Here is a 55,556-nt window from a genome sequence, read left to right on the forward strand (position 1 = left end):
CGACCAACATCCCGCGCAAGCCTCCCGTTCGAGCCGGAAGGCAGTGTGGATGACTTGTCCTGGGGTCCCGTTTGGACGCCGATTACCCCAAAAACGGGGTCCTTATTCCACGCCTAATCACACTCGACGGCTCGGGGTTGGAGCGGGTCGTGGCGCAGTCGACCTACGGCGGCCGCCCCGGCGAGGGCATCGGTGATCTCTCCGTCCTCTACGGCCTGGAGACCGGCCTACGCGCGCAGGCCATCCCGGCGGCGGTCATCCGCTGCGCCTACCTCATGAGCAACTGGGACGCCGCGCTCGGACCGGCGCGCGAGCGCGGCGAGTTGCCGACGATGTATCCGGCGGAGCTCCGGATCCCGATGGTCGCCCCCGCCGACATCGGGCGCCTCGCGGCCGACCTGCTCGTGGGCGAAGGCGGGACCGACCGGCCGACCTACGCCGAGGGGCCCGAGCGTTACTCCAGCGTCGAGGCCGCCGTCGCGTTCGGCCAGGCGCTCGGACACGACGTGGCGCCGGTCGTCACGCCGCGGGACGGCCTTGAGCCGGCCTTCCGCGGCCTCGGCTTCTCCGAGGCCGCGGCTAGGTCCTACGCGCGGATGACGGCGGCCGGCATCGACGAGGGCTTCGAGCAGCCGCTTCGCCCATGGCGGGGCGCCGTCACCATCGACGCCTATGTTCGCGACCTGGTCGAGCGGACGTCGAGCATGCCCTGAAACGCCCGGTTCTGCTTCGAACCGCCGACCTCTGCCGGCGCGACCCGATAATCAGGGCTCGTCCCAACGGCCGCCATCGACGTCTCGCATGCTCGCTCAAGATGAGAGGCCGGCTGCGGCAAGCACGCCATCGATCCGTAGGTCGACCTCCTTCTTGGTGTCGGCCCAAGCCGGGACCGTCTCCAATAGACGTCGCTGCCAGGCGACCAGGTTCGGGAACTCCCCGAACGGCACCCCGGTGCGCTCCGACTGGGAGAACGGCGCCGCGATGTCGAGATCGGCCAGGGTCAGGCGGTCGCCGACGATGAACGGGCGATCGGCCAGACGGGCGTCGAGCACGGCCGCGGCCTCCCGGATCTTCCGCGCCGCGAGGGCGACAACGCCGGCGTCCTCGGGCTTGCCGAGCAGGCGGTTCACGATCCTCTCGTCGAACGTCAGGGTCGAGAAGACCCGCCACTGCTCGCCCGACCAGAACATCCACTGCAGCACCTCGTACCGCTCGCGCGGGGTCCGCCCGGGAAGGTCGGAACCGGCCTTCTCGGCGAGGTAGAGGTTGATCGCCGAGGCCTCGTAGAGGACCACGTCGCCGTCCACCATGACCGGGGTCAGGCCGTGCGGGTTCAGCCGTAGGAACTCCGGCGTGTGGCTCTCGCCCTTGAACAGGTCGACGTTCACCCGCTCGATCCCGACGCCCATCAGGCGCGCCGCCGTCGTCACGCGTCGAAGGCTGCCCGAACCCGGATCGCCGTAAATTTTGATCGTCATAAGCCGTCTCACTCGTACCGATGCGACATGGCAGGGGCGCCAAACCGCTTCCGAGCGGACAGGTAGCCGGGAGTCGCCGGTCGGATGAGAGGCGGTCGTGGAATTCCATCAATTCCGCGAGGGAATGGACGGCCCGATCTCACTCGATCCTGAGTTCGGGCTCGGCGGCGAAGATGCGGGCGAGGAAGTCGACGTAGAGCCGGACCCTCGACGGCACGCGCCGGCCCTGCGCCGTGACGGCGTGGATCGGGAACGGCTCGGGGACGTAATCGCGCAGCAGCGGCACGACCTCGCCCGAGGCGAGCAGGTCCGAGAACAGCCAGCTCGCCGTGTGGGCGACGCCCAGTCCCGCCAGCACGGCGGCGCGCATGTGCTCCGCGTCATTCGAACGGAAGAAGCCGGCAGGATGTACTGTGAGCGGACCCTCGGGCGCCGCGAAGCCCCAACCCATGGTCTCCCCATGGAAGACGTAGGCGATGCCGTCGTGCCCGGCGAGTTCGGCGGGCGTCTTAGGACGGCCGCGGCGGCGTACGTAATCCGCGGATGCCACCGTCATCATCCGCATCGTGCCGATGCGCCTCGCCGTAAGGGCGGATCCGGGTAGCCGCCCGATGCGGATCGCGACGTCGACGCCCGCCTCGATCAAGTCGACGCGGCCGCCGGAGACCTCCATCTCGATCGAGACCTCCGGATGCGCCGCCCTGAACTCAGGCAGCCTCGGGATGACGAACAGCCGGTCCAGGGCCGGGGATGATGTGACACGGACGGTGCCCAAGGCGGCGGCCCGGCCAACGGCAACCTGCTCCTCGGCCGCGGCGAACCCGTCGAGGAGCTGCCGGGTAGCATCGTAATAGTCCTGTCCGGCCGGGGTGACGCTCAGCCTCCGCGAGGTGCGGGTGAGCAACTGCACGCCAAGCCGCGCTTCCAGGGCCGCCACGGCCTTGCTCACGGCTGGCTGTCCGATGCCGGCCTCGCGCGCGGCCCGGGAGAAGCTGCCGCCCTCGACGACGCGGACGAAGATATTGAGCGCGTCGATCCGATCCATCCATGCATTCCGCATCGGAATGGGTGGGATGTCGAGAGCCTTCGTATCGGACCTCGTCGCCGAAGATGTTCACGAGGAGGCCGAGGGAGCGACGTCGCGACGCTTCCTCGTTCCCGCCGGAATCGATAGGCATGGACAGGACATCACCCACCGCAAGCGCGCGCGTCTCTCGCTGGCGTCCCGGCATGGTGCAGCCTGGCCCGGACCCCATGACCCAGTACCTCGTCAAGCGCGCCAACCTGCTCGTCTTCGGCGTTCTCCTCGGCATCCTCACCCTCGTCGGGGCGGCGACCTGGGAGAGGCTGAACGCGTCCCGCCAGGCGCGCGAGGCCTCGCAGCACAGCTACGACGTCCTCCTCGCGTCGAAGGATCTCGCGATCGCCCTGCGAGACGCCGAGCGCGGCCAGCGCGGCTACGTCCTGACCGGCAAGCAGGAGTACCTCGCCCCGTACGACGCCGCGCGCGACCGCCTGGGCGTGCTCCAGGGCGAGTTGCAGAAGCTCACCGCCGACAATCCGGCCCAGCAAAGCCGCCTGCGCGAGCTCGCGCCGGTCATCCAGCACAAGCTGGAGGAGCTCGCCCAGACCGTGCAGGCGCGCCGCGACGGCGGATTCGACGCGGCCAAGCGCATCGTCGACACCGACGCCGGCCGCGACTTCATGGTGGATGCCGAGCGGACGCTGTCGGCGCTGCAGGCCGACGAGCAGGCGCTCCTGGCGGAAAGGCTCGTCCAGAACGACGCGCGGGCCGGCTGGGTCCGCTGGATGGTCGTCGGCGGCTCGCTCCTCGCCATCCTGACCCTGCTGTGGGCGGCGAGGCTCCTGAACCAGGCTTGGTCGAGGTCCTACCGCGTCGAGGCCGAGCAGCGCGCGCTCGCCCTGCGGCTGCGCACCTCCCTCGACAGCCTCAGCCAGGGCGTCGCCGTCTTCGGCCCGGACCGCAGGCTCACGAACTGGAACGAGTGCTTCCAGGTGCTGCTCGACCTGCCCAAGGCCATGGTTCGCCCCGGCACGGCCTATTCCGCCTTCGTCGAGCACACCGCCGAGGCGGGTCGCCCGGCGCTGGAGCGCGAGGACCAGATCCGTGCCGCCGGCGGCGACCCGCGCGGCATCGTCGTCTACGAGCGGGTGCGCGGCGACGAGCATCATCTCGAACTGCGCCGCACGCCGATGCCGGACGGCGGGTTCGTCCTGACCGTGTCGGATATGACGAAGCGGGCACAAGCCGAGGGCGTGCTGCGCGAGGCGCAGAAGATGCAGGCCATCGGGCAGCTGACCGGCGGCATCGCCCACGACTTCAACAACCTCCTGCAGGTCATCCTCGGGAACCTGGAATTCGTGCGAGCCAAGCTCGCCGGCGACGACAGGATGCAGCAGCGCATCGAGCGCGCCGCATGGGCGGCCCAGCGCGGCGCGACCCTGACCGGGCAGCTCCTCGCCTTCGCGCGCAAGCAGCCCCTGGCGCCGGCCGCCATCGACCTCGCCGCGACCATGCCGGATCTCGTGCCGCTGCTGCGGCGGACCCTCGGCGAGCACATCGAGGTGCGCTACGTCGAAAGCGCCGGTCTGTGGCCCGCGATGGCCGATCCGGCCCAGCTGGAGAGCGCCGTACTCAACCTCGCGCTGAACGCGAGGGACGCGATGCCCGGCGGGGGGCGCCTCACCATCGAGCTCGGCAACAAGGTGCTCGACCACGAATACGCCCGGCACCACGCCGAGGTGACGCCCGGCGACTACACGATGGTCGCGGTCTCCGACACCGGCCACGGCATGACCCGCGAGGTCATGGCCCGCGTCTTCGAGCCGTTCTTCACGACCAAGCCCGACGGCAAGGGCACCGGCCTCGGGCTGGCGATGGTGTTCGGGTTCGTGAAGCAGTCCGGCGGGCACGTGAAGATCTACTCGGAGCCCGGCGAGGGCACGACCGTGAAGCTCTACCTGCCGCGTGCGATCGGGGCCGCCGCCGCGCCAGTCCGCACAGGTACGCCGGCCGAGCTGCCGCGCGGATCGGCCACGATCCTCGTCGTCGAGGACGAGGCCGCGGTGCGCGAGATCGCCTGCGCGATCCTGTCCGACCTCGGTTACCGGGTGCTGGAGGCAGCGGACGGCGAGGAGGGCCTGCGCGTCTTCGGGGCCAACGCCGGCGTCATCGACCTCCTGCTGACCGACGTGATCCTGCCCGGGAAGGTCCGAGGCCGGGAGCTCTCGGAGCGGATCTTGGCGCTGCGCCCAGAGGTGAAGGTCGTCTACATGTCGGGCTACACCGAGAACTCCATCGTCCACCACGGGAGGCTCGACGACGGCGTGCGGCTCATCTCCAAGCCGTTCAGGCGCGACCAGCTCGCCGTCCAGGTGGCGGCGGCGCTCGGTGTCTCGGCGCAGGCCGCCCCGGCCACCGCGGAGAACGTGATCGAGCTCGTGCCCCGGCGCGGCGCGTAGGGCCTCAGGCCGGCATCACGAAGGCGAAGGTCGTCGCCTCTGGCCCGGAGGTGGCCGTCAGCGTGCCGCCATGCGCCCGGGCGATCTCGGAGGCGATGTAGAGCCCGAGGCCCAGGCCCTGCTGGCTCGGCCGGCTCGACGCGCGCACGAAGGGCTGGAACAGGTTCGCCATCGCCTCCGGCGGGATCGCCTTGCCCGCGTTGGTGACGGACAGTTCGAGGACGCCGTCGATCATCTCGCCCCGGACGCTGACCGGCGCATCCTGTGCCCCATGGGTCAGGGCGTTGGCGACGAGGTTGGACAGGAGCTGCCCGATCCGGGCCGGGTCGCAGCGACAGTCGCCGATCCCGTCGAGCTCGACCTCGATGCGGCGGTCGGGATGGCCGGCCGCGAGCTCGGCGACGACCTGCCGGAGCATCGGGGCGAGCGGGACCCTGTCGGTTCTGTCGATGGCGATCCCGCCGCCGAGCCGGCCGCGGGCGAAGTCGAGCACGTCGTCGATCAGGCCGGCCATGCGGCCGACGCTCTTGCCGACGAGGTCCAGGATGCCGCGCCCGCGCTCCGACAGGTTCTCCTTGGCGAGGAGCTTCGCGCCGGCGTCGATCGAGGCGAGCGGATTCCTCAGGTCGTGCCCGAGGACGGCGATGAACTGCTCGCGAAGATCGGCGCTCTCACGTTCGTCCGCGAGCGAGGTCGCGCTGGTCCGCAGATCCGTGCGGGCCGTGGCCAGGTCGGCCTGGCTCGTGGCGAAGTCCGCGCGGCTCGTCGCGAGGTCGGCCTGGCTCGACGCGTGGCTCGCCCGGCTCGTCGCGAGATCCCGCCGGCTCTCCGCCAGGTCGACGGCGCCCGCGGCGAGCCGGCGGTGGGCGTCGATCTGGAAGGCGATCAGGTCGGCATGCAGCCGGAACATGCGCAGCAGCCACGACGCCGAGAGGTCGCGCGGCTCGGGATCGAGCGCGCACAGCACGCCGAAGAACGAGCCGTCCGGCAGGACCACCGGGGTCGAGACGTAGCTGCGGAAGCCGTACATCGAAGGCGTCGGGTGGCTGCGGTAGACGGGGTCGGCCTGCGCGTCCGAGATCACGACCGGCCCCACCGCCTGCCTGACCTCGCGGCAGATCGTGGTGTCGACGGGGAGCTCGCCGCCCGCCTCGATGCCTAGGCCGATGCCATCCTGGACGGCACAGGCCATCCAGCGGTCCGCCGTGACGCGCGCGACCGCGGCGAAGCGCATGCCGGTCGCAGCCCGAACGACCTCCAGGACGCCCGGCACCGCCTCCAGGCCGGCGACCAGCGCCGCGTCGTCCGCCAAGCCTTCCTTCACCGCGCTCTTCCGCACCTCCGGGCCGTCCGGCCACGTTTGTACTTCGGCTTAGGCGTCTCCGCCAGGACGCATGCCCTTGGATCGACGGATCATTCGGCCGCGGCCGGGGTTGAGCTGGTCCGACACGGAGAGGAAGCGCGGTGGCGATCCCGGTGATCCTGGTGGTGGACGACGAGGCGCTGCTGCGCATGCTGGCCGCCGACCATTTCGCCGATGCCGGCTTCGAGGTGCTTGAGGCCGCGAACGGCGCCAAGGCCCTGGCGCTCCTGGCCGAGCGGCCCGACATCGGCGCCGTGATGACGGACGTGCAGATGCCGGGGGATCCGGACGGGTTCGCGCTGGCGCGCCGCGTGCGGGAGCTATGCCCCGACTGCGCCATCGTGGTCGTGTCCGGTCGCGCCTCCCCGGGCCCGGGCGACATGGCGCGCGATGCCCGCTACCTGTCGAAGCCCTATCGCGGCGAGGAGGTCGTGCGGATCGTCGAGGATCTCCTGGCCGCCTGAACGGAATCGTGGAGCATCCGATGCTCAAGCCCCGTCTCGTCGGCCTGAACCACATCGCCCTGGAGGTCGGCGACATCGAGGACGCCCTGCGCTTCTACCGCGCCGTCTTCTCCTTCGAGCTCCGGGGCACCCACGAGGACGATGCGGGCCGAACGGTCATGGCCTTCCTCGACATGGGAGACCAGTTCATCGCCCTGATCGCCGGGCGCGAGCAGCCGCGCGACGACGACCGGCACTTCGGGCTCGTCGTCGACGACCGCGCGAACGTCATGGCGCTCGCCGAGGCGGCCGGTGCCACGATCCTGGACCGCCCCTTCAACTTTCGCGACCCCTGGGGCAACCACCTGGAAATCGTCGCCTACCGCGACGTCCAGTTCACCAAGACCGAGGACGTGCTTCGCGGCATGGGACTGAACCTCGACAAGAGCGACGAGGCCCGCGAGGAGCTTCGGCGAAAGCTGTCCGATGCCGTGGGGCGGCTTGGATGAGCGGCCCCACGGATCCGCCGTCTGCCGCAGGGACGGAGCAATTCAGCGCGACGCAGCGGGAAGTCGGCGACGGCGCGCCCGGAGCGACGGCGGCCTTCCCGTACGATCGGATGACCGTGGAACGGTTCCGCGCCGCGTTTCCCCGCGCCCGTTGGCGCGACGACCTGGGAGCCTGGTTCGTGCCGGGCAGCAGGGCGGAGCGACGGCTCAAGGCGTGGTCCGGGCGCGAGTGGTCGGGCGTCCTGGCCCATGCCGACGAGCGGGGCCGCGACGCCTTCGCCTTCGAGCCGATCGAAAGCCCCTACCTGGAGGCCGCAGACGACATCGCGGTGCGGACGCCGTATTCCCGCGCAGTCGTCGCCGAGCTGAGGATGGTGCCCTGGGCAAGGTGGGATCCCGTCTCGAAGGCGTGGCGGGTGCCGTTTCGGTCGTTGGAGGACCTGCGGCGGCACTGGCCGGCCATCGAGGATGCGGCGCGCCGGGCCGAGCCGGAGGAGCGGCGCAAGCGCGAGGCGAGCCGCAGGGCCTCTGCCGACCACGCCGATAGGCTGGCGGAGGCCGCCGAGGGCCGCCGCAACCGTTACCCTGTGCCTGAGGATGCGCTGCCGCCGCTCGGGCGGGTGCTGCAGACCCATGCGGGATGCGTGGTGTTCGAGGCCGTCAGCGGCGAGGTCGTGGATGCAGCGGTCGCCACCCGCTTTTACCCGGGCGTTGCCACCGGCACGCTGGTCTGGGCGACCCGCCGTAGGGCCACGCACGCGGAACTGGTCAGGGCATGGCCGGCGCGGGCTGCGCCGGATCCCGACGAGCGGGCCCGCGGCTGGTGGCAGCCGACCATCGAGATCCTGCGCGAGGAGCGGCGCAGGGCGGCCTCCATTGAGCGTGCGCAGGCTACGCGTCGATCCCGCAATCACGTTACCGAAGCGGGCGTCATCTCTGACGCCTGAGGGTCCGTATCCGCCGGGCATGAGCGCGGTGTTAGGCCCGTCGCCCTGCGGTGGTGACGACCTTGGCCTGACCGACGAAGGATCGTCCGTCCCGAAGCGCGGCCAAGGCCTCGTCGGCGGCCCGTTGCCCGCTGTCGTACGCCCCGTGGGCGGTCGTGAAGTCGAAGGGATGCGTCGCCTCGCCCGCAAAGAACAGCCGATCCTCGAAAGGCCGGGCCAAACGTGCCCGCGCCTGCGACTGTCCCGGCAGGGCGCAGCTGTAGGCACCGCCGATGGACGCCATCCGGCTCCATGACGTAGCCGCGAGCGGGCGGATGGCCGAGGCCACGTCGCTCCCGAATAGGGCGGCCAGCTCGGCCGACACGTAGGCGAAGCCCGCGGCCGGGCCTTCCTCCTCCAGGATGCGAGCCCCTTCGCCGCCGAGGAACGCCTCGATGACCGGCCAGCCGTTGGGCCGGATCGAGTAGGCGGCGGATCGCGCGTCGCGCAGGTTGCCATAGGCATGCGAGTTCGGCTCGAACGCGGCATCGCGCCCGATCTCCAGGAAGACCTTCTCGTTGCGACCGAGCGGCAGGGCCGCGGCCGCCTCGCGCCACGGGTCGATTCCTGAAGGAAGACGGATGGCATCGCCGGCCAGGACCGCGGTCGAGACCGTGAGGATCGCGGCCTTGGCGTTGACCGTGCCGGCGCGCGTCGAGACGGCGACGCCATTCGACGTCACCTCGATCCGCTCGGCCGAGGTCGAAAGCCGTAAGTTGACCGTTGACGGTAGGCTGGCGGTGACGAGCGTCCCGTAGCCGAGCGGCAGGCTCCAGTTCCGACCCGTGGAGGCCGCATCGTATGCCGTGTAGTCGGTGGCGGAGATGTTTTCCGGCGCGACCCCGCTCATGAAGCCCGCGATGGCTCGCACATAGGCGTTCCACCCGCCCCCGGGATCGAGCGCGTCGCTTGCCCGGTCGCTGCCCTCGGCCACCTGCCCAAGCCGTTCCTCCCAATCGCTGAACGCTTTCCGCGCCGCCGCCTCGTCGTCGTCGCACCGGGCGATGCCGGGGTGCGCCTTGGTCCAAGGCGGGTCGCTCCGGTCGACCGGGAAACCTGATTTCTCCGCGATGCCAACCCAGGCGTTGCGGTCGCCCGAGTGCAACCACTCGCAGCCTAGGTCGAGCGGGTACCCGCCGAGCTCTTGCGTCCAAGCCCGGCCACCGAGGCGCGACGCGGCCTCAAGCAGCAGCGCCGCGCTGCCGTGCGTTGCGAGCCGCCGCGCCGCGCCGATCCCGGCAGCGCCTCCCCCCACGATGATGACGTCGAACTCATTGCGCATGGGTCGAAGGTGAGGACCGTCGACCGGCAGGACAACCACGGGGACGTCGACCTCGCGCCCGCCGCCTCACGCGTGGTGCATGCCGGATCGTGCAGGTGGATTAGCCGCCGGGAGATCATCCTCGTCCGTACGCCGCCTATAGAGACCCTTTCCGGAGCGGGCGAAGAGGCGTTTGTGGAAGATGCGTGTCTCCATCTTCTTTCGAAGGGTCTTGATCGACCATTCCTCCATGTGGGAACGCGCCTCCTCGGCGAGGTCGGCGCCCAGCCGATCCGCGATCTCCACGACGCGCATGGAGCCCTTGTCCGGCAGGAGCGCGTGGATGTCATGCACGACGCGGTCCCAGAAGTGGTCGGCGCGTACCGCTTGCAGATGCCGCCGCGTCTCGGTCAGCTCAACTTCCAGGCCTGCGACCCTGGCCCGCAGGTCCGCCTCGATCGTCCGCAGGGTCTCTAATTGTGCCTGCAGCCCGTCGGCCATCGCGAGCGTCTCCGCGCGCAGGTCCCTCTCGTCCCGAAGTATCGTCTCGTGGCGCTCGCGATCCGCCCCATGGATCAGGTGGGCTTCCTTCTGCGCCGCCGACCATAAGGCGGCGGTCGCTTTTTCCAGGGCCGCCTTGACGGGCGGAGGTACGCCGCCGCGCTCAAGCGCGGGTGCGTAGTTCTTCTCCGCCTTCCACTCCAAGAGGAGCGGACCTATGTCCCGAGGCGAGAATCTCAGTCCGGTACTTTTCAGAAGAACTGCCACGATGGAAGATTGCGCAACGAGAGCGCCCGTGGACCTGATTTCGTCGGCCGCGTCGTAGACTTGGGTTTTCGTGACCACAGCCACCAGCTCCATTGCTGGGTGCAGGTTACGCCGCCGGCGTTAACAGCGACCTTCGCGAACAGCCTTCGTGGTAGTGGTAGTGAACGCCATATCGCTACCACTACCATCTGTTCGGTCGCCAGCGCGCTCGTGGTCAGTCCGGGATCCAGATTTTTCGGTCGGGATCCCACCGCCGAGGCGGTCGCTTGGCCTCCGCCTCGGCGAGCCATTTGGCGCGCCGCCGGAGCTCGGCCTTGGTGGCCTGGTAACCCATCCCGAACATGGACCCGGCCCAGGGGATCCACCCCCGGGCCTCCTCGTTCCACCAATACCCGTCGCGGAACCTGTGCGTGCCGCCATCGACCGTCAGGATGTCGATGTGGCCGTCGTCGTGGCAGTACATGGACGTCACGGTGTTTCGGATGACCTGCCGGACCCGGGTCCGGATGGCATGCGTCTCCTCGTCGGCGGCGTTGCGTTCCTCGTCGTCCTTCGCCTCGGCCCGTTTCCGGGCGAGCCGGATCGTCTCCCCCACCGCCATCACGCGCTCGTCCCGTGCGCCCCGCGCCCTCAAGGTCGTGAGCTTGGCGGAGATGTCGGCGATCTCGCGCTTGAGGCGCGCCCGAGCCGCATCGATCTCGCGCAGCGGGGCCTCGGCGTATTCGTTCAGCGCCCCGAACCGCCGGACGATCCCCTCGCCCTGGGTCTTGAGCTCGGCGGACTTGGCCACCTTCGCCTGGAGCTCCTCGTCGAGCTTCGCGATCTCGCCGCGCGCACCGCCCGAGAGATCGAGGGTCACGAGCCACGACAGCACCGCGTTCTCGGTGTCCTGGTACGGAATGCGGTAAGTGTTCCAGCAGGTGCCGGCTCGCTCGCCCGTGCAGCGGAGCACCGGGGTCGAGCGGGGGCCACGGTCGCGGTAGGTCATCGGCTTCCCGCAGACGGCGCAGGTCGCGACCATCCCGAACAGGTTCGAGATGACCGTGCCCTGGCGGCCGCCCGCGTTCGGGGCGCGACCCATGCGCCTCTTGTTGGCGACGGCCCGGGCCTTGTCCCAGAGCTTCTCGTCGATGACCCGGGGGAAGTAGTCCGGGATGGGATCACCGACCGGGATCCGCGTCGACACCCGGACTCCGTTCACCCGCTCGAAGACCAGCTTGTGCGGTTGGAACTCGCCGATCAGGGCCCTGTTGTCGGTGATCTTCTGGACCGTGCCGCCGTGCCACTGGGTCCCGTGGCCCCAGGGCCGCTTCTCCGGGTCGGGATCGGCGTTCAGGACCCGGGCGATGAAATCTCGGCCGAAGCCATCGGCGAGCAGCTGCATGATGCGGCGAACCACCTCCACGCGCTTCTTGACCTCGACGAAGCCGTCCCCGTCCTTTCGCAGCCAACCGGGAACGCGGGCGGTCAGCTTGCGGGTCGCAATCTTTGCGCGCTTCTGCGTCCATGTGGCCTGGAGGCGCTCCGACTTGATGCGGGATTCCTCGTGAGCCCGCATCAGCGTCATCACGCTGAAGATGAATGAGGCCTGCTGCTCGGCGCCCGATAGGCCCGAGCGGTAGATCCGCTTGTCCGTCAGCGAGACGATGATGATGCCGGCCCTCATGAGGCCGAGCAGCATGTGCTGGGCGATGTCGACCTCGTCGCGGCTGAAGCGGTCGAGGCTCTCGACGAGGAGGTAGGATCCCTTCGGCACCCGACCGTCCGCCACCGCCTTCTGGAAGATGTCGAGCCGGCTGTCCGTCGCGGCGTTCGCTCCTGTGAAGCCCGAGACGCCGATGTCGTTGAGGTCGAGGCTCGTGTTCAGGGTGAGGTGCGGGTTCCTGGCGAGGTAGTCCTCGCGCAGCTGGACCTGCCGCCGGTAGCCGTCGCGCTCGGGTTTGCGGCTGGGATCGGACGCGTTGCGGTCCTCGACGTTCGCCTGCCGTTTCGAGCTGAGGCGGATGTAGCTGTAGGCCCATGCCGGCTCCGGCGGAGGCCCTATGGGGTGCTCGTCTGGCATGTCGCGTCCAGGCTTTCGAGGCTGCGATCTAGGACGATTGCCGGCCAACCCGCAACTGTGTGACGACGTGATAGATGCCCGCCGCGCGCAGCACCTCGTTGGTCTGCGGGGCGATCAGGCCGCGCTTGCCCGTGACCAGCGCGGCGGCGACGGCGCCGGCCTGCCCGCCATTGGCATCGGTGATGCGGCGGGTCAGGGCGTTGCGGGCCTCGTCCACCGCAGCCGCGATCCGCAAGGGAAGCGGCACGGGGACCGGCGGCGGCTTCACCTCGATGCGGCCGGTGAGCGATCCCACCGCGCCGATGCCCCGAAAATAGGCGTCGCGGGCGAAGTCGTAGCCGCCGGGCCGCGCCGGCTCGGGCGGCGGTAGCAGACGGGCGCTCGCGGTGACGAAGTCGCCCGGCCGCAGCGTTTGGGCCTTCTTGTAGGAGACCCGCACCCGCGTCGGCGCGGCATCCGGGGCGAGCCCGGCGAACGCCGTCACCCGCACGATCAGGCGCGCGCCCTGCTCCCGCTCGTCGAGGGCCTCGATGAAGCCGGAGAGCGGTCCGATGGTGGTGCGGGCGAGGATCGGGCTCGCGACCTGCGCGACGCGCCAGGCGCCCGCGAGGAAGCCGAGAAAGGCCGCGGCGAAGGCCAGCGCCACCGCCGCCGCTACGGGCCGCGCGCCGAGGAACGGCACGGCGGCCGCGCATCCGGCCGCCGCCAGGAGCGGCGCCCACAGCGCCGGCTCGCCGTCGGTGGCGGAGAAATAGGCCAGGATGCCCGCCCCGAAGGCGACGGCGAGCCAGGGAAACAGCCGCCGCTGCTCGGCCTCCCGCGCGAGGCCGCCGACGAACCATCGCCGGGCGACGGGCAGGATAGCAGCGGGAGAGCGCAGACCGAGAGCGGCGGGCCGGCGGATCGCGACGCTTCGACCGCTGCCGCCCTCCCCCATGCCGAATGCCTCCGTCGCGGCGGCGCCGGGCCGCACGAGGACTTGTTAACGCGTCATCGCGCGCATGCTACACGCCCGGCGGGCCGGGTCGAAGCATGGGGGGTCCCATGGGTCGGTCCCGGCACAGCCCTTCCACGAAATATTGCCCGGTTCGATGTCGTCAGCGGTCGTCACGCGCTTTGCCCCCTCGCCCACCGGCTACCTCCATATCGGCGGCGCCCGGACGGCCCTGTTCAACTGGCTCTACGCCCGCCGCTACGGCGGCCGGATGATGCTGCGCATCGAGGACACCGACCGCGAGCGCTCCACGCAGGGCGCCATCGACGCGATCCTCGACGGGATGTCCTGGCTCGGGCTCGATTGGGACGGGGACGTGGTCTACCAGTTCGCCCGCGCCGAGCGGCACCGCGAGGTGGCGCAGGCGCTGCTCGATTCGGGCAATGCCTATCGCTGCTACGCGACGCCGGACGAGCTCGCGCAGATGCGCGAGACGGCGCGGGCCGAAGGCAGGCCGCTGCGCTACGACGGTCGCTGGCGCGACCGCGACCCCTCCGACGCACCGGCCGGCGTCGCGCCGGCGATCCGCCTGCGGGCGCCCAGCGAGGGCGAGACCGTGGTGGAGGACGCGGTGCAGGGCCGCGTCGTCTGGCAGAACCGCGACCTCGACGACCTCGTTCTGCTGCGCTCGGACGGCAACCCGACCTACATGCTCGCCGTGGTGGTGGACGACCACGACATGGGCGTCACCCAGGTGATCCGCGGCGACGACCACCTCACCAACGCCGCCCGGCAGAGCCAGATCTTTTCAGCCCTCGGCTGGGAGGTGCCCAGGATGGCGCATATCCCGCTGATCCACGGGGCGGACGGGGCCAAGCTGTCGAAGCGCCACGGCGCGCTCGGCGTCGATGCCTATCGCGACCTCGGCTACCTGCCGGCGGCGCTGCGCAATTATCTGGTGCGGCTGGGCTGGAGCCACGGCGACCAGGAGGTCTTCTCCACCGAGGAGATGGTCGCGGCCTTCGATCTCAAGGCCATCGGCCGCTCGCCGGCGCGCTTCGATTTCGCCAAGCTCGAGAACCTCAACGGGCTCTATATCCGTGGCGCCAGCGATGCCGCGCTGGTCTCGGCGATCGAGCAGGTCGTCCCCTCCATCGGGGCCGAGCGCGGCCTCTCGGCGCCGCTGCCCCCGGCGCTGCGTGAGAAGCTGACGGCGGCGATGCCCGGCCTGAAGGAGCGGGCCAAGACCCTCGTCGAGCTCATCGACAGCGCCTACTACCTCTACGCGGCCCGCCCGCTGGCCCTCGACGCCAAGGCGGCCGCGCTGCTGACCGACGAGACGAAGGCCCGGCTCGGCGCCGTCATCGCCGAATTGGAGGCGCTGGAGACCTGGGACGCCGCCTCCACCGAGGGCGCCGTCCGCGCCTTCGCTGAGGCGAACGGGCTCAAGCTCGGGCTCGTCGCGCAGCCGTTGCGCGCCGCGCTCACCGGCCGTACGACCTCGCCGCCGGTCTTCGACGTGCTCGCCGTGCTCGGCCGGGAGGAGAGCCTGTCGCGGCTGCGCGATCAGGTCGGACAGGGCTGAGCCGCCGCCTCATCCCGAGCGGCCCGGATTCTGCTTGGCGTTCCTCGGCGGATGTCACCAGCCCCGTTGCTGGCGGTGCGCCGATCCGCTAACCCGATGCTCCTGTGAGCAACCGCAGCATTGCGCCGCCGTTCCGCTCCGAGCTTCGGGTCAGCGCCTCAAGGGGCCGCCCGGAGCGGGCGCCGTCCCGTTGCCAGAAAAGGGTCCACGACTCCATGAGCGCAGCCAGCACCATCACCGTGGACGGCAAGCAGGTCGAGCTTCCCGTCAAGGAAGGGACGATCGGCCCGAACGTCGTCGACATCGGCAAGCTCTACGCTCAGACCGGCGCCTTCACCTTCGATCCGGGCTTCACCTCCACCGCCTCCTGCGAATCGAAGATCACCTATATCGACGGCGACAAGGGCGTGCTGCTCTATCGCGGCTACCCGATCGAGCAGCTCGCCGAGAACGGCGACTTCCTCGAGACCTGCTACCTGATGCTGTTCGGCGAGCTGCCGACGCCCTCGCAGAAAGCGGATTTCGACTACCGGGTCACGCGCCACACCATGGTGCACGACCAGATGAACCGCTTCTTCCAGGGCTTCCGCCGCGACGCGCACCCGATGGCGGTGATGGTCGCCTGCGTCGGCGCGCTTTCGGCCTTCTATCACGACTCGACCGACATCTCGGACGAGAAGCAGCGCATGATCGCGTCCTTGCGCATGATCGCCAAGATGCCGACGCTGGCGGCGATGGCCTACAAGTACTCCATCGGCCAGCCCTTCGTGTATCCGAAGAACGACCTCGACTACACGTCGAACTTCCTGCGGATGTGCTACGCGGTTCCGTGCGAGGATTATCAGGTCAATCCGATCTTTGCGCGTGCGCTGGACAAGATCTTCATCCTACACGCCGACCACGAGCAGAACGCCTCGACCTCGACGGTGCGGCTGGCCGGCTCCTCGGGCGCCAACCCCTTCGCCTGCATCGCGGCCGGCATCGCCTGCCTCTGGGGCCCCGCCCATGGCGGCGCCAACGAGGCGGCGCTCAAGATGCTGATGGAGATCGGCAAGCCGGAGAACGTGAAGAAATACGTCGACAAGGCGAAGGACAAGAACGACCCCTTCCGCCTGATGGGCTTCGGCCACCGGGTCTACAAGAACTACGACCCGCGCGCGCGGATCATGCAGAAGACCACCCACGAGGTGCTCGGAGAGCTCGGCATCAAGGACGATCCGCTGCTCGAGGTCGCCATGCAGCTCGAGCAGATCGCCCTCAAGGACGACTACTTCGTCGAGAAGAAGCTCTACCCGAACATCGATTTCTATTCGGGCATCACCCTCAAGGCAATGGGCTTCCCGACCGATATGTTCACGGTGCTGTTCGCGGTGGCGCGCACCGTCGGCTGGATCGCGCAGTGGGCCGAGATGATCGAGGACCCGTCGCAGAAGATCGGCCGTCCTCGCCAGCTCTATATCGGCGCGGCCGAGCGCCAGTACGTCCCGATCGGCCAGCGCGGCTGATCTGAATGATCCGCGTCGGAGGTCGTCCGTCCGGCGCGGATTTCATGACAGGCATGGCGCTCGCGTTCGGCCGCCATGCCGAATGGGCAGCCCTTCGACGAAGCGCGCGCTAGAAGTAGCCGCCCGTCTGCCGGCAAGCGTCGTCGATCAGCGTCTGCTTGGCGTGGATGGCCGCCACGGTCACGACCGACAAGGTGGCGGCCGTCGCGAGAAGGACCGGCAACATGGCGCGCCTCCCGATGTTTCCGGGAGAACGCGGCTTCGGCCCGGCAGGTTCCTTTTGGAAGGTTCCTCCCGGCCGGGAACGGGCTCAGGCGTCGACGTGCTTGAGCACCAGGGTCGCGTTGGTGCCGCCGAAGCCGAACGAGTTCGAGAGCACATGCCCGAGCTGCGCGTCGTCGCGGCGCTCGCGCAGGATCGGCATGTCGGCGAAGGCCGGGTCGATCTCGTCGATATGGGCGCTCTCGCAGATGAAGCCGTTGTTCATCATCAGCAGCGAGTAGATCGCCTCCTGCACGCCGGTGGCGCCGAGCGAGTGGCCGGTCAGCGACTTCGTCGCCGAGATCGGCGGACAGGCATCGCCCCGGCCGAAGACCTCGCGGATCGCCTCGATCTCCTTGTCGTCGCCCACCGGCGTCGAGGTGGCGTGCGGGTTGATGTAGTCGATCCGCGCGCCCTTCAGGCCGGAGATCGCCTGCTTCATGCAGCGGATGGCGCCCTCGCCGGAGGGGGCGACCATATCGTAGCCGTCCGAGGTGGCGCCGTAGCCTGCGACCTCGCCATAGATGCGGGCGCCGCGCGCACGCGCGTGCTCCAGCTCCTCCAGCACCACCACGCCGGCGCCCCCCGCGATGACGAAACCGTCGCGGGCGGCATCGTAGGCGCGGGACGCCCGCGCGGGCGTTTCGTTGTACTTCGAGGACATGGCGCCCATCGCGTCGAACAGGACCGAGAGCGTCCAGTCGAGATCCTCGCAGCCGCCGGCGAAGATGATGTCCTGCCGGCCGCCCTGGATGATCTCGGCGGCGTTGCCGATGCAGTGGTTCGAGGTCGCGCAGGCCGACGAGATCGAATAGTTCACGCCCTTGATCTTGAACCAGGTCGCGAGCGTCGCCGAGGCGGTCGAGGACATCGCCTTCGGCACGGCGAAGGGGCCGACGCGCTTCGGGCCCTTCTCGACGGCGATGGCGGCCGAGTCCACGATGGTGCGGGTGGAGGGACCGCCCGAGCCCATGATGATGCCGGTGCGATCGTTGGAGACATCCCCGGCCTCGAGCCCCGCGTCCTGGATCGCCTGATCCATGGCGACGTGGTTCCAGGCGGTGCCACCGCCGTGGAAGCGCATGGCGCGGCGGTCCACGACGCCCTCGGGGTCGAGGCTCGGCCGGCCTTCCACCTGGCTGCGGAAGCCGTGCTCGGCGTAGGACGGCGAGCGCGCGATGCCCGACTTCGCCTCGCGCAGGGAGGCCAGGACCTCCTGGGTGTTGTTGCCGATGGATGAGACGATGCCCATCCCGGTGATGACGACACGGCGCATGAAAAAGATTTCTCCGCCCGGCCCGTGACGGCCGCGGCCGCAGCCGCGGGCGGCACCGGCCTCACGCAGGTTCACCTAAGCCCGACGCCGCCCAATCTCAACAGGCAGCTTTTCAGGAAGGACCGCCGCCTACGACTGGAACAGCGCCACGCGCAGGTCGTGCGCCTCGTAGATGCGCTTGCCGTCCGCCTCCACGGCGCCGTCCGCGATGCCGAGGACGAGCTTGCCCTGGCGCACCCGCTTGAGGTCGACGTGATAGGTCACGAGCTTGATGCTCGGCAGCACCTGATCGGTGAACTTCACCTCGCCGACGCCGAGCGCGCGGCCCTTGCCCGGCGAGCCGAGCCAGCCGAGATGGAAGCCGACGAGCTGCCAGAGCGCGTCGAGGCCGAGGCAGCCGGGCATCACCGGATCGCCCTTGAAGTGGCAGCCGAAGAACCAGAGGTCCGGCCGGATGTCGAACTCGGCCCGCACATGCCCCTTGCCGTGGGCGCCGCCCTCGCGGCCGATGGAGGTGATGCGGTCGAACATCAGCATCGGCGGCAGCGGGAGCTGCGCGTTGCCCGCGCCGAACAGATCTCCCCGGCCGCAGGCGAGGAGATCCTCGTAGGAGTAGCTCGACGCGCGCGGGGCGGCCTGTTCGGCGGTCTGGTCTTGATCTGGCGACATGAACGCGGATCGGTCCTCGAGGCTCGGGTTCCGGCGCGGGGCGCCCGGACGGATGCAGGCGCTTCGTTACCACAGGGCCGGAAGCCCTTCCAAGCGCCGCTCCGGCGCTCCCTTCGACCGCCGCCGCTTGCGGGCCAGAGCGGATATGCTAGCAGCCCGGCACACACGGCTTCCGGGATACGCGCGCCGACATGACTGCATCGCCCGCCCCTCGGTCGAGCAAGGCGGATCTCCGCGTGAGCACCGGGCTGAGCTTCGCCGCCGGATTCGTGGACACCGCCACCTTCATCGCCCTGTTCGGCCTGTTCACGGCGCATGTCACCGGCAACTTCGTGCTGATCGGCGCGGAGCTGGTGGCGTCCTCGACGGAAGGCGTGCTCGCCAAGCTGCTCGCCCTGCCGGCCTTCATCGCCGCGGTGGCGGCGGCCCGGCTGATCGCGCTGGCCCTCGAACGGCGGGGAATCGCCCCCTTGCGCTGGCTGCTTACGCTGGAGGCCGTGATGCTCGCGGCGTTCTGCGCCGCCGGCGTGGCGGGATCGCCCTTCGCGTCCGCCGACGGGCTTGCCGCGATCCTGACGGGGATGCTCGGCGTCCTCGCCATGGGGGTCCAGAACGCGGTGGCGCGGCTGTCCCTCTCGCATCTCGCCCAGACGACGGTGATGACCGGCAACGTTACCCAGGCCGTCATCGATACCGTCGATCTCCTGCGCGGCGCCCTGCCCGAGGGCTCCCCGGCCCGCGGCCGGCTCGGGCGGATGATGCCGGCGATCGCGGCCTTCGCGGCCGGGGCCGTGGCCGGCGCCTTCGGGGTGGCGGTGCTGTCGTTCTGGTGCCTGCTGCTCCCTGTCGCGCTGCTGGCCGCGCTGGCGGCATCGGAGGGCGCCTGAGCGCGCATACCGCTTCGGTTGCGGGACGCCGCACCCTTCCTTATAGTGTCCGGTGATCAAGTTGTTTGCGCGAGCGTAATCTCACCGATGTCCGATCTGGTGCCCCTGAAGGCCCTGCTGAACGCGCGGGCCCCCTCGATTGCCGGCGACGCCCTGTCGGCCGCCAACCGTCGCGGCTGCCCGCTGTCCGATCTGCGGGACCGGCTGCGCCGCTCGGGCCTGCGCCCCACGCGCCAGCGCCTCTCGCTCGGCTGGCTGCTGTTCGGCCGGGGGGACCGTCACCTGACGGCGGAAATGCTCTACGACGAAGCCGTGCGCGCCAAGGTGCCGGTGTCGCTCGCCACCGTCTACAACACCCTCCACCAGTTCACGGAAGCGGGGCTGCTGCGCCAGCTCGCCCTCGACGGGTCGAAGGCGTATTTCGACACCAACCCGAGCGAGCATCACCACTTCTTCCTCGAGGACGAGGGACAGGTGATGGACATGCCCGATTGTGGAATTACCGTCGACTCGCTGCCCGACGCGCCCGAGGGCATGGAGATCGCCGGCGTCGAGGTGATCGTGCGGCTGCGCCGCCGTCCGGGCTCCGTCCGCCAGAGCTGAACGCCGGAGCCGGACCTCGGCCCATGGAAGAGAATCACGAAAAAGGCCCGGTTCGCCGGGCCTTTTTCGTGTCAGTCGACTTTCTCGTTCGGGTAGACGCCCCACAGGCGATCCTGGCGGATATAGCCGTCGACGTCGCCGCGCTTGCCCGGCAGCGCCACGATCAGGCGGCACCAGCTTCCCGTACAGCTCTTGACGCTGCCGATGACGCCGGCCTGGAGGCGCGCCTCGTCGGCGGCGCTCTCGTCGGCCTTGGCGCGCAGCGGAATGTCCGCCGGGGCGTTGGCGCCCTTCACGGCAGTAACGACGGCGGTGCGGCGTCCCGACAGCAGCGAATGCAGGACCCAGCCTTCCGTGCCCTCGGAATCGCGGATGCGCCGCCAGGTCTCGAACTCGGCGACGATCTCGACGGGCAGCCCGGCCCGCTGAAAAACCCAGAGCGTGCGGTGGTCCTTCGAGGGCCCCTCGCGCAGGTTCACGCGGTCGGTCTTGAGGCTGGCATAGCGCGGCAGCGGCAGCTTCGTCGCCGGCCCGACCGCCGTCTCGGGAGGGCCGGCCGCCAGCGTGCCGGAGGAGAGGGCCGCGAGCATCGCGGCGGAAGCAAGGGTGAGAGCGCGCATCGTCCGCCTCCTGTCTCATCGCGCCGCGCCGATGCGGCGAGGCCGGCCGCGCGGGTGGCGATCCGGGCGGCCGGGTTTCGACCCGCGCCGCGTCCGCATTGTGTTCCACCCTCGCTCTGCTAGAGAGGCCGGGCGGTGCTTAGTCGGACCCGCGACGGCGCCGTTCCGGTCCTGTCTGGCCGAGAGTGGTTAACGGAGCCTGAAAGCCCGGTCGCCGCGCGGATACCGTGCGCGGGCTGTGGGAGAGAATGACATGTCGTTGAAGCGCAAGCCCCTCGTGGTTGTCACGCGGCGCCTGCCGGAGGCCGTCGAGGCGCGCATGCGCGAGCTGTTCGACACCCGTCTCAACCCGGACGACAAGCCCCTGTCGCAGGAGGCGCTCGCCGCCGCCATGCGGGAGGCGGACGTGCTCGTGCCGACGGTGACGGACAAGATCGATTCCGGGCTGCTCGCCCAAGCCGGCCCGAATCTGCGCCTGATCGCCAATTTCGGCAACGGCGTCGACCATATCGACGTCGGTGTCGCGCTGGAGCGCGGCATCACGGTCACGAACACGCCAGGCGTCCTCACCGAGGACACCGCCGACATGACCATGGCGCTGATCCTCGCCGTCGCCCGGCGCGTCGCCGAGGGCGCCCGCATCATCCCCGAGGACACCTGGGAGACCGGCTGGTCGCCGACCTGGATGCTGGGCCGCCGAATCACCGGCAAGCGCCTCGGCATCGTCGGCATGGGCCGCATCGGCCAGGCGCTGGCCCGCCGCGCCAAGGCGTTCGGCCTCCAGATCCACTACCACAACCGGCGCCGGGTTCCGGTGCCCATCGAGACGGGGCTCGACGCGACCTACTGGGAGAGCCTCGACCAGATGCTGGCGCGCGTCGACATCGTGTCGGTGAACTGCCCGCACACCCCCGCCACCTACCACCTGCTCTCGGCCCGCCGCCTCAAGCTCCTGAAGCCCGAGGCCATCGTCGTGAACACCGCGCGCGGCGAGGTCATCGACGAGAACGCGCTGGCCCGCCTGATCGAGTCGGGCGAGATCTCGGCCGCCGGGCTCGACGTGTTCGAGCAGGAGCCGGCGGTGAGCCCGCGCCTCGTCAAGCTCGCCCGCTCGGGCAAGATCGTGCTGCTGCCGCATATGGGCTCGGCTACGCACGAGAGCCGCGGCGACATGGGCGAGAAGGTCATCATCAACATCAAGACCTTCATGGATGGGCACCGTCCGCCGGATCGCATCCTGCCGAGCATGCTCTGAGGCACGCGATGAGCGCGAAACCCGAGACCGTCGCGCACGCCGTCTTCGACGTCGCCGAGGCGGTGGCCCGGCTGCCGGAAACGGCGGCGACCATGGTGGCGGATCACCGCTTCACCGAGGACGCGGCGGCGAGCGCGCGGGTGTTCCGGGTCTATGCCCCGACGCCCCCGCACACGCATTCCTCCTGCGACGAGTATCTCTACGTGCTCTCCGGCCGCTGCCGGATGAAGTTCGCCGACGAGCCCGCCGTCGAGGTCGGGCCGGGCAAGCTCGTCGTGTTCAAGCGCGACGTGGTCCACTCCGTGCCGGAGATCCTGGAGGAGCCGCTGGTCTTCCTCTCCATCGACACGCCGCGCCGCGAGCCGCGCGACATCCGCTTCGTCACGGACGGCACCGGCACGCCCGACAGCTTCATGCGGCAGGCGGATTGAGGCTCAGATCGCGTCCGGCTGCGCCTGGAGCCCGCCCTGCGGCTTCGGCGCGTGGCCGGCGCTCTGGAACAGCCGCTCGCTGGTGAGCTTGAGGAAATAGAAGCCGAATTCCGGGTTCTGGTAGTAGAGCTGCTTCACGTCCGAATATGGGATGCGCAGCGCCGTTCCCGGCTCGACGCAGACCAGCGAGCCGGTGCGCACGTTGCCCGGAGAGAGCAGCCCCAGCTCCCCGACGATGGCGCCGGCGCCGATCTCGATACCCGGCTCCAGGATGCGGAAACGCCCGCTCTGGACGTAGTACATGTCCGACGCCGGCTCGCCCTTGATGAAGATGGTCTGGCCCGACACGAATCGCGTCATCGTGCCGAAGGGCTTGAGCCAGTCGAGGGAGAGGTCGCCGCTCGCCGCCTTCTCCGTCTCGCGCACGAGCCGCAGCATCTGCCAGAGCCGCACCGCGTTGAACGGGATCTGGATCGCCTCGGTGAGCATCACCGGGATGCTGCCGATGCAGGCGCCGTAGGTGATGACCACCACGCTCGAAACCAGGGCCACGATGCGCAGCGGGATCATCGTGCTCATGGCCGACGAGGTGATGGTCAGCGCCGTCCCGAGATAGCCGATCGCCTCGACCCAGTTGATGCCTTCGAGCCAGCTCATGAGACCCCCTGCGGAGGCCACCCGGTTGCGCGATCGAAGCGGCGCAGGCAAGGCGTCCGGACGGCGCGCGCGGCCGGATTCCGCTAGGGTGTGCGGTTAAGGACGCGATCGGCCGCCGCGTCGGCGGCGCGGGCGCCCTCCTCGTAGGCGCCGCCGACCGTTCCCCACTGACGGTGCGAGAGCGCCTCGCCGGCAAACCAGATGCGTTCCCCGACGGGCTCCCTCAGCGCCGCCCGCGCCGGGGCATGGCCGGGCGGCACCACGGCCCAGGATCCCAACGACCAGGGATCGCGCCGCCACTGGCTGACGAGCGGAATCGAGAGGTCGCGCAAGCCCCGGCTTCCGACATGCTCCGCCAGAACGCGGCGCACCAACCGGCGCACCGCGTCTTCGTCGCCCCCGGTCGCGGCGATGGAGGGAGCGTCCAACTCGACATAGTGGAACGGCGTCCCGTCGATCCGCGTCAGCAGCCCCGGCGGCGCATGGCGCCCTCCGACGAGGCTCGCCAGCCTGTCCGCGCCGCGAAAGGGGCTCGACGGCCAATGCAGGACGGCATGCTCGTAGATGCCGTTCGAAAACCCGTCGATGGCCGCGCGGATTGAGGCCGGGAGCGGAGGATCGAAGCGGATGGCCTCCCGCAGGACCATCACCGGAGCGGTGACGATGACGGCGCGGGCGCTCACCGCCGCGCCGGCCGCCGTCTCCACGCGCACGCCCTCCCCCGTTCGGGCGACCCCGGCGACGGGGGTCGAGAGCGCCACCGGCAGGCCATGCGCGAGCCGGGCGAGATAGGCGCCGTAGCCGCCCGCGATGAAGAGGTTGTCGCCGTATTCCAGGCTCGGGAAATCGTGCAGCGACACCTCGCCGAGCGGCCGCCCCGAGACGAGGCCGTGCACCAGCGCCACCCGCGCCCGCCACGGGCCAAGGCCCGGCGGCAGCGCGTCGGCGGCGGGTCGATCCGGGCCGCCATCGCGGGCGGCGAGGGTCATCGCCCGGTCGGCGAGATCGAAGGCGCGCGCCGAGGCTCGCATCTCCTCCGGGCGCCCCGGCCGGCGGCCGACCCGGACATGACTGTCCTGAGGCGCCCGACGCAGGGGCTCGCCCCGCGCCCGGCCGAGCCGCACCAGCGGATTGATCGATCCGGCATGGAGCCAGTGCGCGCCGAGATCGACGGCATGCCCGCGCAGCCTCACCGTCACAGCCCGGCCGCCGACGCGGTCGCGCGCCTCGAGGACGGCGACGCTGAGCCCCCGCTCGAGCAGGCGGCGGGCGGCGCCGATCCCGGCCGCGCCCGCCCCGATCACCACGATGTCGGGATTCGCGGGCGGCGGCGCGAGGCGCGGGATCGAGGACGGCCGGAAGCGGGCATGGGCCGGCGGCTTGTCGGTCATGGGGCCTTCTGGGAAGATGCGTCGCGCGACGGTGGCCTCAGGGCGCCAGGATCTCGACGATGCCGGACCTGTCGCCGCCGGGCCTCGGGCTGCCGACGAGGGTATAGACCCTCCCGTCGAACACCGCCGCCCCGAAACCGTGCCGTGGGGTGGGCAGTTCCGGCAGGCCGCGCCATGTCCCCGCCGCAACGTCGAACGCCTCGACCTGCGGGAAGGTGCGCGTCTTCGATTCGCCGCCCATCACCAGCATCGTGCCGCCGAGAACCGCCGAGGCGCTGCCGCTGCGCGCGGTGGGCAGGTCGGCGGCCTTGCTCCAGGCGTTCGTTACCGGATCGTAGACCTCGGTCACGGCGAGGTTCCGGCCGGGATCGCCGTCGACGCGCCCGCCCGCCACCACGAGACGGCCCGCGACCGCCTGGACCGCGATGTGATCGCGCGGCGTCGGCAGCGGCGGGGCCTCGGTCCAGGTGTTCGTGCCCGGATCGTAGACCTCGTGCGCCGGATCGTTGCCGCGCCCGGACGTGCTGCCGCCGACGACATGGATGCGCTCGCCGACGAGCGCCGCGCCGCCTGCCGCGCGCGGCGTCGGCATGGGCGCGCGGGGCGTCCACGAATCGGTCCGGGGATCGTAGGCGTAGACGTTGCCGGCGACGGTCCAGCCGTCGCGATAGCCGCCGAAGACATAGACCAGACCGCCCGCAGCCGCCGCCATCGGATGATGTACCGGGTAAGGAAAGGGCGCGCCGCGTGTCCATGTGTTCCTAGAGAGGTCGTAGATCAGCAGGTCCGTCGCGCCGTTGTAGTCGCCGACGACGTAGGCACGGTCGCCGACCTGGGCCACGGCGACCTCGGAGCGCGGGTCCGGCGCCGTTTGGCCCGTCGTCCAGCGGCTCTGCGCGCGGGCGAACCCCGGCAGGGCGACCGCGCAGAGCAGACAGGCGAGGACGAGCGGGACGAGGCGGCGCATCGCGGACCTTCCGGCTGTGGCGAAGCATGGGCCGGGACAACGCCCCGGAGGCCGAAAGGTGACGCGCGTTCCGCCGTCCCGGTCTTGCGGGCGGGGCGCAGGCGCACCACAACCCCGGCGATAGGGAGACCGGCATCCATGCTCATCCAGGCGGCCTTCGCGGCCCTGCGGCAGGTTTTCTCGCCGGCGCTGCGCGCGATCCTGTGGAAGTCGCTGGCGCTGACCATCGGGCTGCTGGTGGCGATCTGGTTCGGGCTGACGCGCCTGATCCAGGTCGTGCAGTCGAGCCATCACATTTCGGCGGACTACCCGATCCTCGACACGCTGGCCTTCTTCCTCGCGGGCGCCGGCCTGTTCGTGGCGCTGGCCTACGTGATGCCGGCGGTCTCGATCCTGGTGGCGGGCTTCTTCCTCGACGACGCCGCGGAGATCGTCGAGCGCACGGACTTCCCCGAGGATCCGCCCGGCCGCGCCATGCCGCTCGGCACCAGCCTGATCTACGCGGTCCGCTTCGCCGGGCTGGCGCTGCTGGTGAACCTCGCGGCGCTGCTGGTGTTCTTCGTGCCGGTGGTGGGTCTGGTGGCCTTCTTCGGGGCGAACGCCTACCTGCTCAGCCGCGAATATTTCGAGATGGCGGCCGCCCGTTTCCGCCCCCTGTCCGAGGTCGGCGACCTGCGCCGGGCCAATGCGCCGACGACCCTCGTCGCCGGCTGCCTGCTCGCGGGGATGATGGTCGTGCCCGTGGTGAACCTGCTGACGCCGCTCTTCGGCATCGCCCTGATGGTGCATGTCCACAAGGGCATCGCCCGGCGCCTGCCCGTGGCCGACGCGCGGCCACGGGTGGAGCGGCTTCCCTGAGGTTTCCTTAAGCGCGGGTGCCCCAGCGGGCGCCCATGCGGCTCGGGCTCGCGGTGTCGGGGCCGATGGCGGGACCGCTCCAGCGCGGCGCATCGGACGCGGGAGCGGGCTCGGGCGCGATGGAGGCCGGAACCGCCTCCTCCGCCTCGGTGCCGCGCCCGGTGGAGAACTGGCCGGCCTTGCGGAAGCGCCAGAGGTAGCCCGGCACCACGGCTTCCGCCGCCGTCGGCACGATGCCGAGCCCTTCGAGGGTGCGGCCTTCCGCCTTTGCAGCCTCCGAGACGACGTTGTCGGACTGGAGCAGGACCACCTGATCGCGGGTGAGCTTCAGCTCGGCCGGGAGCAGGCCGAGGGTCAGCGTGTCGGCAATCTCCATGATGCGCGCCTGGAGCCGCGCCGCCGCCGGCGGCAGCGACACCACCGGACGGCTGCGGAAGGTCGTCTCCAGCACGTAGCGGACGAAATGCTCGAGCGTGCCGACCTCGGGGCCGCCGAGCTCGTACACGGTGCCGCCCTTGACCTTGCCGTCCACGGCGAGCGCCACCGCCTCGGCCACGTCGCCGACGAAGACGGGCTGGAAGCGGCTCTCGGCACCGGCCAGCGGCAGCACCGGCAGGGCGCGGGCGAGGCTCGCGAAGCGGTTGAAGAAACTGTCGCCAGGGCCGAAGACGAGGGAGGGCCGCACGATCACGGCGTCGGGCAGGGCGGCGAGCACGTTCGCCTCGCCCTGCGCCTTGGTGCGGGCATAGGCGGAGGGCGAGGACGCGTCCGCGCCGATGGCCGAAAGCTGCACCATCCGGGCGCCGGCCTCCGCCGCGGCCTTCGCGATCAGCCCGGCGCCGTCCGCCTGGAGCCGCGAGAAGCTCTGCGCCCCCGTCTGCTGGAGGATGCCGACGAGGTTGACCACCACGTCCGCGCCCTCGACGGCGTGGGTCACGGAGGCCGGGTAGCGCAGGTTCGCCTGCACGGCGACGATCTGGCCGACCTTGCCGAGCGGCTGGAGGAACAGCGCGAGATCGGGCCGGCGGCAGGCCACGCGGATCTGGTAGCCGCGCCGCGCCAGGGAGCGCACCACATGCCGGCCGAGGAAACCGGAGCCGCCGAACACGGTCACGAGCTGGGAAGCGGGCCTCTTGAGAGGCTGCGTGTCGAAGCCGGTCATCGCCTGTTGGGCCTTCTCGATCGTCGCTGCGATGCGGCAGCGTCGAGGGGCTGTTTAGACCAATTTCACGCAGAGGGGAGCCGTGCGCGCGACGGATTTCCCTCGCCGAAACGCATCAGCAGCGCCACGGGCAGCAATCCGATGAGCACGATGAGGAGCGCGGCCGCCGCGCCGTCCTCGTAGGTGCCGCGCGCCGCCTCCCCGTAGAGATGCGTCGCCAGTGTCTCGACGTTGAGGGGGCGCAGCAGCAGGGTGGCCGGCAGCTCCTTGGCGCAGTCGACGAAGACCAGGATCGCGCCGCTCAGCACCGCCGGCCACGCCTGCGGCAGTTGCACGCGCATCAGCCCGCCGAGGGGCCCGCGTCCGAGCATCCGCGCCGCGTCGGGCAGGCTCGCCGGGATCCGGGCGAGACCCGCCTCGCAGGCGCCGGACGAGACGCCGAGGAAGCGCACCACATAGGCCGTGACCAGCGCGCCGCCCGTCCCGAGACCGACGAGGGCCGGCGCGGCTCCGACCGTAGCCTCCAGCATCGCGGAGAGGCGACTGTCGGCGAAGGCGAGGGGCGCCAGGAGCCCGATGGCGAGCACCGCGCCGGGCAGTGCGTAGCCGAGGCCGGAGAGGCGCAGGAGAGCCGTCCCCGCGCGTCGGCCGACGAGCCGGGGGCTCGCCGCCACGAGGAAGCCGAGGACGCCGGCCGCCAGGGTCGCGGCTCCGGCATAGAGGACGGTGCCGGCGACCTCGGCGCCGAGGGTGGGCGGCAGCCCGGCGCGGGCGATGCGCGTCCAGGCGGAATGTCCGAGATAGGCGGCGGGCAGGACGAAGCCCAGCAGCACCGGCATCGATACGGCCGCCGCCGCCGCGAACCCGCGCCGCCGGTCGAGGCGCGTTCGCGGAAGCGGCCTCTGGCGCTGGGCCGAGCCGGAATATCCGCGCCGGCCCCGGCTCCACCGCTCCAGCGCGATCAGGGCCAGCACGACGACGAGGCTCGCCAGGGCGATCTGGGCGGCGCCCGCGAGATCGGAGCGGTTCACCCAGGTGGCGTAGACCTGCACGGTGAGCGTGCGCACGCCCAGGAACTCCGCCGCGCCGACGTCGTTCAGGGTCTCCATCAGGGCGAGACTCAGGCCCAGCGCGACGGCGGGCCGGGCGAGCGGCAGCGCCGCGCGCCGGAAGACGCGCGCCGGCGACGCGCCGAGCATGCGCGCCGCCTCCAGCAGCGTCGCCGCCTGCATGCGAAACAGCGCGCGGACCGGGAGATAGACATAGGGGTAGAGCACCAGCCCGAGCAGCAGCACGCAGCCCGGCAGCGAGCGGATATCCGGCAGCGGCAGGTCGCGCGGACGGCTCAGGCCGAGGAGGCCGCGCAGCGCCGTCTGGACGGGCCCCAGGGGATGCAGCAGGTCGAGATAGGCGAAGGCCACGATGTAGGTCGGCACGGCGAGCGGCAGCAGCAGCGCCACCTCGAACAGGCGCCGCCCCGGAAACTCGTAGGCCGCCACCAGCCAGGCGCAGCCGGTGCCGAGGACACCCGCGATCAGCGCCACGCCGAGGAGCAGCCCCGCCGTCTGCGCCAGGGCGTCGGGCAGCACGTATTCCGCCAGATGCGGCCACAGCTCGCCGGAGCCCTGAAGGGCCGAGATCGCCAGGGAGGCGACGGGGCTCAGCACCAGCCCGGCGAGTAGGACCGCGCCGAGGCTCCAGGCGACACGCGCGAGGGTCAAGGCCCGGTCCCGTCCGCGAACGGATCGCCCCGCGCCAAGCTCAGTTGTCGAACCCGACCTTGTCGACGAGCAGGCTCGCGGCCTTGCGGTTGCGCGCGATCTCGGCGAGCGGGGTCGGATCGATGGAGAGCGGCCCGAGGGCGGCGAGCAGCGGATCGACCGGCGCGCCGGCCTTCACCGGATACTCGTAATCCGTCCTGGCATAGAGGCCCTGCGCCTCGTCCGAGACGAGGTATTCGAGGAGCTTCACCGCTTCGTCGCGGTTGGGGGCGTTCTTGGCCACCGCAGCGCCCGAGACGTTCACATGGGTGCCGCCGCCCTCGAAGGTCGGGAGCACGACCTTGATCGCCTCGCCCCATTTCTGCTGCTCGGGGCCGCCGCGACCCGAGCGCATCAACCCGACATAGTAGGAGTTGCCGAGCCCCAGCTCGCAGGTCTCGGCGAGGATGTCGCGCGCCACATCGCGGTCGCCGCCAGCCGGCTTGCGGGCGAGGTTGGCCTTCACGCCGCGCAGCCACGCCTCGGTCTTCTCGGGCCCGTGCTTGACCAGGAAATGCGAGATCAGCGCCGTGTTGTAGGGGTGCTGGCCCGAGCGCAGGCAGAGCTGGCCCTTCCATTTCGGATCGGCGAGGTCCTCGTAGCGCAGCGCCGCGAGGGTCGCTTGGTCCTTGGCGTCGGCATAGGCGACGCGGGCGCGCGTCGAGAGCGCGAACCAGCGGCCCTCCGCGTCGCGCAGCGCCGCGGGCACCGCCGCGTCAAGGGTTGCCGAGCGCACGGGCTGTGCGAGCCCCCGGTCCACGATGTCGACGAGGTTGCCGATATCGACGGTCATCAGCACGTCGGCCTTGGCCCGTTCGCCCTCGGCGGCGACGCGCTCGGCGAGCCCCTTCTCCACGAAGACCGTGTTGACGGTGACGCCCGACTTCGCCGTGTAGGCGTCGAGCAGGGGCCGGATCAGGCCGGGCTCGCGGGTGGTGTAGAGGTTCACTTCCGCCGCGACCGCGCCCGAAGCACAAAGCGCGAGCCCGCACGCCGCCGCCGACCAACCCCGCCACACCATCGCCGAACCCTCCCAGAACGAGGGGCAGCAGAAGGCCGACACGGGGCCAAAAAGCAAGCGCCAAGTTATTGATTTATAATAGATAAAAACTGATCTGCCACAACGTTCGGGAGGGCGGTTTAATCCGCTGCGGAGGCGAAGATCAACGCCCCTCCGGCGTCGCAGACCAATTCGACCCGAGCGCCGGGCAGCGGACCTTCGTCGCAGCGGGCAGTCAGACGAAGGGGCTCGGCCAGCCCCTCGACGGCGATGTCGAGGCTGTCCGAGGCGCCCCGAAAACGACGGCGCAGGACGCTCCCGCCGATTCCCTCCCCCGGCGTCCCGAGCCGGATCGCCTCGGGCCGCAGGCCGACCGTCACCCGCGCACCCTCGGGGAAGCCCGGCGCGGGAAAGCGGCCGAGCGGCGTCTCGGCAAACCCGGCGGCGCAGCGGCCTTCCGCCTCGGCGAGATCGCCCAGGAACCGCGCGGCGAAGAGAGAGACGGGGCGCCGGTAGAGTTCCTCTCCCCTGCCCGCCTGCTCGATGCGCCCGGCCCGCATCAGGGCGATGCGGTCGCAGACGTCGAGCGCCTCGTCGGGATCGTGGGTGACGAGGAGCGCCGTCGCCCCCGCGGCGCGCAGCACGGCCAGGGTGTCGGCGCGGACGCGCTCCCGCATGCGGCGGTCGAGATTGGAGAAGGGCTCGTCGAGGAGCAGCACCAGCGGTCTCGGCGCCAGGGCGCGGGCGAGCGCCGTCCGCTGCGCCTCGCCTCCCGACAGGGTCTCGGGATAGGTCCCGGCCCGGTGCGAGAGCCCGACCTGGGCCAGCCGCTCGGCGACCACGGCATCGGCCCGCGCGCGGTCGCGGCCCGAGAGGCCGAAGCGGACGTTCTGCGCCACCGTCAGATGCGGGAACAGCGCGTAGTCCTGGAACATCAGCCCGACGCCGCGCGCCTCCGGCGGCACCTGCGGCCCGAGGAGGCGCCCGTCGAGGACGACCTCGCCGGCCGTGGCCGTCTCCAGCCCGGCGACGACCCTCAGCAGCGTGCTCTTGCCGCAGCCGGAATCGCCGAGCAGGCCGACGATCTCGCCATGCGCCACGTCGAGGCAGACCCCGTCGAGGGCCCGCACGGCGCCGAAGCGGCAGGACAGGTCACGCAGGGACAGGAGCGCCGGAGCGGCGCCACCGGCTGACTCCCGAGAGATCAAGGCATCTGTCGGCGGGACGGCGGCGGGCATGGACACGGCTCATAGCGAAAGGCCGCGCCCGTGCAACGGACGCGGCCCTCTGACGGATGAGCGCGAAGGGAACGGACGGTCAGCCGAGGGCTCTCGCCGCGACGGCGACCTTCTGCACCGAATCGTCCACCGCGCCGGCGGCCTGGGCGATGCCTTCCATGTTGCGCTGGACCATGCCGACGCTGTCGGCGGCGGTCTGCATGTTCACGGACATGTCGCGGGTCACGGCGGCCTGCTCGGTCACGGCCGAGGACACGCCGATCGAGATCTGACTCAGATGCGCGATGGTCTTGGCGATGGCCTCGATGGCGCTGACGGCATCGGCCGTGGCGCCCTGGACGGCACCGATCTGGGTGCCGATCTCCTCCGTCGCCCGCGACGACTGGGCGGCGAGCGCCTTCACCTCGGAGGCGACCACGGCGAAGCCCCGGCCCGCCTCGCCCGCGCGGGCCGCTTCGATGGTGGCGTTGAGGGCGAGAAGGTTGGTCTGGTCGGCGATGGAGCGGATGAGCGTCACCGCCTCGCCGATCTTGTCGGCGGCCGTGGTCAGGCTCGACACGATGGCGCCGGCCTCCTCGGCCTTGCGCACGGCCTCGTCGGAGGCGCTCTGCGCCTGGACCGCATGCCGGCTGAGTTCCTCGATGGAGGCGGCGAACTCCTCCGCGCCGGCGGCGACCGCCTGGACGTTGTCGGAGGTGCGCGCCGCCGTCTCGGTGGTGACATGCGCCTGACGGGTCACGTCCGACATGGCGTGGGTGATCGCCTGGATGTCAGCGTCGATGGTGCGCTGGCCGTCCACCCGGCGCAGCCGGTCCTTGACCTGGGCGGTCACGTCGTTGGCGAACTTGACCACCGACATCGGCTTGCCGTCGGGGCCCAGGACAGGATTGTAGGCGCCGAAGATCCAGACGTCGCCGCCGTTCTTGGCGACGCGCCGGAACTCGCCGGCCTGATACTCGCCGCCGGCGAGCGCCGCCCAGAACGCGCGATAGGCCGGCGTGTCGCGCTCGGCGGCGGGCATGAAGATCGAATGGTGGCGCCCCTTCACCTCGTCGAGGCGGTAGCCCACGGTCTTGAGGAAGTTCTCGTTGGCATTCGTGATGATGCCGTCGAGGGTGAAGTGGATCACCGCCTGCGAACGGTCGAGGGCGGCGACCTGCCCTTCGTAGAGCGCGTCGCGCATCTTGCGCGCGGTGATGTCGGTGGCGAACTTCACCACCTTCACCGGCCGGCCGCTCCGGTCGAGAACCGGGTTGTAGGAGCCCTGGATCCAGATCGTACGGCCGCCCTTGCCGACCCGCTGGAACTCCCGTGCCTGGAACTCGCCGCGCCGCAGGGCGTCCCAGAAGGCGCGGTATCCATCGCCTTCCCGCTCGTCCTTCGGCACGAGCATGCTGTGATGCTGGCCGCGGATCTCGTCGAGCGTGTAGCCGATCGCGTCGAGGAAGAGCTGGTTGGCCGCGAGGATGCGTCCGTCCATGTCGAATTCGATGCAGCCCTGCGAGCGGTTGAGGGCGGCGACGATGGCGTCGGATCGGAACGACGGGAAGGACAGGAAGGACATGGAGGATCACCGGAACGGCGGGGGACGGTGTGAGCCTGCACGGCACTGATTAAGGGCGCGCTAACCGAAAAACCGTTTGAATAAAAAAATCATGAGTCTCCGTTTCGACAGACGGGCAATATAGATTTTTATTCACGACGCCCGCAGCCAAATGCCTCGAACTCCGGCGCTCGCCGCAACGGCGAACGCGACGGATCGGGCGCCGCTCAGATCAGGGCGCGGTCGAGGCGGATGATGCGGCAGGGGGAACCGGCGGGGGCGGCGGGCGCATGCGGCGCGCGCACCAAAAGCGCCTCGGCCCGGCCGAGCACCGACAGCATGGAGGAATCCTGGCGGTTCTCGGGATGCACGACGGGCACGCGGTCGGGCGCGGTATCGAGGCGGGCGCGCAGGTAATCGGCGCGCTCGTCGTTGGGGCCGAGGTCGCGCCCGAGGGTGCCGGGCTCGCTGCGGTCCGCGCCGGCCTGCGGATCGCCGAGCAGCGCCCGGATCGCCGGCACCACGAAGAGCAGCCCGCAGACGATGGAGGAGACCGGGTTTCCCGGAAGCCCGATCACCATCATGCCGCCGAGACGGCCCTGCATCAGGGGCTTTCCCGGCCGCAGGGCCACCCGCCAGAAGCCGAGTTCGAGCCCTTCGGCGGACAGGGCCGCCTGCACGAGATCGTGGTCGCCGACCGAGGCGCCGCCCAGGGTGACGAGCAGATCGGCGCCCCCGGCCTTCGCGCGGCGAAACGCCTTCGCGAGATCGTCCCGGTCGTCGCGGGCGATGCCGAGATCGATCGCCTCGCCTCCGGCGGAGCGCACCAGGGCGGCCAGCGCCAAGGTGTTCGAGGCGACGATCTGGTCCCAGGCGGCCGGTTCCCCCGGCGCCACGAGTTCGTCCCCCGTGGCGAGGATGGCGACGCGGGGCCTTCTGCGCACGTAAACCCCGGCATGGCCAGCCGCCGCAGCCAGCGCCAGACGCCGGGCATCGAGCGTGTCGCCGGCCGCCAGGATCGCGTCCCCGGCGACGAAATCGAGGCCGGCGGCGCGCAGGAAGCGGCCGGCGGCGACGGGCTCGCGGGCGGTGATCCGCTCGCCCTCGGCGCTCGCGTTCTCCTGGATCAGGATCGCGTCGGCCCCCTCCGGGACGGGCGCGCCGGTGAAGATCCGCACCGTCTCGCCGGGGCCGATCCTGTCGGAGAAGCCGTGCCCGGCGGCGCTGGTGCCGATCAGGCGCAGAACCGCCGGCACCCGCGCCACGTCGGCGGCGCGCACGGCGTAGCCGTCCATGGCGGAGGCCGGAAAGGGCGGCTGCGTGCGCGCGGCGGCGAGGTCGGCGGCGAGCGTCCGGCCGAACGCCTCGGCGACGGGCACGGTCTCGGTGGAAACGGGGCCCTCGACGCTGCCGAGGATGCGCGCCAACGCCTCGGCGACGGGGATGAGCCCGCTCACGCCACCGCGTCCGCGCGATAGGCGCCGGAGCGGCCGCCATCCTTGGCGAGCAAACGGATGCCCTCGATGCGCATGCCTCGGTCGGCCGCCTTCACCATGTCGTAGACGGTGAGGCAGGCCACCGAGACGGCGGTGAGCGCCTCCATCTCGACCCCCGTCGGCCCCTGCACCTTCACCTCGGCGGTGACGCGCAGGCCCGGCAGGGCGTCGTCGGGCTCGCAATCGACGCGGACCTTCGAGAGCAGCAGCGGATGGCAGAGCGGGATCAGCTCATGCGTGCGCTTGGCCGCCATGATGCCGGCGAGCCGGGCGGTGCCGATGACGTCGCCTTTCTTGGCGTCCCCCTCGCGGATCAGGCGGAGCGTCTCGGGCAGCATCACCACCACGCCCTCGGCACGGGCCGTGCGGGTGGTCGCGGCCTTGTCGGTCACGTCGACCATGTTGGCGGCGCCGCTGGCGTCGAGATGGGTGAGCGCGCTCATGTCTTCTTCGACTTGTGGGCGGATTTCGATGGCTCGGCGTCGCCGAAGAGCAGGCGGCGGGTCGCCTCGGCGACGTCGGCCTGCCGCATCAGGCTCTCGCCGACGAGCACCGTGTCGAGCCCGGCCGCGTGCAGGCGCAGCACGTCCGCGTGGCCGGAGATCCCGCTCTCGGCTACCGCGATACGGTCGGCGGGGATGCCGGGCTTGAGATCGATGGCGGTCTCGAACGAGACCTCGAAGGTCTTCAGGTTGCGGTTGTTGACCCCGAGGAGCCGCGTGTTCAGCGGGATCGCGCGGGCCAGCTCCTCGGCGTCGTGGACCTCGACCAGCACGTCCATGCCGAGCTCGTGCGCCGTCTCGACGATGGCGACGGCCTCGTCGTCGTCGAGGCAGGCCATGATCGCGAGCACGCAATCGGCCCCCCAGGAGCGCGCCTCGTAGACCTGGTAGGGCTCGAACAGGAAATCCTTGCGCAGCACAGGCAGGGAGCAGGCGGCGCGGGCCTGTTTCAGGTAGTCTGGGCTCCCCTGGAAGGACGGCTCGTCGGTGAGCACCGAGAGGCAGGTGGCGCCGCCCTTCTCGTAGGCGGCGGCGAGCGTCGCCGGATCGAAATCCGCGCGGATCAGGCCCTTGGAGGGCGACGCCTTCTTCACCTCGGCGATCAGGGCGGGACGGCCCTGCGCGACATGGGCCGCGATGGCGTCGGCGAAGCCGCGCGGCTTGTCCATCCTGGCGGCGCGGGCCTCGAGCTTGGTCTGCGGCACGCGCAGCTTCGCCTCGGCGATCTCGCGGCGCTTGTAGGCCTCGATCCGCGCCAGCACGGTCTGGCGGGAGGATGCCTCGCCGCCGGCGGCGTTCGCGCTCGTGTCGGACATCGGCGGCCTCAATCGGTCGGGCAGGCGTTGGAGACTTGGACGAGCCGGGCGAGCGTGCCTCGGGCGGCCCCCGACGCGACGGCGGCATCGGCCCGCGCGACGCCCTCGGACAGCGAGGTCGCTACGCCCGCCACGACCAGCGCCGCACCCGCGTTGAGAACCGCGATGTCGCGATAGGCGTTGCGCTCCCCGTCGAGGACGGTGGCGAGCGCGCGGGCGTTATGCGCGGGATCGCCCCCGCGCAGGTCCTCGAGGGTCGAGAGGCCCAGGCCCACCTCGCGCGGGTCGATGGAGAAGCGCGAGAGCACCCCGTCCGCGATCTCGACCACCGCCGTCGGGCCCGTCACGGTGATCTCGTCGAGCCCGTCGGAGCCGTGCACCGCCCAGACCCGCCTCGTGCCGAGATCGGCCAGCACCCGCGCCAGCGGCTCGGCCCAGGCGGCGGCGGAGACCCCGAGGAGCTGGCGCTCGACCCCCGCCGGATTGGCGAGCGGCCCGAGCAGGTTGAAGATGGTGCGCATGGGCAGTTCCGCCCGCACCGGCGCGACGTGGCGCATGGCGCCGTGATGCGTCTGCGCGAACATGAAGCACAGGCCGGCCTCCGAGAGGCAGCGCTCCAGCCCGGCGGGGCCGAGACCGAGCGTCACCCCGAGGGCGGCGAGCACGTCGGCCGCGCCGGAGCGCGAGGTCGCGGCCCGGTTGCCGTGCTTGGCCACCGGCACGCCGCAGGCCGCCGTCACGATCGCCGCGAGGCTCGAGACGTTGTAGCTGCCGGAATGATCCCCGCCCGTGCCGACGATGTCGACGGCCCCGGCGGGGGCGGCCACCGTCACCATCCGCGCCCGCATGGCGGAGACCGCGCCGGCGATCTCGCCGGGGGTCTCGCCGCGCAGCTTCAGGGCCGTGAGGAAGGCGCCCGCCTGCACCGGCGTGACCTCGCCGGAGAGCAGGTCGTCGAAGGCCGCGCGCGCCTCCGCCCTGTCGAGGGCGAGGCCGGAGGCGACCTTGGCGAGATGGGGCCTGAAGGAATCCATGCTCGGGCGGCGTTGCTGTCGCGGATGGCGGCGAGCGATCGCCGCGTCCGGCGTCAATGCACGCCGTCGCCGCGCTTGTCACGCCCCGCATTCCAGGCGGCGGCGATGTCGAGGAAGTTGCGCAGGATCTGCGTGCCGTGCTGGGAGAGGATGCTCTCGGGGTGGAACTGCACCCCGTGCACGGGCAGGCTGGCATGCTCCAGCCCCATGATGAGCCCGTCCGCCTCCGCCGTGACGGTGAGCGTGTCCGGGCAACCGGCCCGGTCGACCACGAGCGAGTGGTAGCGCGTCGCGGCAAAGCTGTCGTTCAGCCCCCGGAAGATGCCCGAGGCCCCGTGCGTGATGGTCGAGACCTTGCCGTGCATCGGGGTCGGCGCGCGCACCACCCGGCCGCCGAAGGCCTGCCCGATGGATTGCAGCCCGAGGCAGACCCCGAAGATCGGGATCTCGCCCGAGAGGTCGCGCACCACGTCGAGGCAGACGCCGGCCTCGTTCGGCGTGCAGGGGCCGGGCGAGAGCACGATCGCCTCGGGCGCCTTCTCGCGGATGCCCTCCACCGTGATCGCATCGTTGCGCACCACCTCGATCGCGCCGCAGAGCGGGCCGATGAGGTGCACGAGGTTCCAGGTGAAGGAATCGTAATTGTCGATGACGAGGACGGAGGACATCGCAAGGGGTCTCGGACGCGCGCGACGCGGTGTGAAGGCTCGCGCGGGCGGGGTCAACCAGGCATCAGGCGGCCGTGGCGCGGCCGAGCCGCAAGGCCCGCAGCGCCGCCTCCGGTTCGCGATCGAGGATGTTCAAGAGCGAGCGGACATAGGGCGGGATCGCTGTCCTGCCCTGCTCCCAGTTGCGGTAACTGGCCAGCGGCGCATCGATCAGTTCCGCGAAAGCGGCCTGCGACATGCCGAGCCGCTCGCGGATCATGTGCGGCGGATGAACCACGACACCGCCCTCATAGAGGCTTTCATCATCGGGATCGAAGCCGTCCTCGATCATGAAGCGGCGGATGTCCTCCTCGGTGGTGGCGTCGAACTCGGCCCGGTCGACGACCGCCGGCCGTGCCATCGCCTCGGCTAAGGTGATGCGTGCCACGCTGCTCTCTCCTTTCGATTGGACGGCCACGCCGTGACGATCCATCGAACGTCGTCCCGGTCCGTATAGACGACGGTGATGAAATCCTTTTCGATGCACCCAACGGCAATCATGCGGGTCTCACCGTAATCCCGACGACGATCCTCCCACGCTATGTAACGGCCGAAAAAGATCGCTCCGACAGCGTGAAGGTCTATCGCTCGCTCGGCGAGAACCTTTGCCCGCTTCAGCGGATCGCATCGGAATTCCATCTCCGAAACTACGCTCTCAGCGTATATTCGTCAATGCCAAGATAAGTCGACCCTTCGTCCGACGAGCGCAGGCGCGCACCGCATTCACGCCTCCGCCAGCACGACGGCCCTCGGCGGCGGCAGGTTGGCGCGCAGCTCGCGGCTGACGGCGCTCGAGGCGGCGACGGTGCCGAGATTGGCGAAGGTCTCGTGGTTCTTCTCGATGGCCGAGAGGTCGTAGAGGTAGTTCACCATCAGCCCGTAGGACTGCTTGAGCCCCTTGGGCGAGACGTCGCCGAGGAAGTTCAGGCGCTCCAGCCGCGCGCCGTTGCCGAGATGGAAGCGCGCCACCGGATCGAGGGGGCGGCCGCGCTCGTTCTTGGCGCGCAGGAAATAGGCCGCCGCCGCCGGCAGCAGGGCCTTGCGCACGGAATCGGCCTTGGCCTTCTCGGTGGACCAGTCGGGCTCGTCGAGGAGGCGCAGGGCCTCGACATCGTCCTTCGTCAGCCCCTGCGGCGCGTCGGCCCGGCGCTCGCGGTCGAGCCAGCGCCCGAAGCCCGGCACCGGGGAGAGGGTCACGAAGGTCTTGAGCGTCGGGATCTCGCGGGCGAGGTCCTCGACCACCTGCTTGATGAGGAAGTTGCCGAAGGTGACGCCGGCAAGCCCCCGCTGGCAGTTCGAGATCGAGTAGAACACCGCGCAGGTGGCCTGGCGCGCCGACAGCGCCTCGCGCCCATGGGCGAGGATCGGCGCGATGGCGGAGGCGATGCCGCCGGTGAGCGCAACCTCCACGAAGATGAGCGGCTCGTCGGCCAGCGCGGGATGGAAGAAGGCGAAGCAGCGCCGGTCCGGCGGCTCGATGCGCCGGCGCAGGTCGTCCCAGCCCTGGATCTCGTGGACCGCCTCGTAGCGGATGATCTTTTCGAGGATATGCGCGGGCGTCGTCCAGTCGATATGGCGCAGCACCAGGAAGCCCCGGTTGAACCACGAGGCGAAGAGATGCTCGAAATCGCCGTCGAGGCTCTCCGTGGCATCGAGGAGGGCGGTGTCGGGCTGCTCCCCGCCGACGAGGCTCCTGCGCAGGTCCATCAGGTCCTCGCGCATGCGCACCAGCGCCAGGGTGCCCTCGCGGGCGAGGTTGAGGCGGCGGATCAGCTCCTGGCTGCGCGGCTCGGCAGCCTCGTGCAGCAGCCCGAGCCGGGCCCGCGTCGGCTCGGCGCGATAGGCCGCGATCGCCTCGTCGACGGCGCGGTGGTCGGCGTCGAACTCGAGCGCGATCAGGGTCAGGAAGGCGCGGCGCTCCTCCGTGGAGAAGCTGGCGTAGCGGTCGAGGATGAGGCGGGCCAGCGCCACGCCGGACGCCTCGCCGCGCCGGGAGATCAGGTCGTCGCAGAGCTTGACCAGCTCGGCCGGGTTGGCCCGCGCCGCGAGATCGCCGCGCGCGAAGCCGATGAGGTCCCGGCCACGGTCGCTGATCGTCTGGAGAAGGTCGCCGAAGAAGGAGCTCGCCGCCATGGAGTGCCGCCCGTCCCGTCCCCGCTGAACCCGGCCGCCGACCGCGGCCGGACGCCCCTGCGCGGCAGTCTACGTGCCCCTCCGCGTCACGGCCAGAGCCACGGCCGCCCTGCGGCGGCGCGGCGCATGCGCCGGAACCGGGCCTTTCGGCGAGAGCCGGCCTACGGGCGTGCGTCGGTCGCCTCGACATCGGCGCGGTCGGCGCGCTCGCGCCAGTCGCCGAGGCCGCGCTGGCGGGCGAAGCGGAGCTCGCCGGCCCGGCGCGCGCGGTCGGCGCTGCGGGCCCGGCCGATCTCCACCGCTCCCACCGGGAACGGCACTCCGAGGATCTCCTTGGCGAAGCTGATTCGGTAATGCGACATGCAGAACTCGCGGCAGAGGGGGCGCCGAACCCGCGGAACCATCCCGCCCGATTCGGGGGCGCCCGATACGGATAAGACCCAAAAACGCGTCCGGTAGCCAGCGCAGCATCCGCGCGGAAAACTACGTGGTTTGCCTGTGGCGCTTCCTTGTCGGCGGGAGCCGCCGGCCGACCCGACACGACGCTCGACATTGGCACCGGAGCTGGGCACCGGAACGGAGCCCCGCAAGCGGGTTGCGACAACGGCCCGCGCCGGGTTCCGCCTCGGATCACCGCCCGGCGGTTGCCAGTCGCCGGGGCGCGGGCCTAGGCAGGCGCCCGCCTCAACAGGTTCTCGCCCATGCGCCCTTCCTCGCCCTCCTCCACCGGCCGGGCCCCGTCGTGACGGACATGCCGGGACGGTCGCCCGCGCTCACGGACCGCGCGCGGATCGGGCTGACGCTGATCGCGGGCGGGGCGGTGGCCAACATCTACTACAACCAGCCGCTGCTCGCGATGCTGGCGGCCGAGTTCGGGCCGAGCGCCGCGCTCTGGGTGCCGGCCGCCTGCCTCTCGGGATACGGGCTCGGCATCGTCGGGCTGGTGCCGCTCGGCGACGGGTTGCCCCGGCGCAGCCTCATCATCGGCCAGCTCCTGGCGCTCAGCGTGGCGCTCGTCGGCGCCGCCCTCGCTCCCGATCTCGCCGTGCTGGCGCTGGCGAGCCTGTTCATCGGCATCCTCGCCTCGGCGGCGCAGCAGGCGGTGCCCTTCGCGGCGGAACTGGCCCCCGACGCGAGCCGGGGCAGAATCGTGGGGCAGGTGATGACGGGCCTGCTCAGCGGCATCCTGCTGGCGCGCACGGCGAGCGGATTCGTCGGCGCCCATCTCGGCTGGCGGGCGGTGTTTCTCGCCGCCGCCGTCGTGGCGCTCGGCATGGCCGGCATCGCCGCCGCCACCCTGCCGCGCACGCCCACCGGAAAGCTGCGTTACGGCGCCCTGATGCTCTCGATCCTCGACCTCGTGCGCACGCAGCCGGTGCTGCGCGCCGCGAGCCTGTCCCAGGCGCTGCTGTTCGCCGCCTTCAACGCCTTCTGGGCGACGCTGGCGCTGCTCGTGGAGGGAGAGCCCTTCGGCCTCACCGCCGCCGGAGCCGGGCTCTTCGGGGTGATCGGGGTGGCCGGCGCGCTGATCGCGCCGCTGTCGGGCCAGTACACCGACCGGCATGGCGCCCGTCCGATGGTGGTCGCGGGGGCGGCCTGCGTGCTCGCGGCCTTCGCGGTGCTGTGGATCGCCGGAGGCGTCTCGCTCGTCGCGATCGGGGCCGGCGTGCTGCTCATCGATATCGGCATCAACGGCGCGCTCATCGCCAACCAGACCCGCGCCTACGCGCTGGTGCCCGGCGCGCGCGGACGCATCAACACCGTGCTGTTCACGGCGATGTTCGCCTTCGGGGCGCTCGGCGCCTTCGCCGGCTCGCAGGCGTTCCTGCTCGCAGGCTGGCCGGGGGTCTGCGCCGTGGGCGGCGCCCTCTCGGCGGCGGCCCTCGCGGTGGCGCTCCTCGACCGCTCCGGCCGCCCCGTCACTTGAGTTGGCGCGACAGCCGGCACCAGTCCTCGGGGGAAGCGGGCAGGCCGAAGCGCAGGCGCGAGGGCGCCTCGGGGAAGCGCCGCACATAGATGCCGGCCTCGCCGAGCTTTCGGAACAGCGCCGGACCGTCCGCGACATCGGCGGTGCGGAACAGCGCCGTGCCGCCGACGACCTCCCCGCCCCCGCGCCGGATCATCCGGTCGAGCCGCGCGGCATCCGCGAGACGGGAGGCAGCCGCCTCCGCCCGCCAGGGCAGGTCCGCCAGCGCCGCCGCGCCGATATGGAGCGCCGGCCCCGAGACCGCCCAGGGCCCGAGCGCGGCGGCGACGGCGGCCGCCAGATCGGGTTCCGCGAGGACGAAGCCGAGGCGCAGGCCGGCGAGCCCATAGGCCTTGCCGAAGGAGCGCAGCACCGCGAGCCCCGGCGACGGGTGTCCGCAGAGGCTGTCCTCCGGCTCGAAATCCGCGAAGGCCTCGTCCACCACGAGCAGCCCGCCGCGCCCGTGCAACCGGCCGGCGAGATCGAGCAGGGCGGAGCGGGGGAGGCGGCGCCCGTCCGGGTTGTTCGGGTTCACCACCACGGCGACGTCCGCCGCCGCCAGCGCATCGGGATCGGCAACGGTCTCGACCGCATGGCCCGAGCGCGTCCAGGCGGCGGCATGCTCGGCATAGGTCGGCCCGAGCACGGCGACCCGGCCGGGCGCGCGGAGGCGCGGCAGGGTCTCGATCAGGATCTGCGTGCCCGGCGCCGGCACGACGCGGGCCGGATCGGGAGCGCCGTAGGCGAGCGCCGCCGCCTCGCGCAGGCGCCGGTGCTCGGCCGCCGAGGGCAACCGCTCCACCGCGCTTGGCGGCAGCGGCGGACACGGGTACGGGACCGGGTTGATGCCGGTGGAGAGGTCGAGCCATGGCTCGGGCGCCTCGGGGAAGAGGCGGCGCGCCGCGTCGAGGTCGCCGCCATGCGGCACCGCCGCCTGACCGCAGAGAACCGCCGCCGCGCGCGAAAAAAGATGTCCTGGACCGCCCTCGCCCATCCGCCCCTGACGCTCGTCGTGCTGGCGCTCGCCCTCGCCATCGAGGCCGCCGCCGGCTATCCCGACGCGCTCTACAGGGCGCTCGGCCACCCTGTCACCTGGATCGGCCGTGCGATCGCGGCGCTGGATGCGCGGCTCAACCGGGGCGGCCCGGCCGCCCGGCGCCTGGCGGGGGTCGCCGCGCTGCTGGCGCTGCTCGGGCTCGTCGCGGCGGCGTCCGTCGCGCTGACGGCGCTGGCCGTCCTGACGGGACCCGTCGCAGGCATCGCGCTCGCCGCGCTCCTCTGCGCCAGCCTGCCGGCCCAGCGAAGCCTGCATCTCCACGTTGCCCGCGTCGCCTCCGCCTTCCGCGCCGAGGGGCTGGACGGCGGCCGGCGGGCGGTCTCGATGATCGTCGGGCGCGATCCGCAGAGCCTCGACGAGGCAGCCATCTGCCGGGCCGCCATCGAGAGCCTCGCCGAGAACTTTTCCGACGGGATCGTGGCGCCGGCCGTCTGGATCGGGCTGCTCGGGCTGCCGGGCGGGGCGCTCTACAAGGCGATCAACACCGCCGACAGCATGATCGGCCATCGCACGCCCCGGCACGAGGCGTTCGGCTGGGCCGCCGCGCGGCTGGACGATCTCGTGAACCTGCCGGCCTCCCGGCTCTCGGCCGGGCTGATCGTCGCCGCCGCCGCGCTGCATCCCGGCGCGTCGGCCGGGGATGCCTTGCGCGCGATCCGGCGCGATGCCGGCAAGCATCGCTCCCCGAACGCCGGCTGGCCGGAATCCGCCATGGCGGGGGCGCTGGGCCTGAGGCTCGCCGGCCCCCGCATCTATGGCGGCGTGCGCGTCGAGGATTCCTGGATGGGCGACGGCCGGGCCGAGGCGGCCCCCGAGGACATCGAGCGGGCGCTGGCGCTCTACCGCACCGCCTGCCTCATCCTGTTCGCCCTGGCCGCCGTCGGGGCCCTCTTGCTCGCCGTCTGAGCCGACGTCAGAGGCAGGGCGCGACGATGGTCGTCCTGCCCTCCTTCACGGCGTCGGACACGTTCAGCAGCGAGAACTTCTCCGACCGACCGAGGCCCGGATATTCGACGGCGAAGCTCTCCGCCTTGCTGGCGATGAGCGCGCTGGCCAGGTTCGCGAGCGCGAATCGCTCCCCGCGCACGGTGGTCGGGCCGTAGCCGTCGGTGACGGAGAAGGCGAAGTTCCTGCCGTCGACCACCACCTGCACGTCGACGGGCTTGCCCTTCGGCGCCTGGCTCGCCGGCCCCTCGACGATGATGCCGCCGCGCCGGTCCGGCGTTCCCGAGCCGCAGAACAGGATGAAGCGGCCGCCCTCCCGGTTGCGGATGCTCGCCTCGACGTTGCCCTGGCCGGTGCCGACGGTCCAGCGGTAGTCGACGGCCTGGGCCGCCGCCGTATCGAACAGGATCATGAGGGCAACCGCGCAGATCAGGCGCATCGGGCATCTCCGTTCCGTTGACGAGGCGACCTGAATACCCGCCCGACGCCGCCGAGCGAAACGATCAGCGCATCGCCTCCGCGGCGAGCGCCAGCAGCCGGTCGCAATCGACATGGCGCTCGAGATGGTCCGCGAGCGCGTCGAGCACCGTCTCGATACCGGCCTCGTAGGACGCCCCGTCCGACACGGCGCCGAGCCGCGCCAGCCACGCCGCGCGCTGGCGGTCGTCCGAGAACAGCCCGTGGACGTAGCTGCCGCAGACCAAACCGTCCGCCGAAACAGCCCCGTCGACGCGCCCGTCCGCGAAACGCAGCAGCGGCCGCGCCGCGTCGGGGCCGACCGTCTCGCCGACATGCATCTCGTAGCCGGCGAAGGGAGCGCCGTCCGGCAGGCTGTTGCCGGCGACCGATTCGAGGCGCTTCAGCGGCGTCATCGCCGTCTCGACGGCGAGGAGGCCGAGGCCGGGGACGCTGCGCGGCGCGCCCTCGATGCCGTGCGGATCGCTCAGCGTGGTCCCGAGCATCTGGTAGCCGCCGCACAGGCCGAGCACCCGGCCGCCGCGCCGGACATGCGCCTTCAGATCGACATCCCAGCCCTGGGCCCGGAAGAACTCCAGATCGTCGATGGTGGTCTTGGAGCCCGGCAGCAGCACCAGCGCCGCGTCTCCGGGGATCGCCTGCCCCGGATGCAGCAGCAGCACCTCCACCTCGGGCTCGGCCCGCAGCGGGTCGAGATCGTCGAAATTGGCGATGCGCGGCAGCACCGGCACCACGATTCTCTTGCGCCCCCCCGCGCCCGGCCCGGACCCCGCCAGCCCGAGCACGTCCTCCGCCGGTAGCCGAACGGCCATGGGAAAATGCGGCACGAGGCCGAGCGGTGCCCAGCCGGTGCGCTCCGCGATGAGCGCCATGCCGTCCGCGAAAAGGCTCGGATCGCCGCGAAAGCGGTTGACGACGAAGCCACGGATCATGGCGGCATCGTCCGGGTCGATCACGGCCTTCGTCCCGACGAGGCTGGCGATGACGCCGCCCCGGTCGATGTCGCCGACGAGCACCACCGGCGTCCCCGTGGCGCGGGCGAAGCCCATGTTGGCGATGTCGCCGGCCCGCAGGTTCACCTCGGAGGCCGAGCCCGCGCCCTCCACCAGGACGAGATCCGCCTCCCCGCAAAGGCGCGCGAAGCTGTCGCGCACCGCCTCCATCAGGCGCGGCTTCCAGCCTTGGTAGTCGCGTGCCTTCACGGTCGCGACCATGCGGCCCTGCACCACCACCTGCGAGCCGATCTCGCTCTGCGGCTTCAGCAGCACCGGGTTCATGTGCACCGAGGGCGCCACTCCGGCGGCGCGCGCCTGGAGCGCCTGGGCGCGCCCGATCTCGCCGCCATCGGCGGTGACTGCGGCGTTGTTCGACATGTTCTGCGGCTTGAACGGCCGCACCCTCAAGCCCCGCCGCGTGAAGGCGCGCGCCAGCCCGGCCACGATCAGCGACTTGCCGACATCCGAGCCGGTGCCCTGGATCATGATGGCGCGGGTCATGGCGCAAATGTCCTTCCTTCTCCCCCTCGCGGGAGAAGGTGGCCCGCGAAGCGGGTCGGATGAGGGGAGCGACCTTTCCGGAGAGGGCGCTCCCCTCTCCCGACCCTCGCCGACGCGAGGGCCACCCTCCCCCGCAGAGGGGGGAGGGAGGAGCGCCTGATCCGGCGGACGCGCCTCGTCAAAACTCGATCCCCTCCTGCGCCTTCACCCCGGCGGAGAAGTGGTGCTTCACGTTGCCCATCTCGGTGACGAGATCGGCCGCCTCGATCAGCGCCGGCTTGGCGTTTCGGCCGGTGACGACGACATGCAGGTCCGGCCGCCGGGCGGAGAGGGTCGCGACCACGGCGTCGAGGTCGAGATAGCCGTAGCGGAGCGCGATGTTGAGCTCGTCCAGCACGATGAGCCGGATGCTCTCGTCGGCCATGAGCTCGCGGGCCTTGGCCCAGGCCTCCTCGCAGGCGGCGATGTCGCGGGCCTTGTCCTGCGTCTCCCAGGTGAAGCCCTCGCCGAGCGTGTGCCAGGAGACCTGGGTGCCGAAGCGTTCGAGGGCATGCCTCTCACCCGTGTCCCAGCCGCCCTTGATGAACTGCACGCAGGCGACCCACCAGCCGCGCCCCAGCGCCCGCAGCATCAGCCCGAGGGATGCCGTGGTCTTGCCCTTGCCGGGGCCCGTGTTGACGATGAGCAGGCCCTTCTCGATGGTCTTGCCCGCGACCTCGGCGTCCTGAGCGGCCTTGCGCTTCTCCATCTTGGCGCGATGGCGGTCTTCATCCCGAACTCGATCTTCGCTCATCGGGGCTCCTTCACGGTCATCGGCAGGCCCGCCACCATGAAGATCACCGCGTCGGCGGCGGCGGCGAGGGCCTGGTGGAGCCGCCCCGCCTCGTCGCGGAAGCGGCGGGCGAGGGCGTTGTCGGGCACGATCCCGAGACCCACCTCGTTGCCGACGAGCACGAGCGGGCCGGGCGCCTCCGCGCAAGCCGCTACGAGCGCCCGCGACGCCGCCGGAACGTCGGCCTCCGACAGGATCAGGTTCGTGAGCCAGAGGGTCAGGCAGTCGACCAGCACCGGACCGCGCGCGGCGGAGACCGCCTCGGGGAGGCGGAGGGGCACGTCCTGCGTGATCCAGCCGCCGGACCGGCGCTCACGGTGGATCGCGATGCGCTCGCGCATCTCGTCGTCATAGGCCTGGGCGGTGGCGAGGTAGAGCCAGGGCGCCGGACGGGCCTCGATCAGCGCCTCGGCGTGCCGGCTCTTGCCGGAGCGGGCGCCGCCGAGCACCAGGGTCATCCGGGGAGCGGGGGAAGGCATCCGGCTCCTTTGCCCGAAAGCCGCCGCCCCGGTCAAAGGGCCGGCCCTTCCCGCGTTGTGCGCATCGCGGCGACAGGTTACAAGCGATGAGGACGGTGCCCCGGCAACGGGGTGAAAAGGGAATGCGGTGACGGGAGCGATCCCGGATTCCGCGGCTGCCCCCGCAACTGTGAGCGGCTAGCTCCTGCCAACACCCACCGGAAGCGTCCGGGAAGGCGGCAGGCGCGGCGATCCGCGAGCCAGGAGACCTGCCGTCGCCCGCGTTCCACAACCGATGCCGCCGGCGGGGCGGCGGGAGACGTTCGACATGACCAGCACCGTCCAGACCCTCGGCCGCATCGAGACCCGCACCGGCGAGCGCCTCGCCGCCGTCGCCATGGCCGCCCTGTTCGGGTTCGGGCTGGTGTTCATGGCGGGCTTCTCGCCGGCCTCCGTGCTGCACAACGCGGCGCACGACTTCCGGCATACCCAGAACTTTCCCTGCCACTGAGCGCACGCGCTCCCCTCAGGCAGGTTTCCCATGATCGTCCGGCTTCTGTCGGCGGCGCTCGCCGCCGGCTTCTTCGCGGCCGTCGTCGCGACGGGTCTTCAGCTCGCGCTGACATCCCCCCTCATCATCGCCGCCGAGCGCTACGAGACGGGTGCGCATGCGGCTGTGCCCTCGCGCGCCATCGTCCACGCGAATCTCGTCATCCCGGTCCACGACCACGGGCACGCTCAGGCCCCCGCCGATGCGAAGCCCGAATGGCAACCCGCGCCCGGCCTGCCGCGCATGGCCTTCACCGGCCTCGCCACCCTGGTCGGGGCGGTGGGCTACGCGCTGCTGCTCGGCGCCGCGATGGTCGCCATCGGCCGCGAGCCGACGCCGGAGCGCGGGCTCGCCTTCGCCGTCGCCGGCTTCCTCGCCGTGGCGCTCGCGCCGGCGCTCGGCCTGCCGCCGGAACTGCCCGGCAGCGAGGCGGCGCCCCTCGCCGCCCGCCAGGCATGGTGGGCGATGACCGCTCTCTCCACCGCCATGGGGCTCTATCTCATCCTGATCCGGCGCGTGCCCATCACCATCCTCGGCGGGCTCGTGCTGATCGTGGCGCCGCACGTCGCCGGCGCGCCGGAGGCGGCTGAAACGGCATCCGCCCTCCCGGCAGGGCTCGCGGCGCAGTTCGCAGCCCGCTCGCTGGCGGTCTCCTTCGTGTTCTGGGCGGCGATCGGCCTCGGCTTCGGCTGGACCTGGCGGCGGTTCGGCGCGGCGACGGGTGAGACCGCCCGTGCCTGATCCCGTCACCCTCTATGTCTGCACCACCTGCCGCGCGGAGGGCGACGCCTCCGAGCCGAGGGCCGGGGCGAGGCTGCTGTCGTCCCTGAGCGAGGCGCTGGCGGAGCGTCCCGCCGCCGGCATCCGCATCGAGCCGGTGGAGTGCCTCTCCGTCTGCAAGCGCGCCTGCACCGTGGCCGTCGCCTCCCCCGGCCGCTGGACCTACGTCTACGGCGATCTCGACCCGGCCACCTCCGCCGCGACGATCCTCGACGGGATCGGCCTCTATGCCGACACGCCGGACGGGATCGTGCCCTGGAAGGCCCGGCCGCAAGCCTTCAAGTCGGGCGTCGTCGCCCGCGTCCCGCCCCTCCCGCAGCCCATGCCCGAGGCCGCCGAATGACCCTTCTCGCCAAGATCCCCTGCACCATCGTCACCGGCTTCCTCGGAGCCGGCAAGACGACGCTGGTGCGCCATCTGCTCGAGAATGCCGGCGGGCGCCGCATCGCCATCCTCGTCAACGAGTTCGGCGATGTCGGCTTCGACAAATCCTTCCTCGCCGCCTGCGGGGTCGAGGGCTGCACCGAGGAGTCCATCGTCGAATTGCCCAACGGCTGCATCTGCTGCACCGTCGCCGACGACTTCGTGCCGGCCCTGACGAGCCTGCTCGACCGGGCCGAGCCGCCCGAGCACATCCTCATCGAGACCTCCGGCCTCGCCCTGCCCAAGCCCCTGGTGCAGGCGTTCCAGTGGCCGGCGATCCGCTCGAAGGTGACGGTGGACGGGGTCGTCGCCGTGGTCGACGCCCCGGCCGTGGCCTCGGGCGCCTTCGCGGACGACCCGCAAGCGCTCGCCGCCCAGCGCGCCGCCGATACGAGTGTCGACCACGACAACCCGCTGGAGGAGGTGTTCGAGGACCAGCTCCTCTGCGCCGACCTCGTCGTGCTCAACAAGGCCGACCTGATCGACGCCGCCGCGCTGGCGAAGGTCCGCGCCGATGTCGAGGGCCACCTGCCGCGCGCCGTGAAGGTGGTCGAGACCGATCACGGCCGCATCGATCCGCGCGTGCTGCTCGGGCTCGGCGCCGCCGCCGAGGACGATCTGGACGCCCGCCCCTCGCATCACGGCGAGGGCGAGGACCACGAGCACGACGACTTCGAGACGGTCTCGTTGGCCGTCCGCGCAGGCATCACCGCGGCCGATCTCGCGGCCCGCGTCACCGCCGCCGCCGAGACCAAGGACGTGCTGCGCATCAAGGGTTTCGCCGAGGTCGAGGGCAAGCCGATGCGCCTCGTGGTGCAGGGCGTCGGGCGCCGCGTGACCCATCATTTCGACCGGCCGTGGCGCGCGGGCGAGCCCCGCGACGGCCGGCTCGTGGTGATCGGCCTCAAGGGCTTCGACCGCGACGCCGTCGCCGCCGCGCTCGCGGGATAGCGGGAGGGGCGCCATGCACCTGATCCGCGTCGACACGGTCTCCCTCGACGAGGGCGAGGCGGCGGTCGACCTGGGCCAGGAGCCCGGCGACATCGTCGTCCTCTCCTTCACCGATTCCGATCTGTTCGGCGTCGCCCGTGCGCATGAGGCGGAGCCCGGCCTGCCCAGCCTGCGGCTCGCGAAGCTGGCGAAACTGCGCCATCCGATGTCCGTCGACCTCTATGTCGATTCCATCGTCGCCAAGGCGCGCATCGTCGTGATCCGCTGCCTCGGCGGGCTCGACTACTGGCGCTACGGGATCGAGCGGGCGGCGGACGCGGCGCGGGTCAACGGCGTGGCGCTGGTGCTGCTCCCCGGAGACGACCGGCCCGACCCGCGCCTTTCCGCCTACGCCACCCGGCCCGATCTCGCGCCCGTCCTCGACGGCTATTTCCGCGCCGGAGGGCCGGAGAACCTGCGCCGGATGCTGCGCCGGCTCGCCGCCGAGATCGGCCGGGGCGAGGCGCCAGAGCCGCCGCGAGAGCTGCCGCGCGCCTTCCCCTGGTGCCCCGTCGACGGGCCCGTGCCGCTGGAGACCGCGCTCGCGAAGGCGGGCTCGCCGCATGCGCTCCTCCTCGTCTACCGCTCGGCCGTCCTCGGCGGCGACACAGCCCCGGTGGCGGCCCTCGCCGCCGCCCTGAACGAGCGCGGCATCGGCAGCGTGATCCTCGCGGTATCGAGCCTGAAGGACCCGGAGGCCGTTTCCGTGCTGCGCGAGGCGGTCACGGCGCGCCGGCCGGGCATCGTCGTCGCCGCGACCGCCTTCTCCGCCCGCGACGATGCCGGCTTCGTGCTCGACGCGGCGGATTGCCCGGTGCTCCAGGCTTTCACCGCGGGAAGCTCCAAAGCGGCGTGGGAGGCCTCCGCGCGGGGCATGAACGCCGCCGATCTCGCCATGCAGGTGGCGCTCCCGGAATTCGACGGGCGGCTCTCGGGCTTCCCCGTCTCGTTCAAGGAGGAGGCGCCCGAGGTCGCAGGCTTCGCCGAGCGCCGGGCCGTACCCTATCCGCAAGGCATCGCCGCCCTGGCCGACCGGGCGGCGGCCTGGATGCGACTGGCGAGCCTGCCCCGCGCCGAACGCCGCCTCGCCATGGTGCTGTCGGACTATCCGGCGCGCGGGGGACGGGCCGGGTTCGCGGTGGGCCTCGACACGCCGGAGAGCGCCTGCGCGATCCTGCGCGACCTCGCCGATGCCGGCTACGCCGTGGGCGAGCCGACCGAGCCGCGCGCGCTGATGACGGCGCTGACGGAGGGCGAAGCGCCCCTGTCGATCCCGCTGGCGGATTACGAAGGGTGGTTCGCCACGCTGCCGGACGCCTGCCGCGAGAGCGTCGCCGAGACCTGGGGCATGCCGGAGGATGATCCCCTCGTCCGGGACGGCGCCTTCCGCTTCCGCGCGGTCGAGAGCGGAAGCATGAGCGTCTTCCTGCAACCGGACAGGGGCCGCTCGGCCGATCGCAAGACCGCCTATCACGACCCCGACGCGGTGCCGACGCACGCCTATCTCGCCTTCCATCTCGCCCTGCGGCGGCGCTTCGACGCGCTCATCCATCTCGGCACCCACGGCACCACGGAATGGCTGCCGGGCAAGGCCGTGGCGCTCTCGCCGGATTGCTGGCCCGCCCGCGCCGTCGGGGCGCTGCCGGTGGTCTATCCCTTCATCGTGGACGATCCGGGGGAGGCCGCTCCGCTGAAGCGCCGCCTCGGCGGCATCGCCCTCGGCCACCTGACGCCCCGCGTGGAGACGGCCGGGCTCGATGCCGATGCCGCGCGCCTGCGCGAGCTGGTCGAGGAATACTCGGCCGCGAGCGTGCTCGATCCGCGCCGCGCCGACCTGATCGCCCGCGCCATCCTCGACGACGCGGCCTCCGCCGGCCTGGCGCAGGCCGCCGGGATCGACGCCGACACGCCCATGGCCGACGCGTTGACAGCCCTCGACGCGCATCTCTGCGACATCGGCGAGACGGCGTTCCGCGACGGGCTGCACGTCTTCGGCCAGGCGCCCGAGGGAGCCTCCGACACGGTGTCCGCCGCCGCCGAGACCGAGCGGAGGAACCTCCTCGCCGCCCTCGACGGCCGCTTCGTGGCGCCCGGCCCCGCCGGATCGCCCTCGCGCGGGCGCACCGACGTGCTGCCCACTGGCCGCAACCTCACCACCCTCGATCCGCGCTCGCTGCCGACGCGCGCCGCCGCGATCCTGGGAGGCAAGGCCGCCGACGCGGTGGTGCGGCGCTACCTTCAGGACGAGGGCGCCTATCCGGCCCGCATCGTCATGGACCTGTGGGCCTCCCCGACCCTGCGCACCGGCGGCGAGGACGTGGCCCACGCCCTCGCGCTCATGGGCGTGCGCCCGACCTGGGACCACGCCACCACCCGCGTCACCGGGTTCGAGATCCTGCCGCTGGCGATGCTCGACCGGCCGCGCATCGACGTGACCATGCGGGTCTCCGGCGCCTTCCGCGACACCTTCCCGGAGACGCTGGCGCTCCTCGACCGCGCCTCCCGCGCCGTCGCCGAGCGCGAGGAGGAGGACGACGAGAACCCGCTCGCCGCCGCCCGCAGGCGCGGCGAGACGGGGGCGCGCGTCTATGGCGGCGCGCCGGGGCGCTACGGCGCGGGCACCGCCGGGCTCGCCCTCGACGGGGCCTGGGAGAGCCGCGCCGATCTCGGCCGCGCCTATCTCGACGCCACCTCCCACGCCTATGGCGACGCGGAGGAGGCCGATGCCGGCTTCCCCGCGCGGGTCGCCGGGGCGGACGCCTATGTCCATGCCTTCGACGTGGCCGAGCGCGACCTTCTGGACGGCGACGCGGCGGTCGATGCCATGGGCGGCTTCTCCGCCGCCGCCGGGCTCACCGGCAACGTCGCCGCGCTCTACGCCCTCGACATCGCCCGGCCCGAGGCTCCGAAAGCCCGCACCGCGCGCGAAGACGCCTCCCGGCTGATCCGGGCGCGGCTCTCGAACCCGCGCTGGATCGCGGCGCAGCTCCGCCACGGCTACCGGGGGGCGCAGGAGCTGGCGCAGGGGATCGACGCGGTCTTCGTGCTCGCCGCCGCCACCGATGCCGTCTCCGGTGCCGATCTCGACCGGCTCTACGGCGCCTATGTGGGCGACCCCGACACCTTCGAGAGCCTGCGCCGGGCCAACCCGGCGGCGGCGCGCGCCATCCTGGACCGCTTCGAGGACGCCCGCCGCCGCGGCCTCTGGCAGAGCCGCCGCAATGCGCTCCCCGCGGACGCGCTGATGCCGGAGGACGCCGCGTGAGCGCGCTTTCCCGCCGGGCGCTCCCCGACGCGCCGTCCCGTCGCGGCTGGTGCCCGAGCCTCAGTCGCCCGATGCCCACCGGCGACGGCCTGCTGGCGCGGGTCCATCCGCCGCTGGGCATGCTGACTTCCGCGCAGCTTCGCGCCGTGGCGGAGGCCGCCCGCCGCTTCGGCAACGGCCATGTCGACGTCACCGCGCGCGGCAACCTCCAGATTCGCGGCGTGTCCGAGGCGACGGCCCCGACCCTCGCGGCGATGCTCGCGCAGGCAGGGCTCGGCGATGTCCGCTCGGATGGCGGCCCGCAGCGCCTGACGCTGACGAGCCCGCTTGCCGGACCGGTCGGCCTCGCCATCGCCCGCGCCGTCGAGGCGGCCGGTCTCGGCATCGCCCCCCTCCCCGCGAAGACGCTCGTCGCGGTCGAGGGCGCCGGGCTCGCGGGGGCGGAGGCGGACATCCTCGTGCGTCCGGCGGCGAACGGGCGCGCCGCGATCGCGCTCGCGGGCGACGACACGGCGCTGAGCGTCCCGGAAGCCGATGCGGCGGCGACCGTCGCGTCCCTCCTGCGAGCGTTCGCGGCGAGCGGCCGGCGGCGGATGCGCGACCTCTCCCGCGAGGAGCGCGGGGCGATGCTGTCCGCCTGCGGGAGCGCATCGGCCGCCCCCTCCGAGACACCGCCGTCCGCCCTCCCGGCCGGGATGCTCGCGCGCGACGGCGGCGGGTTCGCGGTGGCCGTCGAGGCGCCGTTCGGCCGCTGCGACGCGCCGGCTCTCGACCGGCTCGCCGCCCTCGCCGAGGACTCGTCCTCCGGCGGCGGCGTCCCCGTCCGCACCTCTCCGACGCGCGGGTTCGTGCTCCTCGGCGAGGATGCGCAAGACGCGGCGCGGGCGCTCGCGCGGCTCGCGGAGGCCGGGTTCGTCACCAGGCCCGACGACCCTCGCCGCGCCGTCGCCGCCTGTCCGGGCGCCCCGGCCTGCGCCTCCGGCTCGACCCCGACGCTCGCCGACGCCGCCCGGCTCGCGGACGCCTTCGCGCCGCTGGCGGCGACGGGCCTGAGGGCGCATGTCTCCGGCTGCGCCAAGGGCTGCGCGCACCCGGCGGCGGCCGACCTGACCCTCGTCGGTTCGGACGGGCGCTACGGCGTCGTGCTCGGCGGAACGCCGGCTGCCTTGCCGGCGCGACATCTCACTTTCGAGGCGGCGCTCGAGCGCGTAAGGAGGGCCGCTTCCATGCTCTCCCTCGACGACGCCTTCAGGACGACACCATGAGCGCGCGCCTCGATTATCTGCGCGACGGCCAGGCCATCTACGCGCGCTCCTTCGCCATGATCCGGGCCGAAGCCGATCTCGCGCGCTTCCGGGGCGCGGGCGAGCGCGTCGTGGTGCGCATGATCCACGCCTGCGGCATGACCGACCTGCCCGGCGACGTGGCCATGTCCGAGAACTTCGCGGAAGCCGGCGAGGCGGCGCTGAAGGCCGGCGCGCCGATCCTGTGCGACGTGCGCATGGTCGCCGACGGCGTCACCCGCGCCCGTTTGCCCGCCGGCAACCCCGTGATCTGCACGCTCGGGGACACGCGCGTGCCGGGGATGGCGGCCGAGATGGGCACCACCCGCTCCGCCGCCGCCATGGAGCTGTGGCGCGAGCACCTGCCGGGCTCCGTGGTCGCCGTGGGCAACGCCCCGACCGCGCTGTTCCGCCTGCTGGAGATGCTGGACGAGGGGATTTCCCCGCCGGCCGCCGTTATCGGCATCCCGGTGGGCTTCGTCGGCGCGGCGGAATCGAAGGAGGCGCTGGCGAAGGACGGCCGGGTGCCCTTCGTCGTCGTCCACGGACGGCGCGGCGGCAGCGCCATGGCGGCGGCGGCGGTCAACGCGCTCGCGAACGAGGTCGAGTGATGGAATCCGCCGAGCCCATCCTGCGCGATGCCGCCGGCGAGACGCCGTCGCAGGCGGCGGCCGTCGCCACCGGCACGCTCTACGGCGTCGGCATGGGGCCGGGCGAGCCGGACTACCTGACGGTCCGCGCCGTGCGCGTGCTGGAGCGGGCGCCGGTGCTGGTGCATTTCTGCAAGAAGGGCCGGCGCGGCAACGCCCGCACCATCGCCGACGCGATTCTTCGCGACCCGGCCCGCGAGTTTCCGCTGGTCTATCCGTACACGACGGAGCTGCCGCCGGATCACCCGGACTACGTCTCGGCGCTCGCCGCCTTCTACGAGGACGCGGCGGCGAGCCTCGCGGACCATCTCGGCGCCGGCCGCGACGTGGCGATCCTGTCGGAGGGCGATCCGTTCTTCTACGGCTCCTTCATGCATCTCTGGCGGCGGCTGAAGGACCGCTTTCCTGTCGAGGTGGTGCCCGGCGTCACCGGCATGTCCGGCTGCTGGACGCGGGCCGGCACGCCGATCACCTGGGGCGACGACGTGCTGACCATCCTGCCCGCGACACTCTCGTCGGCGACGCTCGCCGAGCGCCTGCGCGGAACCGACGCCGCCGTGGTGATGAAGCTCGGGCGGCACCTGCCGAAGGTGCGCGCGGCACTCGCGGAGGCGGGGCTCCTGGAGCGCGCCGTCTATGTCGAGCGCGGCACCATGGCCGGCGAACGGGTGGTCCCGCTCCGCGAGAAGGCGGACGACGTCGCGCCCTACTTCTCGATGGTGCTGGTGCCCGGAGAAGGCC

Annotated in this window: 53 protein-coding genes, 1 pseudogene and 1 riboswitch (1 of these 55 running past the window's edge); of the genes and pseudogenes, 22 read left to right on the forward strand and 32 right to left on the reverse strand. The window is 71.7% G+C overall.

Features of this window, described 5'->3' with window-relative positions:
• The first annotated feature begins 149 nt into the window (after positions 1-149).
• Positions 150-713, forward strand: a complete 564-nt coding sequence (locus ACP56T_RS13960) for a Rossmann-fold NAD(P)-binding domain-containing protein (RefSeq protein ID WP_430912733.1) — start codon at positions 150-152, stop codon at positions 711-713.
• A 96-nt stretch (positions 714-809) separates the two neighbouring features.
• On the opposite strand, the gene ACP56T_RS13965 is transcribed toward ACP56T_RS13960, so the two are convergent.
• Entirely contained in the window at positions 810-1,478 is a 669-nt protein-coding gene (locus ACP56T_RS13965) for a glutathione S-transferase family protein (RefSeq protein WP_430912734.1), read from the reverse strand.
• Between the two features lie 139 nt (positions 1,479-1,617).
• Positions 1,618-2,523, reverse strand: a complete 906-nt coding sequence (locus ACP56T_RS13970) for a LysR family transcriptional regulator (protein WP_430912735.1) — start codon at positions 2,521-2,523, stop codon at positions 1,618-1,620.
• Between the two features lie 209 nt (positions 2,524-2,732).
• On the opposite strand from ACP56T_RS13970, the gene ACP56T_RS13975 reads away from it, so the two are divergent.
• Entirely contained in the window at positions 2,733-4,961 is a 2,229-nt protein-coding gene (locus ACP56T_RS13975; protein ID WP_430912736.1) for a CHASE3 domain-containing protein, read from the forward strand.
• Between the two features lie 4 nt (positions 4,962-4,965).
• On the opposite strand, the gene ACP56T_RS13980 is transcribed toward ACP56T_RS13975, so the two are convergent.
• Entirely contained in the window at positions 4,966-6,300 is a 1,335-nt protein-coding gene (locus tag ACP56T_RS13980) for a GAF domain-containing sensor histidine kinase (RefSeq protein ID WP_430912737.1), read from the reverse strand.
• A gap of 125 nt (positions 6,301-6,425) precedes the next feature.
• Between ACP56T_RS13980 and ACP56T_RS13985 the strand changes: the two genes are divergently transcribed.
• Genes ACP56T_RS13985 through ACP56T_RS13995 form a run of 3 tightly spaced genes read left to right on the forward strand, consistent with a single transcriptional unit; the run spans position 6,426 to position 8,223 of the window.
• Entirely contained in the window at positions 6,426-6,788 is a 363-nt protein-coding gene (locus ACP56T_RS13985; RefSeq protein ID WP_430912738.1) for a response regulator, read from the forward strand.
• Positions 6,789-6,808: 20 nt separating this feature from the next.
• Positions 6,809-7,276 (forward strand): VOC family protein, encoded by a 468-nt coding sequence (locus ACP56T_RS13990; protein ID WP_430912739.1) that lies wholly within the window; start codon positions 6,809-6,811, stop codon positions 7,274-7,276.
• Positions 7,273-8,223 (forward strand): hypothetical protein, encoded by a 951-nt coding sequence (locus tag ACP56T_RS13995; protein ID WP_430912740.1) that lies wholly within the window; start codon positions 7,273-7,275, stop codon positions 8,221-8,223. The genes ACP56T_RS13990 and ACP56T_RS13995 overlap by 4 nt, the downstream gene beginning before the upstream one ends.
• A gap of 31 nt (positions 8,224-8,254) precedes the next feature.
• Here the strand turns inward: ACP56T_RS13995 and ACP56T_RS14000 are convergent, their stop codons facing one another.
• The 4 genes and pseudogenes from ACP56T_RS14000 to ACP56T_RS14015 form a co-directional block, all read right to left on the reverse strand.
• Entirely contained in the window at positions 8,255-9,544 is a 1,290-nt protein-coding gene (locus tag ACP56T_RS14000) for a flavin monoamine oxidase family protein (RefSeq protein WP_430912741.1), read from the reverse strand.
• Positions 9,545-9,610: 66 nt separating this feature from the next.
• Positions 9,611-10,375, reverse strand: a complete 765-nt coding sequence (locus ACP56T_RS14005; protein ID WP_430912742.1) for a DNA-binding protein — start codon at positions 10,373-10,375, stop codon at positions 9,611-9,613.
• Positions 10,376-10,505: 130 nt separating this feature from the next.
• Complete coding sequence (locus ACP56T_RS14010) at positions 10,506-12,353, reverse strand: recombinase family protein (RefSeq protein ID WP_430912743.1); 1,848 nt, start codon at positions 12,351-12,353, stop codon at positions 10,506-10,508.
• Between the two features lie 58 nt (positions 12,354-12,411).
• Positions 12,412-13,290 (reverse strand): annotated as a pseudogene (locus tag ACP56T_RS14015) (DUF4131 domain-containing protein); the annotation flags it as partial.
• Between the two features lie 154 nt (positions 13,291-13,444).
• Here ACP56T_RS14015 and gltX point away from each other — a divergent pair.
• Together gltX and gltA are read left to right on the forward strand one after the other, a co-directional pair.
• A complete protein-coding gene (gltX, locus tag ACP56T_RS14020) occupies positions 13,445-14,872 on the forward strand; it encodes a glutamate--tRNA ligase (RefSeq protein ID WP_430912744.1) in 1,428 nt (475 codons plus the stop codon).
• 215 nt (positions 14,873-15,087) lie between these two features.
• Entirely contained in the window at positions 15,088-16,377 is a 1,290-nt protein-coding gene (gene gltA / locus ACP56T_RS14025; protein ID WP_430912745.1) for a citrate synthase, read from the forward strand.
• 310 nt (positions 16,378-16,687) lie between these two features.
• Here gltA and fabB read toward each other — a convergent pair whose 3' ends face one another.
• Positions 16,688-17,914, reverse strand: coding sequence for a beta-ketoacyl-ACP synthase I (gene fabB, locus ACP56T_RS14030; RefSeq protein ID WP_430912746.1), 1,227 nt, complete (start codon positions 17,912-17,914; stop codon positions 16,688-16,690).
• Positions 17,915-18,043: 129 nt separating this feature from the next.
• On the reverse strand, positions 18,044-18,583 hold the full coding sequence (gene fabA / locus ACP56T_RS14035; RefSeq protein WP_430912747.1) for a 3-hydroxyacyl-[acyl-carrier-protein] dehydratase FabA: 540 nt from the start codon (positions 18,581-18,583) through the stop codon (positions 18,044-18,046).
• 191 nt (positions 18,584-18,774) lie between these two features.
• Between fabA and ACP56T_RS14040 the strand changes: the two genes are divergently transcribed.
• Both ACP56T_RS14040 and irr read left to right on the forward strand, forming a co-directional pair.
• Entirely contained in the window at positions 18,775-19,470 is a 696-nt protein-coding gene (locus ACP56T_RS14040) for a YoaK family protein (RefSeq protein ID WP_430912748.1), read from the forward strand.
• Positions 19,471-19,557: 87 nt separating this feature from the next.
• A complete protein-coding gene (gene irr / locus ACP56T_RS14045) occupies positions 19,558-20,073 on the forward strand; it encodes a Fur family transcriptional regulator Irr (protein WP_430912749.1) in 516 nt (171 codons plus the stop codon).
• A 71-nt stretch (positions 20,074-20,144) separates the two neighbouring features.
• Here irr and ACP56T_RS14050 read toward each other — a convergent pair whose 3' ends face one another.
• Complete coding sequence (locus ACP56T_RS14050; RefSeq protein ID WP_430912750.1) at positions 20,145-20,693, reverse strand: SH3 domain-containing protein; 549 nt, start codon at positions 20,691-20,693, stop codon at positions 20,145-20,147.
• 253 nt (positions 20,694-20,946) lie between these two features.
• On the opposite strand from ACP56T_RS14050, the gene ACP56T_RS14055 reads away from it, so the two are divergent.
• Together ACP56T_RS14055 and ACP56T_RS14060 are read left to right on the forward strand one after the other, a co-directional pair.
• Positions 20,947-21,948, forward strand: coding sequence for a 2-hydroxyacid dehydrogenase (locus tag ACP56T_RS14055; protein ID WP_430912751.1), 1,002 nt, complete (start codon positions 20,947-20,949; stop codon positions 21,946-21,948).
• Between the two features lie 8 nt (positions 21,949-21,956).
• Entirely contained in the window at positions 21,957-22,379 is a 423-nt protein-coding gene (locus ACP56T_RS14060; RefSeq protein ID WP_430912752.1) for a cupin domain-containing protein, read from the forward strand.
• Positions 22,380-22,382: 3 nt separating this feature from the next.
• On the opposite strand, the gene ACP56T_RS14065 is transcribed toward ACP56T_RS14060, so the two are convergent.
• The 3 genes from ACP56T_RS14065 to ACP56T_RS14075 all read right to left on the reverse strand — a co-directional run bounded on the left by ACP56T_RS14065 (position 22,383) and on the right by ACP56T_RS14075 (position 25,394).
• Positions 22,383-23,036, reverse strand: a complete 654-nt coding sequence (locus ACP56T_RS14065; RefSeq protein ID WP_430912753.1) for a cyclic nucleotide-binding domain-containing protein — start codon at positions 23,034-23,036, stop codon at positions 22,383-22,385.
• Positions 23,037-23,119: 83 nt separating this feature from the next.
• Positions 23,120-24,427: a flavin monoamine oxidase family protein gene (locus ACP56T_RS14070; protein WP_430912754.1), complete on the reverse strand. Its 1,308-nt coding sequence runs from the start codon at positions 24,425-24,427 to the stop codon at positions 23,120-23,122.
• 37 nt (positions 24,428-24,464) lie between these two features.
• The gene (locus ACP56T_RS14075) at positions 24,465-25,394 is read right to left on the reverse strand and encodes a Kelch repeat-containing protein (RefSeq protein ID WP_430912755.1); all 930 of its coding nucleotides are present in this window, start codon (positions 25,392-25,394) and stop codon (positions 24,465-24,467) included.
• Between the two features lie 138 nt (positions 25,395-25,532).
• On the opposite strand from ACP56T_RS14075, the gene ACP56T_RS14080 reads away from it, so the two are divergent.
• On the forward strand, positions 25,533-26,252 hold the full coding sequence (locus tag ACP56T_RS14080; protein WP_430912756.1) for a sulfate transporter family protein: 720 nt from the start codon (positions 25,533-25,535) through the stop codon (positions 26,250-26,252).
• A gap of 7 nt (positions 26,253-26,259) precedes the next feature.
• Here ACP56T_RS14080 and ACP56T_RS14085 read toward each other — a convergent pair whose 3' ends face one another.
• The 14 genes from ACP56T_RS14085 to ACP56T_RS14150 form a co-directional block, all read right to left on the reverse strand.
• Positions 26,260-27,414, reverse strand: a complete 1,155-nt coding sequence (locus tag ACP56T_RS14085) for a complex I NDUFA9 subunit family protein (protein WP_430912757.1) — start codon at positions 27,412-27,414, stop codon at positions 26,260-26,262.
• Between the two features lie 65 nt (positions 27,415-27,479).
• Positions 27,480-29,135 carry an ABC transporter permease gene (locus ACP56T_RS14090; RefSeq protein ID WP_430912758.1) on the reverse strand — a complete coding sequence of 552 codons (1,656 nt, stop codon included), beginning with the start codon at positions 29,133-29,135 and terminating at the stop codon, positions 27,480-27,482.
• A 40-nt stretch (positions 29,136-29,175) separates the two neighbouring features.
• Positions 29,176-30,195 carry an extracellular solute-binding protein gene (locus ACP56T_RS14095; protein ID WP_430912759.1) on the reverse strand — a complete coding sequence of 340 codons (1,020 nt, stop codon included), beginning with the start codon at positions 30,193-30,195 and terminating at the stop codon, positions 29,176-29,178.
• A gap of 119 nt (positions 30,196-30,314) precedes the next feature.
• Complete coding sequence (locus ACP56T_RS14100) at positions 30,315-31,412, reverse strand: ABC transporter ATP-binding protein (RefSeq protein ID WP_430912760.1); 1,098 nt, start codon at positions 31,410-31,412, stop codon at positions 30,315-30,317.
• 79 nt (positions 31,413-31,491) lie between these two features.
• Complete coding sequence (locus ACP56T_RS14105; protein ID WP_430912761.1) at positions 31,492-32,976, reverse strand: methyl-accepting chemotaxis protein; 1,485 nt, start codon at positions 32,974-32,976, stop codon at positions 31,492-31,494.
• A gap of 206 nt (positions 32,977-33,182) precedes the next feature.
• Positions 33,183-34,412, reverse strand: coding sequence for a molybdopterin molybdotransferase MoeA (locus ACP56T_RS14110; protein WP_430912762.1), 1,230 nt, complete (start codon positions 34,410-34,412; stop codon positions 33,183-33,185).
• Entirely contained in the window at positions 34,409-34,894 is a 486-nt protein-coding gene (gene moaC / locus ACP56T_RS14115; RefSeq protein ID WP_430912763.1) for a cyclic pyranopterin monophosphate synthase MoaC, read from the reverse strand. The genes ACP56T_RS14110 and moaC overlap by 4 nt, the downstream gene beginning before the upstream one ends.
• Positions 34,891-35,769: an indole-3-glycerol phosphate synthase TrpC gene (trpC, locus tag ACP56T_RS14120; RefSeq protein ID WP_430912764.1), complete on the reverse strand. Its 879-nt coding sequence runs from the start codon at positions 35,767-35,769 to the stop codon at positions 34,891-34,893. The genes moaC and trpC overlap by 4 nt, the downstream gene beginning before the upstream one ends.
• Before the next feature lie 8 nt (positions 35,770-35,777).
• Entirely contained in the window at positions 35,778-36,803 is a 1,026-nt protein-coding gene (trpD, locus tag ACP56T_RS14125; protein ID WP_430912765.1) for an anthranilate phosphoribosyltransferase, read from the reverse strand.
• 53 nt (positions 36,804-36,856) lie between these two features.
• The gene (locus ACP56T_RS14130; RefSeq protein WP_430912766.1) at positions 36,857-37,471 is read right to left on the reverse strand and encodes an anthranilate synthase component II; all 615 of its coding nucleotides are present in this window, start codon (positions 37,469-37,471) and stop codon (positions 36,857-36,859) included.
• A 64-nt stretch (positions 37,472-37,535) separates the two neighbouring features.
• Positions 37,536-37,898, reverse strand: a complete 363-nt coding sequence (locus ACP56T_RS14135) for a helix-turn-helix domain-containing protein (RefSeq protein WP_430912767.1) — start codon at positions 37,896-37,898, stop codon at positions 37,536-37,538.
• Entirely contained in the window at positions 37,880-38,149 is a 270-nt protein-coding gene (locus ACP56T_RS14140; protein WP_430912768.1) for a BrnT family toxin, read from the reverse strand. The genes ACP56T_RS14135 and ACP56T_RS14140 overlap by 19 nt, the downstream gene beginning before the upstream one ends.
• An 84-nt stretch (positions 38,150-38,233) precedes the next feature.
• Positions 38,234-39,643, reverse strand: coding sequence for a malonyl-CoA decarboxylase (locus tag ACP56T_RS14145; protein ID WP_430912769.1), 1,410 nt, complete (start codon positions 39,641-39,643; stop codon positions 38,234-38,236).
• Between the two features lie 161 nt (positions 39,644-39,804).
• On the reverse strand, positions 39,805-40,005 hold the full coding sequence (locus ACP56T_RS14150) for a hypothetical protein (RefSeq protein ID WP_430912770.1): 201 nt from the start codon (positions 40,003-40,005) through the stop codon (positions 39,805-39,807).
• A gap of 389 nt (positions 40,006-40,394) precedes the next feature.
• Between ACP56T_RS14150 and ACP56T_RS14155 the strand changes: the two genes are divergently transcribed.
• The gene (locus ACP56T_RS14155) at positions 40,395-41,570 is read left to right on the forward strand and encodes an MFS transporter (RefSeq protein WP_430912771.1); all 1,176 of its coding nucleotides are present in this window, start codon (positions 40,395-40,397) and stop codon (positions 41,568-41,570) included.
• Here the strand turns inward: ACP56T_RS14155 and cobD are convergent.
• Positions 41,563-42,603, reverse strand: coding sequence for a threonine-phosphate decarboxylase CobD (gene cobD, locus ACP56T_RS14160; protein ID WP_430912772.1), 1,041 nt, complete (start codon positions 42,601-42,603; stop codon positions 41,563-41,565). The genes ACP56T_RS14155 and cobD overlap by 8 nt on opposite strands.
• Here cobD and cbiB point away from each other — a divergent pair.
• Positions 42,580-43,572 (forward strand): adenosylcobinamide-phosphate synthase CbiB, encoded by a 993-nt coding sequence (gene cbiB / locus ACP56T_RS14165; protein ID WP_430912773.1) that lies wholly within the window; start codon positions 42,580-42,582, stop codon positions 43,570-43,572. The two genes, cobD and cbiB, sit on opposite strands and share 24 nt — an antisense overlap.
• A 7-nt stretch (positions 43,573-43,579) precedes the next feature.
• On the opposite strand, the gene ACP56T_RS14170 is transcribed toward cbiB, so the two are convergent.
• From ACP56T_RS14170 to cobU, 4 genes are all read right to left on the reverse strand, one after another.
• Complete coding sequence (locus ACP56T_RS14170) at positions 43,580-44,050, reverse strand: major capsid protein (RefSeq protein WP_430912774.1); 471 nt, start codon at positions 44,048-44,050, stop codon at positions 43,580-43,582.
• 64 nt (positions 44,051-44,114) lie between these two features.
• Positions 44,115-45,584: a cobyric acid synthase gene (locus ACP56T_RS14175; protein ID WP_430912775.1), complete on the reverse strand. Its 1,470-nt coding sequence runs from the start codon at positions 45,582-45,584 to the stop codon at positions 44,115-44,117.
• A 178-nt stretch (positions 45,585-45,762) separates the two neighbouring features.
• Complete coding sequence (gene cobO, locus ACP56T_RS14180) at positions 45,763-46,377, reverse strand: cob(I)yrinic acid a,c-diamide adenosyltransferase (RefSeq protein ID WP_430912776.1); 615 nt, start codon at positions 46,375-46,377, stop codon at positions 45,763-45,765.
• On the reverse strand, positions 46,374-46,895 hold the full coding sequence (cobU, locus tag ACP56T_RS14185; protein WP_430912777.1) for a bifunctional adenosylcobinamide kinase/adenosylcobinamide-phosphate guanylyltransferase: 522 nt from the start codon (positions 46,893-46,895) through the stop codon (positions 46,374-46,376). Before cobU ends, cobO begins: the two co-directional genes overlap by 4 nt.
• Before the next feature lie 76 nt (positions 46,896-46,971).
• Positions 46,972-47,165, forward strand: a riboswitch (cobalamin riboswitch).
• 37 nt (positions 47,166-47,202) lie between these two features.
• On the opposite strand from cobU, the gene ACP56T_RS14190 reads away from it, so the two are divergent.
• The 8 genes in view from ACP56T_RS14190 to ACP56T_RS14225 are tightly spaced (at most 30 nt apart) and all read left to right on the forward strand, a layout consistent with a single transcriptional unit that may run on beyond the window.
• Positions 47,203-47,385 carry a CbtB domain-containing protein gene (locus tag ACP56T_RS14190; protein WP_430912778.1) on the forward strand — a complete coding sequence of 61 codons (183 nt, stop codon included), beginning with the start codon at positions 47,203-47,205 and terminating at the stop codon, positions 47,383-47,385.
• A 30-nt stretch (positions 47,386-47,415) separates the two neighbouring features.
• Entirely contained in the window at positions 47,416-48,165 is a 750-nt protein-coding gene (locus ACP56T_RS14195; protein WP_430912779.1) for a CbtA family protein, read from the forward strand.
• The gene (locus ACP56T_RS14200; protein ID WP_430912780.1) at positions 48,158-48,547 is read left to right on the forward strand and encodes a DUF1636 family protein; all 390 of its coding nucleotides are present in this window, start codon (positions 48,158-48,160) and stop codon (positions 48,545-48,547) included. The genes ACP56T_RS14195 and ACP56T_RS14200 overlap by 8 nt, the downstream gene beginning before the upstream one ends.
• Complete coding sequence (gene cobW / locus ACP56T_RS14205) at positions 48,544-49,578, forward strand: cobalamin biosynthesis protein CobW (RefSeq protein ID WP_430912781.1); 1,035 nt, start codon at positions 48,544-48,546, stop codon at positions 49,576-49,578. Before ACP56T_RS14200 ends, cobW begins: the two co-directional genes overlap by 4 nt.
• A 13-nt stretch (positions 49,579-49,591) precedes the next feature.
• Positions 49,592-52,882, forward strand: coding sequence for a cobaltochelatase subunit CobN (cobN, locus tag ACP56T_RS14210; protein WP_430912782.1), 3,291 nt, complete (start codon positions 49,592-49,594; stop codon positions 52,880-52,882).
• Positions 52,879-54,147 (forward strand): precorrin-3B synthase, encoded by a 1,269-nt coding sequence (locus ACP56T_RS14215; protein WP_430912783.1) that lies wholly within the window; start codon positions 52,879-52,881, stop codon positions 54,145-54,147. Before cobN ends, ACP56T_RS14215 begins: the two co-directional genes overlap by 4 nt.
• On the forward strand, positions 54,144-54,776 hold the full coding sequence (locus tag ACP56T_RS14220) for a precorrin-8X methylmutase (RefSeq protein ID WP_430912784.1): 633 nt from the start codon (positions 54,144-54,146) through the stop codon (positions 54,774-54,776). The genes ACP56T_RS14215 and ACP56T_RS14220 overlap by 4 nt, the downstream gene beginning before the upstream one ends.
• Positions 54,776-55,556, forward strand: the 5' portion of a protein-coding gene (locus tag ACP56T_RS14225) for a precorrin-2 C(20)-methyltransferase (protein WP_430912785.1). The gene runs 11 nt beyond the window's last position; the window shows 781 of its 792 coding nt (coding positions 1-781); the start codon lies at positions 54,776-54,778; its stop codon lies beyond the right edge, outside the window. Before ACP56T_RS14220 ends, ACP56T_RS14225 begins: the two co-directional genes overlap by 1 nt.

Source organism: Methylobacterium endophyticum, assembly GCF_050591105.1.
GTDB lineage: Bacteria > Pseudomonadota > Alphaproteobacteria > Rhizobiales > Beijerinckiaceae > Methylobacterium.

Bases quoted from the DNA above. Each gene is read 5' to 3' on its own strand.
- fabB (WP_430912746.1), bottom strand. From the start codon at position 17,914: ATGCGCCGTGTCGTCATCACCGGGATGGGCATCGTCTCATCCATCGGC.
- ACP56T_RS14100 (WP_430912760.1), bottom strand. From the start codon at position 31,412: ATGCCCGCCGCCGTCCCGCCGACAGATGCCTTGATCTCTCGGGAGTCA.
- cobU (WP_430912777.1), bottom strand. From the start codon at position 46,895: ATGCCTTCCCCCGCTCCCCGGATGACCCTGGTGCTCGGCGGCGCCCGC.
- ACP56T_RS14040 (WP_430912748.1), top strand. From the start codon at position 18,775: ATGACTGCATCGCCCGCCCCTCGGTCGAGCAAGGCGGATCTCCGCGTG.
- ACP56T_RS14085 (WP_430912757.1), bottom strand. From the start codon at position 27,414: ATGACCGGCTTCGACACGCAGCCTCTCAAGAGGCCCGCTTCCCAGCTC.
- ACP56T_RS14105 (WP_430912761.1), bottom strand. From the start codon at position 32,976: ATGTCCTTCCTGTCCTTCCCGTCGTTCCGATCCGACGCCATCGTCGCC.
- ACP56T_RS14175 (WP_430912775.1), bottom strand. From the start codon at position 45,584: ATGACCCGCGCCATCATGATCCAGGGCACCGGCTCGGATGTCGGCAAG.
- irr (WP_430912749.1), top strand. From the start codon at position 19,558: ATGTCCGATCTGGTGCCCCTGAAGGCCCTGCTGAACGCGCGGGCCCCC.
- ACP56T_RS13995 (WP_430912740.1), top strand. From the start codon at position 7,273: ATGAGCGGCCCCACGGATCCGCCGTCTGCCGCAGGGACGGAGCAATTC.
- ACP56T_RS14070 (WP_430912754.1), bottom strand. From the start codon at position 24,427: ATGACCGACAAGCCGCCGGCCCATGCCCGCTTCCGGCCGTCCTCGATC.
- ACP56T_RS14000 (WP_430912741.1), bottom strand. From the start codon at position 9,544: ATGCGCAATGAGTTCGACGTCATCATCGTGGGGGGAGGCGCTGCCGGG.
- fabA (WP_430912747.1), bottom strand. From the start codon at position 18,583: ATGTCGCCAGATCAAGACCAGACCGCCGAACAGGCCGCCCCGCGCGCG.
- ACP56T_RS14155 (WP_430912771.1), top strand. From the start codon at position 40,395: ATGCCGGGACGGTCGCCCGCGCTCACGGACCGCGCGCGGATCGGGCTG.
- ACP56T_RS14060 (WP_430912752.1), top strand. From the start codon at position 21,957: ATGAGCGCGAAACCCGAGACCGTCGCGCACGCCGTCTTCGACGTCGCC.
- ACP56T_RS14010 (WP_430912743.1), bottom strand. From the start codon at position 12,353: ATGCCAGACGAGCACCCCATAGGGCCTCCGCCGGAGCCGGCATGGGCC.
- gltA (WP_430912745.1), top strand. From the start codon at position 15,088: ATGAGCGCAGCCAGCACCATCACCGTGGACGGCAAGCAGGTCGAGCTT.
- ACP56T_RS14075 (WP_430912755.1), bottom strand. From the start codon at position 25,394: ATGCGCCGCCTCGTCCCGCTCGTCCTCGCCTGTCTGCTCTGCGCGGTC.
- ACP56T_RS14095 (WP_430912759.1), bottom strand. From the start codon at position 30,195: ATGGTGTGGCGGGGTTGGTCGGCGGCGGCGTGCGGGCTCGCGCTTTGT.
- cobN (WP_430912782.1), top strand. From the start codon at position 49,592: ATGCACCTGATCCGCGTCGACACGGTCTCCCTCGACGAGGGCGAGGCG.
- ACP56T_RS13965 (WP_430912734.1), bottom strand. From the start codon at position 1,478: ATGACGATCAAAATTTACGGCGATCCGGGTTCGGGCAGCCTTCGACGC.
- ACP56T_RS13975 (WP_430912736.1), top strand. From the start codon at position 2,733: ATGACCCAGTACCTCGTCAAGCGCGCCAACCTGCTCGTCTTCGGCGTT.
- ACP56T_RS14080 (WP_430912756.1), top strand. From the start codon at position 25,533: ATGCTCATCCAGGCGGCCTTCGCGGCCCTGCGGCAGGTTTTCTCGCCG.
- ACP56T_RS14055 (WP_430912751.1), top strand. From the start codon at position 20,947: ATGTCGTTGAAGCGCAAGCCCCTCGTGGTTGTCACGCGGCGCCTGCCG.
- ACP56T_RS14220 (WP_430912784.1), top strand. From the start codon at position 54,144: ATGAGCGCGCGCCTCGATTATCTGCGCGACGGCCAGGCCATCTACGCG.
- gltX (WP_430912744.1), top strand. From the start codon at position 13,445: ATGTCGTCAGCGGTCGTCACGCGCTTTGCCCCCTCGCCCACCGGCTAC.
- trpD (WP_430912765.1), bottom strand. From the start codon at position 36,803: ATGGATTCCTTCAGGCCCCATCTCGCCAAGGTCGCCTCCGGCCTCGCC.
- ACP56T_RS14190 (WP_430912778.1), top strand. From the start codon at position 47,203: ATGACCAGCACCGTCCAGACCCTCGGCCGCATCGAGACCCGCACCGGC.
- ACP56T_RS14150 (WP_430912770.1), bottom strand. From the start codon at position 40,005: ATGTCGCATTACCGAATCAGCTTCGCCAAGGAGATCCTCGGAGTGCCG.
- ACP56T_RS14130 (WP_430912766.1), bottom strand. From the start codon at position 37,471: ATGTCCTCCGTCCTCGTCATCGACAATTACGATTCCTTCACCTGGAAC.
- cobO (WP_430912776.1), bottom strand. From the start codon at position 46,377: ATGAGCGAAGATCGAGTTCGGGATGAAGACCGCCATCGCGCCAAGATG.
- ACP56T_RS14195 (WP_430912779.1), top strand. From the start codon at position 47,416: ATGATCGTCCGGCTTCTGTCGGCGGCGCTCGCCGCCGGCTTCTTCGCG.
- ACP56T_RS14140 (WP_430912768.1), bottom strand. From the start codon at position 38,149: ATGGAATTCCGATGCGATCCGCTGAAGCGGGCAAAGGTTCTCGCCGAG.
- trpC (WP_430912764.1), bottom strand. From the start codon at position 35,769: ATGTCCGACACGAGCGCGAACGCCGCCGGCGGCGAGGCATCCTCCCGC.
- ACP56T_RS14065 (WP_430912753.1), bottom strand. From the start codon at position 23,036: ATGAGCTGGCTCGAAGGCATCAACTGGGTCGAGGCGATCGGCTATCTC.
- cobD (WP_430912772.1), bottom strand. From the start codon at position 42,603: ATGGGCGAGGGCGGTCCAGGACATCTTTTTTCGCGCGCGGCGGCGGTT.
- ACP56T_RS14050 (WP_430912750.1), bottom strand. From the start codon at position 20,693: ATGCGCGCTCTCACCCTTGCTTCCGCCGCGATGCTCGCGGCCCTCTCC.
- ACP56T_RS13990 (WP_430912739.1), top strand. From the start codon at position 6,809: ATGCTCAAGCCCCGTCTCGTCGGCCTGAACCACATCGCCCTGGAGGTC.
- moaC (WP_430912763.1), bottom strand. From the start codon at position 34,894: ATGAGCGCGCTCACCCATCTCGACGCCAGCGGCGCCGCCAACATGGTC.
- ACP56T_RS14170 (WP_430912774.1), bottom strand. From the start codon at position 44,050: ATGCGCCTGATCTGCGCGGTTGCCCTCATGATCCTGTTCGATACGGCG.
- cobW (WP_430912781.1), top strand. From the start codon at position 48,544: ATGACCCTTCTCGCCAAGATCCCCTGCACCATCGTCACCGGCTTCCTC.
- cbiB (WP_430912773.1), top strand. From the start codon at position 42,580: ATGTCCTGGACCGCCCTCGCCCATCCGCCCCTGACGCTCGTCGTGCTG.
- ACP56T_RS13970 (WP_430912735.1), bottom strand. From the start codon at position 2,523: ATGGATCGGATCGACGCGCTCAATATCTTCGTCCGCGTCGTCGAGGGC.
- ACP56T_RS14145 (WP_430912769.1), bottom strand. From the start codon at position 39,643: ATGGCGGCGAGCTCCTTCTTCGGCGACCTTCTCCAGACGATCAGCGAC.